55 protein-coding genes and 1 riboswitch (1 of these 56 cut by a window edge) are annotated in these 54935 nt (G+C 74.8%); of the genes, 33 read left to right on the top strand and 22 right to left on the bottom strand.

Annotated features, from left to right (window positions below):
- From ACIBQZ_RS03865 to ACIBQZ_RS03825, 9 genes are all read left to right on the top strand, one after another.
- On the top strand, positions 1 to 369 hold the 3' end of the coding sequence (locus tag ACIBQZ_RS03865) for a hypothetical protein (RefSeq protein WP_396086924.1). It extends 453 nt beyond the left edge of the window; the window shows 369 of its 822 coding nt (coding positions 454-822); its start codon lies beyond the left edge, outside the window; it ends in the stop codon at positions 367 to 369.
- Positions 366 to 794: a phage holin family protein gene (locus ACIBQZ_RS03860; protein WP_396086923.1), complete on the top strand. Its 429-nt coding sequence runs from the start codon at positions 366 to 368 to the stop codon at positions 792 to 794. Before ACIBQZ_RS03865 ends, ACIBQZ_RS03860 begins: the two co-directional genes overlap by 4 nt.
- Positions 770 to 1408 carry a DUF3618 domain-containing protein gene (locus tag ACIBQZ_RS03855; RefSeq protein WP_396086922.1) on the top strand — a complete coding sequence of 213 codons (639 nt, stop codon included), beginning with the start codon at positions 770 to 772 and terminating at the stop codon, positions 1406 to 1408. The genes ACIBQZ_RS03860 and ACIBQZ_RS03855 overlap by 25 nt, the downstream gene beginning before the upstream one ends.
- A 149-nt stretch (positions 1409 to 1557) precedes the next feature.
- Entirely contained in the window at positions 1558 to 1968 is a 411-nt protein-coding gene (locus ACIBQZ_RS03850; RefSeq protein WP_396086921.1) for a ChaB family protein, read from the top strand.
- A gap of 25 nt (positions 1969 to 1993) precedes the next feature.
- A complete protein-coding gene (locus ACIBQZ_RS03845) occupies positions 1994 to 2554 on the top strand; it encodes a helix-turn-helix domain-containing protein (protein WP_396086920.1) in 561 nt (186 codons plus the stop codon).
- A complete protein-coding gene (locus ACIBQZ_RS03840; RefSeq protein WP_396086919.1) occupies positions 2551 to 3066 on the top strand; it encodes a GNAT family N-acetyltransferase in 516 nt (171 codons plus the stop codon). Before ACIBQZ_RS03845 ends, ACIBQZ_RS03840 begins: the two co-directional genes overlap by 4 nt.
- Before the next feature lie 41 nt (positions 3067 to 3107).
- Positions 3108 to 3701 (top strand): HAD-IA family hydrolase, encoded by a 594-nt coding sequence (locus ACIBQZ_RS03835; RefSeq protein WP_396086918.1) that lies wholly within the window; start codon positions 3108 to 3110, stop codon positions 3699 to 3701.
- Between the two features lie 370 nt (positions 3702 to 4071).
- Positions 4072 to 5196, top strand: coding sequence for an alpha/beta fold hydrolase (locus ACIBQZ_RS03830; protein ID WP_396086917.1), 1125 nt, complete (start codon positions 4072 to 4074; stop codon positions 5194 to 5196).
- 97 nt (positions 5197 to 5293) lie between these two features.
- Positions 5294 to 6772 carry a serine/threonine-protein kinase gene (locus ACIBQZ_RS03825; RefSeq protein ID WP_396086916.1) on the top strand — a complete coding sequence of 493 codons (1479 nt, stop codon included), beginning with the start codon at positions 5294 to 5296 and terminating at the stop codon, positions 6770 to 6772.
- 8 nt (positions 6773 to 6780) lie between these two features.
- Here the strand turns inward: ACIBQZ_RS03825 and cydC are convergent, their stop codons facing one another.
- From cydC to ACIBQZ_RS03810, 3 genes are read right to left on the bottom strand one after another with little or no spacing between them, the layout of a single operon-like run.
- Complete coding sequence (gene cydC, locus ACIBQZ_RS03820) at positions 6781 to 10011, bottom strand: thiol reductant ABC exporter subunit CydC (RefSeq protein ID WP_396086915.1); 3231 nt, start codon at positions 10009 to 10011, stop codon at positions 6781 to 6783.
- A 26-nt stretch (positions 10012 to 10037) separates the two neighbouring features.
- Entirely contained in the window at positions 10038 to 11033 is a 996-nt protein-coding gene (cydB, locus tag ACIBQZ_RS03815) for a cytochrome d ubiquinol oxidase subunit II (RefSeq protein WP_396086914.1), read from the bottom strand.
- 9 nt (positions 11034 to 11042) lie between these two features.
- Entirely contained in the window at positions 11043 to 12422 is a 1380-nt protein-coding gene (locus ACIBQZ_RS03810; protein WP_396086913.1) for a cytochrome ubiquinol oxidase subunit I, read from the bottom strand.
- A 75-nt stretch (positions 12423 to 12497) separates the two neighbouring features.
- Here ACIBQZ_RS03810 and ACIBQZ_RS03805 point away from each other — a divergent pair, with 75 nt between their 5' ends.
- From ACIBQZ_RS03805 to ACIBQZ_RS03785, 5 genes are all read left to right on the top strand, one after another.
- Positions 12498 to 12863, top strand: coding sequence for a BlaI/MecI/CopY family transcriptional regulator (locus tag ACIBQZ_RS03805; RefSeq protein WP_396086912.1), 366 nt, complete (start codon positions 12498 to 12500; stop codon positions 12861 to 12863).
- Complete coding sequence (locus ACIBQZ_RS03800; RefSeq protein ID WP_396086911.1) at positions 12860 to 13783, top strand: M56 family metallopeptidase; 924 nt, start codon at positions 12860 to 12862, stop codon at positions 13781 to 13783. The genes ACIBQZ_RS03805 and ACIBQZ_RS03800 overlap by 4 nt, the downstream gene beginning before the upstream one ends.
- 135 nt (positions 13784 to 13918) lie before the next feature.
- A riboswitch (cyclic di-AMP (ydaO/yuaA leader) is annotated at positions 13919 to 14052 on the top strand.
- 14 nt (positions 14053 to 14066) lie between these two features.
- On the top strand, positions 14067 to 15056 hold the full coding sequence (locus ACIBQZ_RS03795) for an NlpC/P60 family protein (RefSeq protein WP_396086910.1): 990 nt from the start codon (positions 14067 to 14069) through the stop codon (positions 15054 to 15056).
- A 75-nt stretch (positions 15057 to 15131) separates the two neighbouring features.
- Positions 15132 to 16208: a DNA glycosylase AlkZ-like family protein gene (locus ACIBQZ_RS03790; protein ID WP_396086909.1), complete on the top strand. Its 1077-nt coding sequence runs from the start codon at positions 15132 to 15134 to the stop codon at positions 16206 to 16208.
- Entirely contained in the window at positions 16208 to 17110 is a 903-nt protein-coding gene (locus ACIBQZ_RS03785; RefSeq protein WP_396086908.1) for an aminoglycoside phosphotransferase family protein, read from the top strand. The genes ACIBQZ_RS03790 and ACIBQZ_RS03785 overlap by 1 nt, the downstream gene beginning before the upstream one ends.
- On the opposite strand, the gene ACIBQZ_RS03780 is transcribed toward ACIBQZ_RS03785, so the two are convergent.
- Positions 17085 to 17501 carry a MarR family winged helix-turn-helix transcriptional regulator gene (locus ACIBQZ_RS03780; protein WP_396086907.1) on the bottom strand — a complete coding sequence of 139 codons (417 nt, stop codon included), beginning with the start codon at positions 17499 to 17501 and terminating at the stop codon, positions 17085 to 17087. The two genes, ACIBQZ_RS03785 and ACIBQZ_RS03780, sit on opposite strands and share 26 nt — an antisense overlap.
- A 53-nt stretch (positions 17502 to 17554) precedes the next feature.
- Between ACIBQZ_RS03780 and ACIBQZ_RS03775 the strand changes: the two genes are divergently transcribed.
- Positions 17555 to 18664 (top strand): epoxide hydrolase family protein, encoded by a 1110-nt coding sequence (locus tag ACIBQZ_RS03775; RefSeq protein ID WP_396086906.1) that lies wholly within the window; start codon positions 17555 to 17557, stop codon positions 18662 to 18664.
- Here ACIBQZ_RS03775 and ACIBQZ_RS03770 read toward each other — a convergent pair.
- Complete coding sequence (locus ACIBQZ_RS03770) at positions 18628 to 19761, bottom strand: diguanylate cyclase domain-containing protein (protein WP_396086905.1); 1134 nt, start codon at positions 19759 to 19761, stop codon at positions 18628 to 18630. The genes ACIBQZ_RS03775 and ACIBQZ_RS03770 overlap by 37 nt on opposite strands.
- Before the next feature lie 152 nt (positions 19762 to 19913).
- Here ACIBQZ_RS03770 and ACIBQZ_RS03765 point away from each other — a divergent pair, with 152 nt between their 5' ends.
- From ACIBQZ_RS03765 to ACIBQZ_RS03755, 3 genes are read left to right on the top strand one after another with little or no spacing between them, the layout of a single operon-like run.
- Positions 19914 to 20054: a hypothetical protein gene (locus ACIBQZ_RS03765; protein WP_396086904.1), complete on the top strand. Its 141-nt coding sequence runs from the start codon at positions 19914 to 19916 to the stop codon at positions 20052 to 20054.
- Positions 20027 to 21232 carry a hypothetical protein gene (locus ACIBQZ_RS03760; RefSeq protein ID WP_396086903.1) on the top strand — a complete coding sequence of 402 codons (1206 nt, stop codon included), beginning with the start codon at positions 20027 to 20029 and terminating at the stop codon, positions 21230 to 21232. The genes ACIBQZ_RS03765 and ACIBQZ_RS03760 overlap by 28 nt, the downstream gene beginning before the upstream one ends.
- On the top strand, positions 21229 to 22419 hold the full coding sequence (locus tag ACIBQZ_RS03755; protein ID WP_396086902.1) for a YibE/F family protein: 1191 nt from the start codon (positions 21229 to 21231) through the stop codon (positions 22417 to 22419). Before ACIBQZ_RS03760 ends, ACIBQZ_RS03755 begins: the two co-directional genes overlap by 4 nt.
- A gap of 35 nt (positions 22420 to 22454) precedes the next feature.
- Here the strand turns inward: ACIBQZ_RS03755 and ACIBQZ_RS03750 are convergent, their stop codons facing one another.
- Complete coding sequence (locus ACIBQZ_RS03750; protein ID WP_396086901.1) at positions 22455 to 22847, bottom strand: SCO5389 family protein; 393 nt, start codon at positions 22845 to 22847, stop codon at positions 22455 to 22457.
- Between the two features lie 297 nt (positions 22848 to 23144).
- On the opposite strand from ACIBQZ_RS03750, the gene ACIBQZ_RS03745 reads away from it, so the two are divergent.
- The 4 genes from ACIBQZ_RS03745 to ACIBQZ_RS03730 all read left to right on the top strand — a co-directional run bounded on the left by ACIBQZ_RS03745 (position 23145) and on the right by ACIBQZ_RS03730 (position 28406).
- Positions 23145 to 24368: a tyrosine-protein phosphatase gene (locus tag ACIBQZ_RS03745; protein ID WP_396086900.1), complete on the top strand. Its 1224-nt coding sequence runs from the start codon at positions 23145 to 23147 to the stop codon at positions 24366 to 24368.
- Positions 24369 to 24383: 15 nt separating this feature from the next.
- Complete coding sequence (locus ACIBQZ_RS03740; RefSeq protein WP_396086899.1) at positions 24384 to 24932, top strand: DUF4240 domain-containing protein; 549 nt, start codon at positions 24384 to 24386, stop codon at positions 24930 to 24932.
- Between the two features lie 199 nt (positions 24933 to 25131).
- A complete protein-coding gene (locus ACIBQZ_RS03735; protein WP_396086898.1) occupies positions 25132 to 25629 on the top strand; it encodes a hypothetical protein in 498 nt (165 codons plus the stop codon).
- A gap of 98 nt (positions 25630 to 25727) precedes the next feature.
- The gene (locus tag ACIBQZ_RS03730) at positions 25728 to 28406 is read left to right on the top strand and encodes an EAL domain-containing protein (protein ID WP_396086897.1); all 2679 of its coding nucleotides are present in this window, start codon (positions 25728 to 25730) and stop codon (positions 28404 to 28406) included.
- A 30-nt stretch (positions 28407 to 28436) separates the two neighbouring features.
- On the opposite strand, the gene ACIBQZ_RS03725 is transcribed toward ACIBQZ_RS03730, so the two are convergent.
- Genes ACIBQZ_RS03725 through trpB form a run of 3 tightly spaced genes read right to left on the bottom strand, consistent with a single transcriptional unit; the run spans position 28437 to position 31067 of the window.
- Positions 28437 to 29105 (bottom strand): GntR family transcriptional regulator, encoded by a 669-nt coding sequence (locus ACIBQZ_RS03725; protein WP_396087354.1) that lies wholly within the window; start codon positions 29103 to 29105, stop codon positions 28437 to 28439.
- 28 nt (positions 29106 to 29133) lie between these two features.
- Complete coding sequence (gene trpA, locus ACIBQZ_RS03720; protein WP_396086896.1) at positions 29134 to 29913, bottom strand: tryptophan synthase subunit alpha; 780 nt, start codon at positions 29911 to 29913, stop codon at positions 29134 to 29136.
- The gene (trpB, locus tag ACIBQZ_RS03715; RefSeq protein WP_396086895.1) at positions 29910 to 31067 is read right to left on the bottom strand and encodes a tryptophan synthase subunit beta; all 1158 of its coding nucleotides are present in this window, start codon (positions 31065 to 31067) and stop codon (positions 29910 to 29912) included. Before trpB ends, trpA begins: the two co-directional genes overlap by 4 nt.
- A 112-nt stretch (positions 31068 to 31179) precedes the next feature.
- Here trpB and ACIBQZ_RS03710 point away from each other — a divergent pair, with 112 nt between their 5' ends.
- Complete coding sequence (locus ACIBQZ_RS03710) at positions 31180 to 31890, top strand: Stf0 family sulfotransferase (protein WP_396086894.1); 711 nt, start codon at positions 31180 to 31182, stop codon at positions 31888 to 31890.
- Between the two features lie 4 nt (positions 31891 to 31894).
- Here ACIBQZ_RS03710 and ACIBQZ_RS03705 read toward each other — a convergent pair whose 3' ends face one another.
- Genes ACIBQZ_RS03705 through ACIBQZ_RS03695 form a run of 3 tightly spaced genes read right to left on the bottom strand, consistent with a single transcriptional unit; the run spans position 31895 to position 33863 of the window.
- On the bottom strand, positions 31895 to 32572 hold the full coding sequence (locus ACIBQZ_RS03705; RefSeq protein WP_396086893.1) for a response regulator: 678 nt from the start codon (positions 32570 to 32572) through the stop codon (positions 31895 to 31897).
- On the bottom strand, positions 32569 to 32691 hold the full coding sequence (locus tag ACIBQZ_RS03700) for a hypothetical protein (RefSeq protein ID WP_396086892.1): 123 nt from the start codon (positions 32689 to 32691) through the stop codon (positions 32569 to 32571). The genes ACIBQZ_RS03705 and ACIBQZ_RS03700 overlap by 4 nt, the downstream gene beginning before the upstream one ends.
- Complete coding sequence (locus tag ACIBQZ_RS03695) at positions 32679 to 33863, bottom strand: sensor histidine kinase (protein WP_396086891.1); 1185 nt, start codon at positions 33861 to 33863, stop codon at positions 32679 to 32681. Before ACIBQZ_RS03695 ends, ACIBQZ_RS03700 begins: the two co-directional genes overlap by 13 nt.
- Positions 33864 to 33995: 132 nt before the next feature.
- Here ACIBQZ_RS03695 and ACIBQZ_RS03690 point away from each other — a divergent pair, with 132 nt between their 5' ends.
- Positions 33996 to 35444 carry an alpha/beta fold hydrolase gene (locus ACIBQZ_RS03690; RefSeq protein WP_396086890.1) on the top strand — a complete coding sequence of 483 codons (1449 nt, stop codon included), beginning with the start codon at positions 33996 to 33998 and terminating at the stop codon, positions 35442 to 35444.
- Here ACIBQZ_RS03690 and ACIBQZ_RS03685 read toward each other — a convergent pair.
- Complete coding sequence (locus ACIBQZ_RS03685) at positions 35413 to 36015, bottom strand: dihydrofolate reductase family protein (protein ID WP_396086889.1); 603 nt, start codon at positions 36013 to 36015, stop codon at positions 35413 to 35415. The two genes, ACIBQZ_RS03690 and ACIBQZ_RS03685, sit on opposite strands and share 32 nt — an antisense overlap.
- A gap of 164 nt (positions 36016 to 36179) precedes the next feature.
- Between ACIBQZ_RS03685 and ACIBQZ_RS03680 the strand changes: the two genes are divergently transcribed.
- Positions 36180 to 36887: a PASTA domain-containing protein gene (locus ACIBQZ_RS03680; protein WP_396086888.1), complete on the top strand. Its 708-nt coding sequence runs from the start codon at positions 36180 to 36182 to the stop codon at positions 36885 to 36887.
- A 1-nt stretch (position 36888) separates the two neighbouring features.
- Here ACIBQZ_RS03680 and ACIBQZ_RS03675 read toward each other — a convergent pair whose 3' ends face one another.
- Genes ACIBQZ_RS03675 through ACIBQZ_RS03665 form a run of 3 tightly spaced genes read right to left on the bottom strand, consistent with a single transcriptional unit; the run spans position 36889 to position 39825 of the window.
- On the bottom strand, positions 36889 to 37758 hold the full coding sequence (locus ACIBQZ_RS03675; RefSeq protein ID WP_396086887.1) for an ABC transporter permease: 870 nt from the start codon (positions 37756 to 37758) through the stop codon (positions 36889 to 36891).
- A complete protein-coding gene (locus ACIBQZ_RS03670) occupies positions 37745 to 38677 on the bottom strand; it encodes an ABC transporter ATP-binding protein (protein WP_396086886.1) in 933 nt (310 codons plus the stop codon). Before ACIBQZ_RS03670 ends, ACIBQZ_RS03675 begins: the two co-directional genes overlap by 14 nt.
- Entirely contained in the window at positions 38674 to 39825 is a 1152-nt protein-coding gene (locus tag ACIBQZ_RS03665; RefSeq protein ID WP_396086885.1) for an outer membrane lipoprotein carrier protein LolA, read from the bottom strand. The genes ACIBQZ_RS03670 and ACIBQZ_RS03665 overlap by 4 nt, the downstream gene beginning before the upstream one ends.
- 102 nt (positions 39826 to 39927) lie before the next feature.
- Here ACIBQZ_RS03665 and ACIBQZ_RS03660 point away from each other — a divergent pair, with 102 nt between their 5' ends.
- The 5 genes from ACIBQZ_RS03660 (at position 39928) to ACIBQZ_RS03640 (ending at position 44522) form a co-directional block, all read left to right on the top strand.
- Positions 39928 to 40596 carry a response regulator transcription factor gene (locus ACIBQZ_RS03660; RefSeq protein ID WP_396086884.1) on the top strand — a complete coding sequence of 223 codons (669 nt, stop codon included), beginning with the start codon at positions 39928 to 39930 and terminating at the stop codon, positions 40594 to 40596.
- 42 nt (positions 40597 to 40638) lie between these two features.
- Positions 40639 to 41958, top strand: a complete 1320-nt coding sequence (locus ACIBQZ_RS03655; protein ID WP_396087353.1) for an ATP-binding protein — start codon at positions 40639 to 40641, stop codon at positions 41956 to 41958.
- A 45-nt stretch (positions 41959 to 42003) separates the two neighbouring features.
- On the top strand, positions 42004 to 43143 hold the full coding sequence (locus ACIBQZ_RS03650) for a winged helix DNA-binding domain-containing protein (protein WP_396086883.1): 1140 nt from the start codon (positions 42004 to 42006) through the stop codon (positions 43141 to 43143).
- Positions 43144 to 43227: 84 nt separating this feature from the next.
- Positions 43228 to 43950, top strand: coding sequence for a YcnI family protein (locus ACIBQZ_RS03645; protein WP_396086882.1), 723 nt, complete (start codon positions 43228 to 43230; stop codon positions 43948 to 43950).
- Positions 43947 to 44522 (top strand): sigma-70 family RNA polymerase sigma factor, encoded by a 576-nt coding sequence (locus ACIBQZ_RS03640; RefSeq protein ID WP_396086881.1) that lies wholly within the window; start codon positions 43947 to 43949, stop codon positions 44520 to 44522. The genes ACIBQZ_RS03645 and ACIBQZ_RS03640 overlap by 4 nt, the downstream gene beginning before the upstream one ends.
- Positions 44523 to 44535: 13 nt before the next feature.
- On the opposite strand, the gene ACIBQZ_RS03635 is transcribed toward ACIBQZ_RS03640, so the two are convergent.
- Entirely contained in the window at positions 44536 to 44877 is a 342-nt protein-coding gene (locus tag ACIBQZ_RS03635; protein ID WP_396086880.1) for a VOC family protein, read from the bottom strand.
- Positions 44874 to 45233, bottom strand: a complete 360-nt coding sequence (locus ACIBQZ_RS03630) for an ArsR/SmtB family transcription factor (RefSeq protein ID WP_396086879.1) — start codon at positions 45231 to 45233, stop codon at positions 44874 to 44876. Before ACIBQZ_RS03630 ends, ACIBQZ_RS03635 begins: the two co-directional genes overlap by 4 nt.
- An 83-nt stretch (positions 45234 to 45316) precedes the next feature.
- Between ACIBQZ_RS03630 and ACIBQZ_RS03625 the strand changes: the two genes are divergently transcribed.
- Positions 45317 to 46048 carry a hypothetical protein gene (locus tag ACIBQZ_RS03625; RefSeq protein ID WP_396086878.1) on the top strand — a complete coding sequence of 244 codons (732 nt, stop codon included), beginning with the start codon at positions 45317 to 45319 and terminating at the stop codon, positions 46046 to 46048.
- A 6-nt stretch (positions 46049 to 46054) separates the two neighbouring features.
- Here the strand turns inward: ACIBQZ_RS03625 and ACIBQZ_RS03620 are convergent, their stop codons facing one another.
- On the bottom strand, positions 46055 to 46324 hold the full coding sequence (locus ACIBQZ_RS03620; protein ID WP_396086877.1) for a DUF2277 domain-containing protein: 270 nt from the start codon (positions 46322 to 46324) through the stop codon (positions 46055 to 46057).
- A gap of 64 nt (positions 46325 to 46388) precedes the next feature.
- Between ACIBQZ_RS03620 and ACIBQZ_RS03615 the strand changes: the two genes are divergently transcribed.
- On the top strand, positions 46389 to 48011 hold the full coding sequence (locus ACIBQZ_RS03615) for an ArnT family glycosyltransferase (RefSeq protein WP_396086876.1): 1623 nt from the start codon (positions 46389 to 46391) through the stop codon (positions 48009 to 48011).
- Positions 48012 to 48020: 9 nt separating this feature from the next.
- Here ACIBQZ_RS03615 and ACIBQZ_RS03610 read toward each other — a convergent pair whose 3' ends face one another.
- Complete coding sequence (locus tag ACIBQZ_RS03610) at positions 48021 to 49181, bottom strand: branched-chain amino acid ABC transporter substrate-binding protein (protein WP_396086875.1); 1161 nt, start codon at positions 49179 to 49181, stop codon at positions 48021 to 48023.
- Positions 49182 to 49318: 137 nt separating this feature from the next.
- On the opposite strand from ACIBQZ_RS03610, the gene ACIBQZ_RS03605 reads away from it, so the two are divergent.
- Positions 49319 to 51262 (top strand): putative bifunctional diguanylate cyclase/phosphodiesterase, encoded by a 1944-nt coding sequence (locus ACIBQZ_RS03605; RefSeq protein ID WP_396086874.1) that lies wholly within the window; start codon positions 49319 to 49321, stop codon positions 51260 to 51262.
- Between the two features lie 109 nt (positions 51263 to 51371).
- On the opposite strand, the gene ACIBQZ_RS03600 is transcribed toward ACIBQZ_RS03605, so the two are convergent.
- Complete coding sequence (locus ACIBQZ_RS03600; RefSeq protein WP_396086873.1) at positions 51372 to 53486, bottom strand: catalase; 2115 nt, start codon at positions 53484 to 53486, stop codon at positions 51372 to 51374.
- Between the two features lie 84 nt (positions 53487 to 53570).
- Positions 53571 to 54290, bottom strand: a complete 720-nt coding sequence (locus tag ACIBQZ_RS03595) for an alpha/beta fold hydrolase (protein ID WP_396086872.1) — start codon at positions 54288 to 54290, stop codon at positions 53571 to 53573.
- Positions 54291 to 54935 lie beyond the last annotated feature (645 nt).

The raw sequence follows: 54935 nt of genomic DNA, 5'->3' as shown, positions 1-54935 counted from the left end.
GAGGACTTCGCCCGGCGTCGTCCCGGCGCGTTCCTGGCGACCGCGCTGGCCGCCGGCTTCGTGGTGGCCCGGCTCGGCAAGGGCGTGGCCAAGGCCGACGACCCGGACATTTCGGACAAGCCGGTCAGTGACAGCTTCGTGTCCAGCCCGGCCACCTACGACACCGGTACGACCGGCTACCCCACCGGCTACGACACCGGCTCGACCGGTTACGCCGCCGGCACGACCGGCTACGTGGACCCGGCGGCCACCGCCGGCTATCCGGCCGCGACCACGGAGTACGCCTCGACAGGCACCGGCACGCCGGTCGTGGTCGAGGAGGAGTACGTCGCCGAGACTGCGCGCGACTATCCGGGTGGCACGCGATGACCGCGCCCTACTCCACGGACCGCTCGCGTGAGCATGCCGACGAGGTCAGCGAGACCTCGGTCGGTGAACTGATCGGCAACATCAGCAACGACCTGTCGACGCTGTTCCGCCAGGAGGTGGAGCTCGCCAAGGTGGAGCTGAAGCAGGAGGCGGCCAAGGCGGGCAAGGCCGCCGGGATGCTCAGCGGCGCCGGCCTCGCCGGCTACCTGGTCGTCGTGCTGCTCACGTTCGCCCTGGTGGCGGCGCTCAGCAACGTCATGGACCCGGGCTGGGCCGCGCTCATCGTGGCGGTCCTCTGGGCCGTCGTCGGCGGCGTGCTCTACGCCTCCGGCCGCAAGAAGCTCAAGACCGTGGACCCGACCCCGCGGCGCACCGTCGACACCCTCAAGGAGGACGCGCAATGGCTGAAGAACCCGACCGGTTGAGGCAGGACATCGAGGCCACCCGCGCCTCCATGACCCGCCACGTGGATCTGCTGGCGGAGAAGACCAGCCCGACCAAGGTGGCCCAGCGTCGCTGGACAGCCGTGAAGGAGAAGGTCATGGGTAGCTCGGAGCACGCGAGGCACTCGGCGGGCAACGCCGCCGGGACCGTGCAGGACAAGGCCTCCTCGGCCGCCGGCACCGTGCAGGACAAGGCGGCGCAGCTGTCCGACAAGGCCGGCGAGAAGGCCCACGACGCCGCCGACGCGGTGCGGAGCGCCCCGCAGGCGGTCGCCCGCCAGGCACAGGGCAACCCGCTCGCCGCGGGCATCATCGCCTTCGGCGTCGGCATGCTCGCCGCCACGCTGATCCCCGTCACCGACGCGGAGAAGCGGGCCGGCCAGCAGCTCAAGGAGCACAGCGGCGACCTGACCGACAAGGTCAAGGACCTCGCGGCCGAGATGAAGGACGACGTCTCCGGCTCGGTGCAGCAGGCGGTCGGCCAGGTCAAGGAGACCGCCGCCGACGCCGCGCAGACCACCAGGCAGCAGGCGCAGTCCTCGGCGCAGGACGCCAAGGACCAGAGCAAGCAGGCGGTCAGCGACGCCCGCTCCTGACCCGTACGACCCGACGCCGGGCCGCCTCCGCACCGGGGGTGGCCCGGCTTCGACCGCATCGTGCTGCAGAACGCGGGCCCGGACCCGGACGGGACCTCCGCTCCGGGGTGGAGTGGTTTCGCGTGGCGGAGCGGGGGAATCCCGGCGGTATGCCCGCACGCGAGAACCTGCCGAGCACGATCAAGCGGTCGCCGCGCAAGGCCCAGGACACCTACGCCGAGACCCTGGACAGCGCCGTCGAGCAGTACGGCGACGGCGAGCGCGCGCACCGCACCGCCCTGGCGTCGCTGAAGCACTCGTTCGAGAAGGTCGGCGACCACTGGGAGCCCAAGGAGCAGCGCGGTCCCAGCGACGCCCAGGCCGAGGGCGGCGCCGGCACCGACCGGCCGACCGCCGGCGGCGTGGACGCCAACGCCGGCAAGCAGCACCTGCTGGAGGTGGCCAAGCGACTCGACGTGCGCGGCCGATCCCGGATGACCAAGGCCGAGCTGGTCGAGGCGATCGGCCGGGCCAACGACGCCGCCAGCCGCAAGTCGCTTGAGGCCGAGCGCGAAGGCTGATCATATCTGGGATAGAATCCCGGATATGAGAGACACCCTGGATGCCCGGCTGGCGGCCCGCGTCGCCGAGCTGCGGGTCGCCCGGGGCTGGTCCCTGGACGACCTGGCCGGGCACACCGGCGTGAGCCGTTCCACGCTCTCCCGCCTGGAGCGCGCCGAGATCAGCCCGACGGCCGCGCTGCTCGGCAAGCTCTGCACCGCGTACGGCTGGACCATGTCCCGGCTGCTCGCCGAGGTCGAGGCCGAGCCGCCGGCCGTGGTCCGCGGCGCCGACCAGGCGCTCTGGCGCGACCCGGCGAACGGCTTCACCCGGCGCAGCGTCTCCCCGCCGCACGCCGGCCTGCGCGGCGAGGTGATCGAGGGCGTGCTCGAGCCGGGCGCGGACATCGGCTACGACGCGCCCCCGGTCGCCGGCCTGGAGCAGCACGTGTGGGTGCTGTCCGGCCGGCTGGAGCTGACCGACGACCGCACCCCGCACCGGCTGGAAGCGGGCGACTGCCTGCGGTTCCGGCTCTGGGGCTCGACCCGGTTCGTCAACCCCGGCCCGGACCCGGTCCGCTACGCGGTGTTCGTGGTGCTGCCGTGACTGTCACCCGGCTCGGACCCGAAGACTTCGCGGCGCACCTGCCGGCGCTGGCCGGCCTGCTCGTCGACGCGGTGGCCGGCGGCGCGTCCGTCGGCTTCCTGGCGGGCTTCGACGAGGCGGCGGCCACGGCCTGGTGGCGGGCCCGGGCCGCGGCGGTCGCGGACGGCAGCCTGGCGGTGTGGATCGCGACCGGCCCGGCGGGCGTCACGGGCACGGTCAGCCTGGCGTACGCGGAGAAGCCGAACGCCCGGCACCGCGCCGAGGTGGTCAAGCTGGCGGTGCGCCGGGACGCCCGGGGCCGGGGCGTCGGCCGCCGGTTGCTGGCCGCGGCCGAGGCGGCCGCCGCGGCCTCGGGAATCACCCTGCTGCTGCTCGACACCGAGACGGCCAGCGCCGCGGAACGGCTGTACGAGACCGCGGGCTGGCAGCGCTACGGCATCGTGCCCGACTACGCGGCGGGCCCGTCCGGCGAGCTCAAGGACTGCAGCTTCTTCTTCAAGAAGCTGGGCTGACCACCCGTACCGGAATCCGGCCGCCGGTCGTTGGTCAGGCGGTGACCACCCACCTGCTCTTCGACTTCGGCGAGGTCATCAGCACGGCCCAGCCCGCCGCCGAGGTGGCGGCCCTGGCGGCGCTCGCCGAGCTGCCCGTGGCCGAGTTCAGCCGTCGCTACTGGGCGCTGCGCCCCGGCTACGACGCCGGCGGCACGGCCCTGGCCTACTGGGGCGGCATCCTGCGCGCGGCGCCGGGCGCGAGCCTGCTGGGCCGGCTGGTCGAACTGGACGTGGCGAGCTGGCTGCACCTGAACCCGGACACCCTGCGCCTGCTCGACGAACTGCGGGCGGCCGGCGCCGCAATGTCGTTGCTCTCCAACGCCCCGTACGAGCTGGCCCGCGAGATCGACCGGCGCACCGAGCTGAAACCCTTCCGGCGGCGGCTGTTCAGCGCCGACCTGGCACTGACCAAACCGGACCCCCGCTGCTACGCGGCCGCGCTGGCCGCGCTCGCCGCCGACCCCGGCGACGTCGTCTTCATCGACGACCGCCCGGTGAACGTCGAGGCGGCGTCGGCCCTCGGCATCCGGGCCATCCACTTCACCGGTACGCCCGCCTGCCGCGCCGCCGTCACCCGGGCGGCGGCCACCTGATCGGGAGTCATCCCTTCAGGCACACGAACGGGCCCCGGACACCGGTGCTGAACCGTTCGGCCGCGGCCAGGGCGGTCCGCACCCGGCGGGCGCGGTCCCATCCCGGTGCCGGCGGAGTCCGCGCCCGACCGGGCCAGGCCCACGATGGCCGTCATCCGTCACCCCACCTCGATCGTCCGGTCTCCACCGTCGCACGGCCACGCCCTCCGGTCGATCGGGCCGGGGCCGCCGAACCGAAGGTGCCGTCCTGGGTGGAGTCGCACGGGGTGTGCGAGATCGACCTGGTCACCGGGCTTGCATGGGACGGGTCAGGGAGATCAACTACGCGACTTTTCCTCGCGTTGAGCGCACCCGAGAAGGGGTGGAACGCATGAGCGCAGTACTACGGCACCAGGCGAGAAGAGCGGCCGTTGTCGGCTCCGTCCTCACCATCGTCTGCGGCGGCCTGATCGGCGCCGCACCGGCCCACGCCGCCGACCCGCCGGGCACGGTGCTGACCCAGGGGACGGCCACGGTGCCGGGCTCCCTCGCGGTGCTGGCCGACGCCAAACGCATCTCGTACACCAGCACCAACGTCACCGGAGGCGCCATCACCGTCACCGGGCTGGTGCTCACGCCGAAGACCAACAAGATCAGCCGGACGGTGGTGTGGGGCCACGGCACCACCGGCCTGGCCGACCAGTGCGCGCCCTCGAACAACCTGGGCGTCTTCTGGCCCGAGGCCGAGGCCGCCATCGGCGAGCTGCTCAGCCGCGGCTGGACCGTGACGGCACCGGACTACCAGGGCCTGGGCACGCCGGAGGCGCACCCGTACCTGGTCGGCGGCAGCGAGGCCCGGGCGATGATCGACAGCGTCAAGGCGGCCCGTCAGCTGGACAGCAGCCTGAGCAACCAGTACGTGCTGGACGGCCACTCCCAGGGCGGTCAGGCGGCCCTGTTCGCCGGCGAGCTGGCACCGTTCTACGACGGCCCGCTGACCCTGCGCGGCGTGGCGGCCATCGCCCCGGCGTCGAATGTGGACCTGCTGGCCCCGCTCATCCCGGGCACGCCGGGCCAGGGCTACCTGGTGATGGCCCTGTACGGCCTCGCCGCGGTGCAACCCTCGTTCGACCCGATGACGGTGCTGGCCACCCAGGCCCAGCAGCGGGTGCCGGTGCTCCAGTCCGGCTGCCTGCTGGAGATCCTGGCGCAGTACCAGTCGCTGCAACCCCGGCAGCTGCTGACCAACGGCGCGCTGCCGTCCTCGGTCGTGGACCAGCTGGCCCACTACGCCAACCCGGCCCAGGCGCCGTCCACCGCCCCGATCCTGCTGGTGCAGGGCACGGCCGACGAGGCGGTGCCGTACGACATCACCGCCGGCGTGCTGTTCCCGCAGCTCGACGCGTACGACCAGCCGGTCACCCTGGTCACGCTGGAGGGCGAGAACCACGACGGCGCGGTCGTCGCCTCGGTGGAAACGGTCGCGAACTGGATCGCGACCCGCTTCACCGGCTGACCGCACGGCCGCCGCCGCGAGGGCGGCCGTCCGGCCGTGGCAGGATGCGCGGCGGGTGGCCGCCCGGGGTGCGGCCGACGGACGGACGGTGAGGGCGATGCTGCAGGCCGGTCTCAGGCTCGGTGACCGCTACCGGCTCGACGCGCGGATCGGCGCCGGCGGCATGGGTGAGGTGTGGCGGGCCGTCGACGAGGTGCTCGGCCGGGTCGTCGCCGTCAAGGCCATGCTGCCCGGGGTGGCCGACCAGCCGGACTTCGCCAAGCGGTTCCTCGTCGAGGCCACCTCGATGGCCAGCGTCAACCATCCCGCGGTCGCCTCGATCCACGACTACGGCCGGAGCGCCGGGATCACCTTCCTGGTGATGGAGTTCGTCGACGGCGAGTCGCTGTCGCAGCTGCTGGCCCGGCACGGCCGGCTCGACCCGGCGACGACGATGCGGCTGGTCGCGCAGGCCGCGGACGGGCTGCAGGCGGTCCACGAGCGGGGCATCGTGCACCGCGACATCAAGCCGGCCAACCTGCTGGTCCGCCGCGACGGCTCGCTGCTGGTCACCGACTTCGGCATCTCGCGGACCGAGGACGGCACCCAGCTGACCGCGTCCGGGGCGATCCTGGGCACGCCCACGTACCTGTCACCGGAACAGGTGCTCGGCCGGCCCGCGACCGGGCTCAGCGACGTGTACTCGCTCGGGCTGGCCGCCTACGAGTGCCTCGCCGGGCGGCGGCCGTTCGAGGGCGACAACCCGTACGCGGTTGCCCTGCAACGGGTGCAGGCCGCCCCGGCCGCGCTCGGCGGGGACATCCCCGGGCCGGTGCTGGCCGTGGTGGAACGGGCGCTCGCCACCGACCCGGCCGATCGCTGGCCCTCGGCGGCGGCGATGGCGCACGCCGCCCGTGCCGCATCCGGTGCCGGCCGGCCGATGGCACACGCCGCCGGCGCCGCATCCGGCACCGGCCGGGCGGTGGCCGAACCCTCGGTGGGGCCACGGTCGGCGCCCGAACCGTCGACCGTACTGCGGCCCGTACCGAAGCCGGCCGCGCCACGGTCGGCCCGGCGCCGATGGGCGCTTGTCGCCGCGGCCCTGGTGGTCGTCGTGACAGGCGGCGCGATGACCTGGCGCGCTCTCGGCCCGAGTGGTGGCGGGGGCGGCCCGGCGGGCGGCGCGGACCCCACGAACTCCGCCGCGGCGGCCGCTGTCCCGGCCGGTTTTGTCGCCTGTGACGCGATGCTCTGCCCGGTCGAACCACTCTGCTGGGGCGGACTGAACGCGACCAGCGGCCGGGCCACGCCACCCCCGCGCGACCTGGACTGCGCGCAGACGCACACCTGGGAGACCTTCGCGGCGACCGTGCTGCCGCCCGACGTCCGCGGCAGCGGCGAGGACGCGCTGCTGCAGCGGAAGGACATCGCCGCGGCCTGTTCCCAGGCGCTGCTGACGGCCCGGACCCGGGAACCGGGTGGCACCAAGGGCTGGGACCTCGAGGCGTGGCCCATCGAGATGCCCGGCAGCCGCCTCGTGCACTGCCTGGCCACCCCCGGGCTGGACAAGGCGATCGGCTCCGCGTTCTCGGCCTGAGTGGGCCCCTACAACGACGGCAACGGCAACGGCAGCCGTCCCTGCCGGAGCTCGTAGGTGGCGTTCACCCGGTCCAGACCCTCGGTGCGGTGGGTCAGCAGCAGCACCGTGCGCCCGTCGCCGGCGGTGAGCAGGTCGGTCATCAGCGCGTCCGCGCCCGCCTCGTCGAGACCCTCGGTCGGTTCGTCGAGGATGAGCAGATCCGCCTCGGCGAGCAGCGCCCGGGCGGTCGCCAGCCGGCGCCGCTGACCGCCGGAGATCGTCCCGCCGCCGGTGCCCAGCCAGGTGTCCAGGCCGCGCGGCAGCCCGGCCAGCCACCCGTCGAGCCGGACCCGGGCCAGGACCGCGTGCAGCTCCGCGTCGTCCGCGCCGGGCCGGGCGAGGCGCAAGTTCTCCCGGACGGTGGACGCGAAGACGTGGTCGGTCTCGTCGCCGACCAGCGCGCTGCGCCCCACCCCGGTGACCGTGCCGGCACGCGGGTCGAGCAGGCCGGCCAGCACGGCCGCGAGGGTGGACTTGCCACCGCCGGACGGCCCGAGCACAGCGACCCGGGAACCGGCCGGCAGGTCCAGGTCGACGCCGGCGAGGGCGGGCGGGCGCGCCGGGTCCCACCCGGCGACCAGGCCGCGGACGGTGATGTCGCCGCCCGGGCCGTGCGGGCGCGGGCCCGTCGGCGGTGGTGCCGAGGCGATCTCGGCGAGCCGGGCCCGCGCGCCGGCCGCCCGGCGTCGCGCCACGGCGGCGTCGGGCAGCGCGGCCACGGGCTCGCCGAGGGCGACGACCCCCAGCAGCAGCACGGCGGCACCCTCGGCCGACAACCCGGAGGTTGCGGCCACCAGCGCCGTCCCGGTCACCGCGATGCCCCAGCCCAGCAGGCCGAGCGCGGCGGCGGCACCGGCCGAGCGCGCCGCCCGCGCTTCGAGCAGCGCCAGCACCCGGCTGCGCCGATCCGGTACGGCCAGAGCCCCGTCCCGCGTGGCGAGCTCCTCGACGCCGTCCACGGTCTCCACCACGGCGTCGCGCAGCTCGGCCCGGGCCCGGCCGGTGGCGGCGTCGACCCGGCTCGCCTGCCGGGCGGCCAGCGCCGGGGCGGCCACCCCGCTGATCAGCAGCCCCGCCGCCAGCGGAAGGGCCACGGCGGGCAGCAGGAGGACGGCGGCGACCGTCACGACCGCCACCGTCAGGGCCGCCGCGAGGGCGGGCAGCCGGCCGCGCAGCAGCCCGTCGACGCGGGTGTCCACCTCGTCGCCGACCCGGGTGAGCAGGTCACCGCGGCGCCGCAGCCGGGGCCCGGGCACCCGGGGCACGAGGTCGGCGAACACCCGCGCCCGCCACTCGCCGAGCCGGGCGAAGGCCACGTCGTGGGCGACCAGCCGTTCGACGTACCGCAGCAGCGGCCGGGCGACCGCACTGCCCCGCACCAGCACGACCGCGGTCGACAGGGTGAGCACCGGCGGCCGGGCCGAGGCCCGCACCAACAGCCAGGCGGCGGCCCCGGTCAGCACGATCCCGGCCAGCCAGGAGGCCGCCCCGAACCCGACCGCGGTCGCCGGCCGGCGCCCGAGCCGGGCCGGCATCGCACCCCGTCCGGACCGTGTCCTCGCGGGGCTCTGGTGGGGCGGAGGCGGCGCGGCGACAACGTCGGGTTCGACGCCCGGGGGAAGGGCTGGTTGCGGGGGAGTGACGGTGATGACCCGGTCCGCCGCGGCCAGCAGGCCGGGCCGGTGGGCGACCACCAGCACCGCGCATCCCCGGTCCGCGGCCGCCCGCAGCCGTGCGATCACCAGCTTCTCGGCCGCCGCGTCGAGGTGCGCGGTCGGCTCGTCGAGCAGCAGCACCGCCGGCGCCCGCGCGGCCGTCCGCAGCAGCGCCGCCAGCGCGAGCCGTTGCCGCTGGCCGGCGGAGACCCCGGCGCCGTGCTCGCCCAGCGCCGTCGCCGGGTCGACCTCCTCGTCCAGTCCCACCGTGCGCAGCGCCTCCCGCACCGCGTCCGGCGCCAGCCCCGGGAACACGTCCGCGACCGTGCGGACGTGCGGCAGGGCCGGCCGCTGCGGCAGGTACAGCAGGCCGGGACCGGACAGCTCGACCCGGCCGGTGACCGCCGGCTGGAGCCCGGCCAGCACCCGCAGCGCCGTCGTCTTCCCGGCGCCGGACGGCCCGCGCAGCGCGACCAGTTCCCCCTCGCGGACGGCCAGGGCGTCGAGCGCGAGCGCGTCCACTGTGGAGCCCGGGTGCCGGACCCGCAGCCGGGTGGCGAGGACCGCGGGCCGTTCGCCGCCCGCGCCGAAGCGGCCGTCCCGATCGGCGGTCAGCACCGCCGCGGTCGGCACCAGCACCGGCGCCTCCGGGGCCAGGATCTCGTCGACGTCCGCGATGACGGCCGACGCGTCCGCGCTCGCGTGGTAACGGGCCGCCATCTCGCGCAGCGGCCGGTACACCTCGGGGGCGAGCAGGATGACCAGCAGCGCCGGCCCCAGCGCCAGGTTGCCGGCGGCCACCCGCAGCCCGGCCTCGACCGCGATCAGGCCCACCGACAGCGTCGCGACCAGGTCCAGCGCGGTCGAGGACAGGAACGCCACCCGCAGCACCCGCAGGGTCGCCCTCCGGTGCCGGTCGGTCATCTCCCGGACCACGGTGGTCTGCCGCTCGGCACGGCCGAAGACCCGCAGGGTCGCCAGCCCCCGCACCACGTCCAGGAAGTGGCCCGCCAGCCGGGCGTCCGCCTGCCAGGCCCGCTCGGCGCGTTCCCGGGTGGCCCAGCCGATCAGCGCGCCCAGCGCCGGGATCAGCGGCAGCGTCACCAGCGCGATCAGCGCCGACGCCGGGTCGGTGCCGGCCATCGCGACGATGACCAGCGGCGGCAGCGCCACGCCCAGCACCAGCGCGGGCAGGTAGCCGGAGAACCACGGCCGCAACGCGTCCAGCCCGCCGCCCAGCACCGCGGTGAGCCGGTTCCCGCCGAAGCCGGCCACCCACGCGGGCCCGTGCCGCAGGGCCGCGGCCAGCGCGGAGCGGCGCAGCTTGTCGGTGACCGCGGCGGCCGTGCGCTGGGCCACCACCTGCTCCGCCCAGGTCAGCGCGGCCCGCAGCACAAAGGTCCCGGCCAGCAGCGCGAGCGCGTCCCGGCCGGTGACGATCCGGGCCAGGGCGACGGCGAGGGCAACCGTCGCGAGCGCCTGGCCGGCGCCGAGCAGCGCCAGCACCCCGATTCCGGTACGCGCGACCCGCGCATGCCGCACCAACCGAGGATCGACCGGCCCCCGCCTCACCCCGCCACCCCCTCGCTGGGCACCCGTTCGCTCGCCACCCGGCGGCGGAACACCCAGTACGAGAAGGCCTGGTAGACCACGACCCCCGGCAGCACCACCACCCCGACCACGCTGATCAGCCGCAGCGCCGAGTCGGTAGCCGCCGCCCCCGTCATCGTCAGCGACCACGCCGGGTCCACAGTGCTCCGCAGCACCACCTCGCCGTGCGCCGTGAAGACCGCCACGACCGCGCCCGCGATGCTCAAAGCCGTACCGCCGAAGGCCAGTCCCTCCTGCCCGCTGCGGATCAGCATCGCGATGCCGAAGCTGAGCACCGCCGCCGCCAGCACCAGCCGGGAGTCCGCGCCGACCCCCGCGGCCACCAGCACCGCCGCGCCCCCGGTGGCCAGCGTGCCGCCCAGCCGGCGGGCCCGCAGGTGCACCGGCCCGGTCGTGCGCAGCGTCAGGAACGTCGCGCCGATCAGCAGCGCGGCGAACAGCGCCGCGCCCGCCCCCGCCAGAGCCGGCCAGCTGAGCAGCGGCGCGGTGCTGCGCCCCACCCCGGTGCCGGTCACCTGGCCGTCGGCGCCGAGCGCCAGGCCGTGGGTGAGCACGCCGAGCACCGCGCCCCAGAGCAGCACGATGCCGGCCGAGCTGGCGGCCAGGGCCGTGTCGCAGCGGCGGCGCCAGCGGGGGCCGTCGCCCTTGCCGCGGAACTCCAGGGCCACGCCGCGGGCGGCGAGCAGCAGCAACAGCGCCGCCATCGGCAGGTAGAGGCCGGACAGCAGGGCCGCGTACCAGTCGGGGAAGGCCGCGAAGGTCACGCCGATCGCCGCGACCAGCCAGACCTCGTTGCCGTCCCAGAACGGGCCGACGGTGCGGACCACCGCACCCCGCTCGTGGTCGTCGCGGCCGAGGACCGGGGCGAGCAGGCCGACGCCGAAGTCGAACCCCTCGAGGACGAAGAACAGCACCCAGCAGAGCACAACGAGGGTGAACCAAGCGGTGACCACGGTCGCTCCTCAGTAGACGGGGACGGGTTCGGTGGCCGGCTCGGCGCCGGTCTCCGCGGGGGCGAGCGGTTGCCGGGACAGGTGGCGGACCAGGCGCAGCCAGACGACGGCGAGGACGCCGTAGACGACCGTGAAGCCGAACAGGGAGAGGAGCACCTCGCCGCGGGTCAGGCCGGGGGAGACGCCGTCGGCCACCCGGGAGATGCCGAACGCGAGCCACGGCTGACGGGCCGTCTCGGTGAAGATCCAGCCGAAGGTGTTGGCCGCGGCGGGCAGGACCGGGATCAGCGGGAGCAGGCGCAGCAGCAGCGGGTGCGCCTGGCGGCCGCGGCGGGTGCGCATGAGGTAGTACCCCGCCACGGCCGCCGCGAGCAGGCCGATGCCGATCATCAGGCGGAACGTCCAGAACGCCACCGGGATCATCGGGATGTAGCTGCCCGGGCCGTACTGGGCGGCGTACTGGGCCTGGAGGTCGTCGATGCCCTGCACGGTCGCGTTCGGGTCGCCCTTGGCCAGCACCGAGAGCAGCCACGGGATCTCCAGGCTGAAGAACGGTTCGCCGCCGTCCGGCCCGCCGAGGGCGAAGACCGAGAAGGGCGCGCCGGTGGTGGTCGCGTACAGGGCCTCGGCGGCGGCCATCTTCATCGGCTGCACCTCGGTGATGACCTTGCCGAGGTGGTCGCCGGTCAGCGCGGTCAGGGCGCCGCCGGTCAGCGTCAGCCAGGCGCCGAGCCGGGCCAGCGTCCGGAACGCGGCCTCGCCGCCGGCCCGCAGCCGCCACACCCCGACCGCCAGCAGCAGCGACCCGCCGGCCATGACCGCGCCGGCCAGGGTGTGCGGGAACGCGGCCAGGTTGACCTTGTTGAGCAGCAGCGCGCCGAAGTCGTCGAGGTGCGCCCGCCCGGTCACCGGGTCCAGCGAGTACGCGACCGGGTTCTGCATGAACGAGTTCGCGGCCAGGATGATGAACGCGGACAGCACGGTGCCGATGGCGACGATCACGATCGTGGCGGCGTGCAGCTTGCGCGGCAGCCGGTCCCAGCCGAAGTACCAGAGCGCCAGGAACGTGGCCTCCAGGAAGAACGCCAGCATGCCCTCGATCGCCAGCGTGGGCCCGAACACGTCGCCGTAGAACCGGGCGAAGTTGCTCCAGCCCATGCCGAACTGGAACTCCTGCACCAGCCCGGTCACCACGCCGACCGCGAAGGTGACGATCAGCAGCTTGCCGACCAGCTTGGTGAGCCGCAGGTAGCTCTCCTCGCCGGTGCGCAACCAGGCGAGCTGCAACCCGGCGGCGGTGCCGGCCAGGCTGATCGACAGCGGCACGAAGAAGTAGTGGTAGATCGTCACGACCGCGAACTGCAGCCGGGTCAGGTCGAGCACGTCCACGGATGGCCCCCTCTACGACGTCTCGTAGTAGAGACTACGTCCCGTAGTACGACGCTGTGCAGTAGAGTGGGTCACATGGCACTGGGGGACCTTGAACGCGAGGTCATGACGCAGTTGTGGAACGCCGGTGAGCCGCTGACCGTGCGTCAGGTGCACGAAGGGCTGAGCCGTGACCGGGAGCTGGCCTACACGACGGTGATGACGGTGCTGGACCGGCTGGCCAAGAAGGGTGTCGTGACCCAGCAGCGGGCCGACCGGGCCTACCGCTACGCCCCCGCGCAGACCCGCGAGGAGATGACGGCCGCGCTGATGCTCGACGCCCTCAGCGCCGCCCCCGACGGCGTCCGGGACGCGGCCCTGGCGCATTTCGTCGGCCGCCTCGACCCGTCGGCCCTGTCCGCCGCCATCGAGGCGGCACGGAAGGGCTCGAGCGAGCCGTGACCGCGCTGCTGCTGGGCGCGCTCGGGCTGACCCTGTCGCTGGTCGTGCCGGGCATCCTGGCCACCGCCCGCTGGCCCGGCCGGGCCCCCGCCGCCGCCGTCGCCCTCTGGCAGAGCGTCACCCTCACCGGGGTGCTCTGCGCGCTGGGCGTGGTGCTGGCCGCGCCCCAGGAGCTGGTCAGCGAGCTGGGCTCGGACCGGCCGGTGGGCGCGGCCGCGCTGCTCCTCGCGCTGGCCGTGGCCGCGGTGATCATCGTCCGGCTGCTGGTCTCGCTGGCCCGGGTCACCCTCCGCTCGCGGGCGCGCCGGGCCCGGCACCGGTTGCTGGTCGACCTGCTGGACAGCGTCGAGCAGCACGGTGAGCTGCCCGCCGAGGTGCCGGCCGGGCTGCGGGTGCTCGACGGGCCGCTGCCGTTCGCGTACTGCCTGCCGGGGCGTTCGCCGCGGGTGGTGCTCAGCGACGGCGCGCTGCGGGTGCTCGACACCGCGCAGGTGGCGGCGGTCATCGCGCACGAGCAGGCGCACCTGCGGCACCGGCACGACCTGGTGATGGAGTCGTTCACCGCCTTCTACCGGGCGGTGCCCTGGCCGCTGCGCAGCCGGGCGCCGCTGGACGCCGTCCACCTGCTGCTCGAGATGGTCGCCGACGACGCGGCCCGGCGGCGCTGCGGCGCGGCCCCGCTGCGGACGGCGCTCGCGCTGCTCGGCGACGCGGTCAGCCCGGACTCGCCGGCCGAGTTCGGCGGCGCGGCGGCCGAGCGCCGCCACCGGCTCGACCGGCTGGCGGCCGCCGAGCCGCGCGCGGTCACCCGCACGGTGAGCCTGCTCGCGATCGGCGGGGCCGTGGGCCTGCTGGTGTTACCCACCGTGATCCTGGTGGTGCCGTGGCTCGACCGGGCCCTGTCGGCGTGGCCGCTTTAAATCCCGCTTAATCACCGACCGTCACCTGTCGTTGCGCGCAATGTGTCCGGATACCGCCGGGTTCAAATCGCCGTTGATCGGGAGTACGGTGATGCCCGGTCCGGCAGTCCCCCCTCGTCCCGATCCGGGCGAACTGACGGACCACCGCCTCATCGTGCGAACGAACCGGGGACCCAGGTATCCGGGGTCAAGCCACAGCTCCATCGTGGCCGGGCGCGCTTCCCGTCCGCACCCGTCAGCTGACCCGGTCGGCGGCCGAGGGAAGAAAGGACACTGCACCTACGTGAAACGGATCGAGGCGCGACGAGCTGCGCTGCTGCGCGCCATCGCCTGCGCCGTCGCCGCGGTCGGGATTCTTCTCGCGCCCGGGGCGGCCCACGCGACACCGTCGCCGTCGAACATCGAAAAGCAGATCGACGAGCAGTGGAACAAGCTGGAACCGGTCATCGAGCAGTACAACAACGTGCACAACCAGCTGCTCAAGAACCAGGCCCAGCTCAAGAAGATCGACAAACGGCTCGCACCGCTGGAGCTGGAGGTCGACCTCGCCATGTCGCAAGTGGGCAACATGGCGGGACAGGCCTACATGCAGGGTTCGCCCAGCGCCATGAAGGCCATGGTCGTCAGCGGCTCGCCGACCGGGCTGACCGAGAAGCTCACGTTCCTCGATCAGATCAGCCGGCACCAGCGGGAGTCGGTCTCCGGCGCCGCCAAGCTGCGCGACCAGCTCGCCGGCGACAAACGTGATCTGGCCACCCTGACCGATGCCATCGCGACCCGGGACAAGGCGCTCGCAAAGCAGAAGAAGGACATCCAGAAGAAGGTCGACGAGCTGCAGAAGCTGCGGGTCCGGGCGTACGGGGCCGGCGGCGTCGCCGACGGCGCGTTCAAGACGGGCCCGTGCCCGGTCGACTACACCGACGACAAGGGCGGCCGGGCGGCGCAGAAGGCGTGCGACCTGATCGGCAAGCCCTACGTCTTCGGCGCCGAGGGGCCGGGCGGCTACGACTGCTCCGGACTGACCAAGGTGGCGTGGGCGGCGGTCGGTGTGCACCTGGAGCACTACACCGGCGACCAGATCAACACCGGCCGGTCGGTCAGCCGCAGCCAGCTGAAACCGGGTGACCTGGTGTTCTACGGAAGTCCGGTGCACCACGTGGGCCTCTATGTCGGTGGCAACACCATGGTGCACGCGCCGCACACGGGTGACCACGTACGCATGGCGTCGATCGACCGCAGCGGGGCCATCACCGGCATCCGCCGCCCGGGCTGACCGGACGCCGGCACGACGGGAGAGCCGCCACGACCGTGGCGGCTTTTCCGTTCCCGGTTCGCTAGCCTCGCCCGCATGGTCCACCGACTCGATCGTGCCGAGGCGCGCCGCATCGCCGTCCGCGCGCAGCTGCTGGACCTCCCGCGCCCGGCCGACCTGGCGACGGTCGTCGACCGGCTCACCTTCCTGCAGATCGACCCGACGGCCGCGGTGGCGCCCACCGCCGATCTGGTCGCCTGGAGCCGGCTCGGCCCGGCGTACCGCCCGGCCGACCTGACCCGGGCCCTGGAGCAGGACCGGACGCTGGTCGAGATCGACGCCATGATCCGGCCGGTCGCCGACCTCGGTCTGCACGTGGCGTCGGCGCAGCCCCGCCCGGTCCCCGAGCGGACCCGGGAGTGGCTGCGGGTCAACGAGCCGTTCCGCAAGGACGTGCTGGCCCGGCTGGCCGCCGCCGGGCCGCTGCTGTCGCGCGAGATCGCGGACACCAGCGTGGTCGCCTGGCCGTCGACCGGCTGGACCGACAACCGCAACGTCACCAAGATGCTGGAGCACCTGGTGCGGGCCGGCGAGGCGGCGATCGCCGGGCGGCGCGGCCGGCAGCGGCTCTGGGACCTGGCCGAGCGGGTCTACCCGGCCGCCGTCCCGGTGGTCCCGCCGGCGGAGGCGGACCGCCGGCGGCGCGAGCGGACGTTGCGGTCGCTGGGCATCGTGCGCGAGAACCTGGCCGGCCCGGTGGGGGAGCCGGCGGTCGTCGACGGCGTGCCGGGCACCTGGCGGGTCGACCCGGCCGCGATCGGCCGGCCGTTCACCGGCCGGACCGCGTTGCTGTCGCCGTTCGACCGGCTGGTGCACGACCGGGTACGGCTGCTGGACCTGTTCGCCTTCGAGTACGTCCTGGAGATGTACAAGCCGAAGGCCGCCCGCCGCTGGGGCTACTTCGCGCTGCCGATCCTGCACGGCGACCGGCTGATCGGGAAGCTGGACGCCACGGTGGACCGCCGGGCCGGCACCCTGGTCGTGCACGCCCTGCACGAGGACACCCCGGGCACCCCGGCGATGACCGAGGCGGTCCGCCACGAGATCAACGACCTGGCCCACTGGCTCGGCGTGGCGGTAGTGACCGGTGCCGGCGCTGCGAGACTGGGCTGATGTTCCCCGCCGACTTCACCCGTACGGTCACCGGCAACTGGGGCGCCGACGGGCAGCGCTGGCTGGCGCGCCTGCCGGGCCTGATCAACGCCGTCGCCCGGGACTGGGGGCTGACCGTCGGCGCGCCGTACCCGTTGAGCTTCAACTATGTCGCGCCCGCCCGGCGGGCCGGCGGCTCGCCGGCCGTGCTCAAGCTCGGCCTGCCCACCGCCGGTCACCTCGCGCGGGAGGCCGACACGCTCGGGTTCTTCGCGGGCCGGGGCGCGGTCGAGGTGCTGGACCGCGACGACGAGCGCGGGGCCCTGCTGCTGGAGCGGGCCGAGCCCGGCGGGACCCTGCGGACGCTGGTCGGGGAGCGGGACGAGCAGGCCACCGCCGTCCTGGTCGCGCTGATGCGCCGCCTGCACCGCCCGGCGCCGGACGGGCTCGTGCTGGAGGAGCTCACCGACCGGATCGGGGACCTCGACGCGCACCTGGCCCGTTTCCCCGGCGACCGGCCGTTCCCGCGGCGCCTGGTCGAGCGGGCCCGCGAGCTGGGGGCCGAGCTGTGCGCCTCGGCCGGCCGGCGGGTCGTGCTGCACGGCGACCTGCACCACGAGAACGTGCTGGCGGCGGGCCGGGAGCCGTGGCTGGCGATCGACCCGCACGGCGTGCTCGGCGACCCCGGCTACGAGGTGGGCGCGGTGCTCTACAACCCGTTCGGCGGCGACGAGCCGGTGCTCGAACTGCTGCCGGCCCGGGTCGAGCAGTTCGCCGACGGTCTCGGCATGCCCGTCGACCGGGTGGTGGCCTGGGGGTTTGTGCAGGCCGTGCTCTCCGAGGTGTGGGACGCCGAGGGTGGTGGCAGCCCGCCCGGCCAGGCGCTGGAGGTGGCGCTCACTCTGCTGCCGCGCCTGCCCTGAGCAGCGTCAGCAGCCGGACCAGCTCGGCGCGCTCGGCCGGGGTCAGCGGCGCCAGCAGCTCCTGCTGGACGGCCGCGGCCGTGGCGGCCAGCTCGGTGGCCCGGCGCCGGCCGGCCGCGGTGATCGTCACGACGTTGCGGCGCTTGTCGGCGGGGTCCGGCCGGCGTTCCAGGTAGCCGCCCTCGGCCAGCTCGTTCAGGGCCGCGACCACGTCGCCGAAGTGGATCCCGGTGCGCCGGCCCAGGTCGGCCTGGCTGGCCGGCCCGGCGAGCAGCTGCTCCAGCAGCCGGTAGTGGTAGCCGCGCGCGCCGATCTCGGCGAAGCGCTCGGTGACCAGCCGGCCGGCGTGCGCGGCGGTCTGGGTCAGCAGCCAGCTGGGCAGGTGCTCCATCCGCTGAGAATACCATTTGCCGACCTAACGTTAGTCGCACTAACGTTAGTGCGATGAACGATATCTCCCCGTACCGGATCGACGTCCCGCAGGCCGACCTCGACGACCTGGCCGATCGCCTCGGCCGCACCCGCTGGCCCGACGAGCTGCCCGGCGCCGGCTGGGACTACGGCATCCCGCTGGCCCGGGTCCGCGCGCTGGCCGAGCGCTGGCGCGACGGCTACGACTGGCGGGCGCAGGAGGCCGCGCTCAACGCGTACCCTCAGTTCCAGACCGTGATCGACGGCCAGCGGGTGCACTTCCTGCACCTGCGCTCGGGCCGGCCGGGCGCGCTGGCGCTGCTGCTCCTGCACGGCTGGCCCGGCTCGGTGCTGGAGTTCCGCAGCCTGCTCGGCCTGCTCGCCGCCGACTTCGACCTGGTGGTCCCGTCGCTGCCCGGCTTCGGCTTCTCCGGGCCGACCCGCGAGCGCGGCTGGGACCAGGACCGGATCGCCCGGGCCCTGGCCGACCTGATGACCCGGCTGGGCTACCCGCGCTTCGGCGCGCACGGCGGCGACTGGGGGTCCGGCATCGCCCGCAGCCTCGGCGCGGTCGCTCCGGACCGGGTGGTCGGCGTGCACGTCACCTACCTGCCCACACCGGGCCCGGCGGCCGGGCTGACCGGCGAGGACCTGCGGCGGGCCGAGCGGACCGCGGCGTTCGCCGCCAACCGGCCCGGCTATCAGGTGCTCCAGGCGACCCGGCCGCAGACCCTCGCGTACGCGCTGACCGACTCGCCCGTGGGTCAGCTGGCCTGGATCGCCGAGAAGTTCACCGAGTGGACCGACCCGGCCTCGGCGATCAGCGACGACGTGCTGCTCACCGACGTGTCGATCTACTGGTTCACCCGGACGGCGGGCTCCTCGGCGCGGCTGGCCAAAGAGAGCAGCTACGGCGCGACCTGCCCGGTGCCGCTGGGGGTCGCCGTGCTGCCGCACGACATCGTGCTGTCGGTCCGCCCGCTGGCGGAGCGCCGCTTCGACATCCGGCAGTGGAGCGAGCTGCCCCGCGGCGGGCACTTCGCGGCCCTGGAGGCGCCGGCCGAGCTCGCCGCCGACATCCGGGCGTTCTTCCGGCTCCCGCTCGGTCAGGACCAGGGGGCGGTGACCTCTTCCTCGACGTAGATCTGGGCGATGTTGCGGCCCCGCCGCTTCGCCCGGTCCAGCGCCGCGTCGGCGTGGCGCATCAGCGTGTCCGCGTCCGAGCCGCCGGGCGGGGCCAGCGCCACGCCGACGCGGCAGCCGACGTCCAGGCTCATGCCCGCCACCGTGGCGTTGGCGGTGACCCCGTCGATGATCCGCCGGGCCACGCTCAGCGCCTCGTCGACGGTGTTGACCCGGGTCAGCACCACGCCGAACTCGTCACCGCCGAGGCGGCCGGCGGTGTCGGTGTCGCGGGTGACCCGCCTGAGCACGCCGCCGACGATCTGCAGCAGGCGGTCGCCGACGTCCCGGCCGTACGTGTCGATCACCGCCCGGAAGCCGTCCAGGTCGCAGATGAGCATCACCACCGGGTGCTGGTACCGGGTGCCCGCCGTCAGGGCGCGTGCCAGGTCGCGGGCCAGCGTCGGGCCGTTGGCCAGCCCGGTCAGCGCGTCGTGCGAGGCCGAGTACGCGATCCGGTGCTCCGCCGCCCGCCGCTCGGTGATGTCGCGCCGGTGGCTGACCACGGCCCGCACCGCCGGATCGGCCAGCAGGTTACGGGCGACGACCTCGTGCCAGTGCCAGGTCCCGTCGGCGTGGCGCACCCGCAGCTCGGCGGAGTGCGGCACCGTCGCGGTCGCGGCGGCCACCCGGCTGATCAGGTCCGTCGCCGCCTGCCGGTCGTCGGGGTGGACCAGCCCGCCCAGCGCCGGGCCGTGCAGTTCCGCCGGCCGGTAGCCCATGACCGGCAGGGCGGACGGGCTGACCCAGGTCACGTCGCCGGTGGCGGCGGCCGTCGTGATGACCTCGGCGCCGTCGCGGAGCAGCACCTCCAGGCGCTCCCCGGCCAGCGCGGCCGCGGCCTCGGCCCGGTCACCCCGGGCGGCGAGATCACCGAGCCGGCGGGCCGTGGTGACGCTCCGATGGAGCACGCCGAGGCACAGCACGACGGCGAACGTCCAGAACGGCACGTCCGCCACGGCGTCGGCCCGGCGCAGCACGGCGATGGCCGCCAGCACCAGGACGGCTTCCGTCCCGATCCGGGCGAACCGCACGCCGCCGGCGAGCATCGGATGCATGTGGGGTCCCCGCTCATGTCCGGCACACCGGGGTCGGCGGCCTTCGGACGGAGAATCGGCCACCCCGCGCCGCATCCAAGCTTCCTGCGGGGAAAAGCAGCGGCGCCATCCTGCCCGGGTGGCCATAGCGGGGCGGTGCATAATCGCGTCTCATGAGCGACCCGCTGATCGAGAGCCGGACAGCGGCCGTCGCCGCCCGGCCCGGCGACGTGGCCCAGCGCCAGCACCTGGCCGAGCTGCTGCCGCGGGCCCACGAGCCGGCCGCGTGCCTGACGAAGCGCCGGCTGCTGTGACCGGCGACGACGCGTACCGGTCGGCCGGGCACCTGGCCGAGATCGGCCGGCCCGCGGAGGCCGAGGCGCGGCTGCGCTCGGCGCTGGCCGCCGCGCCGGACGACGCCGACCTGCTCACCCTGCTCGGCTTCGTGCTGCGCCAGCAGCGGGACTACCCGGCCGCGCTGGCCGCCTGCGAGGCCGCGCGGGCCGCCGACCCGAGCCTCGCCGACGCGCACGCCGAGCGGGCCGAGTCGCTGATCGCGCTGATCCGCGCCGCGGAGGCGGTGGCCGCGGCCGGCGAGGCGGTCCGGCTGGCCCCGCAGCGGCCCGGCGGGCACCTGGTGCTGGCCCGGGCGCTGACCACCGGCCGGCGCTTCGCCGAGGCCCGCGCCGCCGCCCGGCACGGCCTGGCGCTCGACCCGCACTCCGCCGAGGGCCTGCTCACGCTGGCCGAGGTGGAACGCGCCGCGGGTGACCGGGAGGCCGCCGAGCAGGCGGCCCGGGCCGCGCTGGCGCTCGAGCCGGGCAACGCCTACGGCCGCTGGTTGCTCGCGATGCTCGACGCCGAGCGGCTGCGCGTCGGCCGGTCGCTGCGGGCGCTGCGCGACGTGGCCCGGGAGAACCCGGCCCGGCCGGACGTCATCTCGCTGACCTGGCCGATCCGCAGCCTGCTCAGCGCGCTGCGCCGCTGGTTCGCGGCGGCGATCGTGCTGGTCGCCGCCGGCACCCTGGCGGCGGTGTGGTGGCCGCCGGCCGGGCCCGTCAGCCGGATCCTCGCCGGGCTCTTCGCGGCGGTGGTGGCCGGCTTCGCGGCGCGGGTGCTGATCCCGGCGGGCCGGTTGCCCTGGCGCTGCCTGCGGCTGGCGCCCGCGCTGCTGCGCCGCGCGACGCGCGCCGGGATGGTCACGGTGGCCGGCCAGGTCGCGCTGCTGATCGGGTACGCGGTGACGGGCCGGTGGTGGCTGCCGGTGCTCGCCCTCGCGGCGGTGCCGGTGCTCTACGGCCTGGGCCTGGCCGAGCTGCTCGGCGACCGGCTGGACGACCCCGGTTTCCGGCACGCGCTGCGGGCCTCCGCCCGCGAGTTCCGGGACTGGGGCGGCGAGCTGGGCCGGTGGTGGCAGGAGACCCGACGCGAGCTCCGGGAGACCTGGAACGACGACAATCCGGTGCCGCCCCGCCCCGGGCGGCCACGATGAGCCACGACCACGGGCCGCCGCCGGCCGCGTCCCGGCACACCCGGCGCATCGTCACCGCGGTGCTGGTGCCGGCCGCACTGGCCACCCTGGCCGCGCTGATCCTGCTCTGGCCCGGCGACGTGCGCGCGGCGCCGGACCCCGGCGGCGGCCAGCGGGCGCTCGGCACGGTCACCGCGGTCGCCGAGCAGGCCTGCCCGGCGGGCGCCCGGCAACAGCGCTGCGGTTCCGCCACGGTCCGGGTGAGCCAGGGCCCGGGCGCCGGCACCGAGCAGCCGGTCGACCTGCCGCAGGGACCGGGCACCAGCGCCCTGCACGTCGGCGACGGCGTGGTGCTGCTGTACCTGACGGACGCGGTGCCGGGCGGCCGGGCGTACGCGGTGGTGGACCGGCAGCGGTCGACCCCGATGATCTGGCTGATCGTGCTGGCGGTCGGGGTGATCCTGGCGTTCGGCCGCTGGCGCGGGGTGACCTCGCTGGCCGGGCTCGCGGTGAGTTTCGCGTTGCTGCTGCTCTTCGTGGTGCCGGCCATCCTGGAGGGCTCACCGCCGCTGCTGATCGCGGTGGTCGGCGCCTCGGCCATCATGTTCGCGGCCCTGTACCTGACCCACGGCGTCACCGTGCACACCTCGGTGGCGGTGGCCGGCACGCTGGCCAGCCTGGTGCTGACCGGGCTGCTGGGCGCGCTGTTCACCTCGCTGATGCAGCTCTCCGGCCTGGGCAGCGACGACAGCTCGGCGCTGGCGGTGACCAACTCCACGCTGGACCTGCGCGGCCTGCTGCTGGCCGGCATCGTGATCGGCGCGCTGGGCGTGCTGGACGACGTGACGGTCACCCAGGCGGTGACGGTGGCGGAGCTGACGCCGGGTGCGACCAGCCGCTGGGAGCTGTACCGCGGGGCGATCCGGGTGGGCCGGGCGCACGTGGCCTCGGCGGTCAACACGATCGTGCTGGCGTACGCCGGCGCGTCGCTGCCGCTGCTGCTGCTGATCGCGGCCTCCCGCGCGCCCGTCTCGGAGCTGCTGACCAGCGAGTACCTGGCCCAGGAGATCCTGCGCAGCGCGGTGGGCACGATCGGCCTGGTGGCCTCGGTCCCGATCACCACGGCGCTGGCGGCGCTGGTCGCGGAGTTGCGCCCGGCCACCGCGGCGCCGGAGCCCCGGCCCGGCCGGCATGCCCGGCGCGCCTAGGACGGCGGGCGGGCGCCCGCCGTCCTGGCCCGCGGTCAGCAGTTCCGCAGCTCCGGGGACTGGTTGAGCAGCTGCCCGCGCGGGGAGACGAAGGCCCGGTAGCGGTCGCTGTCCACCGCGCCGAACCGGAACGCGGCCACCCGGTGGCAGTTCTGGAAGGCGAGCTTGGCGCCGAAGTGCCGCTCCAGGCCGCCGCGGATCGCGTCGCTGGCCAGCGCGCGCAGCAGCTCGCCGCGCTCCCGCTCGGACGGCGGCGGGATCTCGTGGTCGGCGAACTCGCCGCCGGTGCCGTCCAGATCGGACATCACCTTGCTGACCACCTGCCAGGCGTACGGCAGGGAGGTGCGGACGCAGTCGACGAACTCGGCGTCCGAGACCTCGCCGCGCTCGGCGACCGACAGCAGGTCCGGGGAGACATTGAGGGACATGGGATTTTCCTTCCGGCAAGCGGGGAACGCCACCGGGCGGGGCGCCCGGCGACAGCACCCATCTTGTTGGGAACGGTTTTCATTGTAAAGAGCGCCGCGCCGGTATCACCTGAATGATGGGCAGGGTGCCCGGCGGAGTCCGGCGACCCGGTCGCCGATCTGCGCGCCGGCTGGGACGAGCGGGATCCGGGCCAACTCCCCGACCGCCTCGCGCGGGGTTGACCGGGGGCGAGGGGGGCGGTTGGGTGGGGACTTCGACGACGACGGCCATCGCCACTGCTGAGATGGGACCGACCGGTGATCCTCGACTGGCCCGCCTGCCGCAACGCCCGGGACCTGGGTGGACTGCCCACTCAGGACGGTGGCTGGATCCGTCGCGGCGCGCTGCTGCGGTCCGGGCATCACGCGGACCTGACACCGGCCTCCGTGGCGGCGGTCCGGGCGGCCGGCGTCTCGCGGATCATCGACCTGCGGTGGCACCGCGAGGTGGCGGCCCGGCCCAGCCCGTTCGCCGCCGACCCGGTCTACACGCACCTCCCGCTGCTCATGGACGAGATCACCTACGCGTACCCGGACGACTCGTACGGGCCCCTGCTGGACCACAACACCGAGCGCGTCGCGGCGGCGTTCCGGGCGATCGCCGAGGCGCCGCCGGGCGGGGTGCTGGTGCACTGCCACGGCGGTCGCGACCGCACCGGCGTCCTGGTCGCCCTCGCGCTCACCGTCGCCGGGGTGGGCCCCGAGGTGGTCGCCGACGACTACGCCCGCAGCGGGAACTCGCCGGCGGCGACCATGCGCAACACCCTGGCGCACGCCGAGCGCGGCTACGGCGGCGTCGAACCGTACCTGCGAAGCATCGGCATCGAGCAGCACCACCTGGACGCGGTCCGCGACCGCCTGCGCGAAGCGGTCTTCCTCACCGAGACCCGCAACGGCTGGGACGCGTTCGCCGAGGAGTACGCGGACCTGTTCCGCGGCGAGCGGGCCGCCAAGATCTGGGACCGCGCGCTGCTGAGCGGCTTCGCGGAACTGGTCCGCGCGGCGCCGGGCCCGGTCGTCGAGGTCGGCTCGGGCCCCGGCGTGGTCACCGCCCACCTGCACGGGCTGGGCCTCGACATCACCGGCATCGACCTGTCCCCGGCGATGGTGGCCGTCGCCGGCCGGGACCACCCGCAGGTCCGCTACCAGGTCGGCTCGATGACGGACCTGCACCTGCCCGACGCGTCCCTGGCCGGCCTGGTGGCCTGGTACTCGGTGATCAACGTCCCGGACGAGGCGCTGCCGGCCGTCCTCGCGGAATTCTTCCGCGTGCTGGCACCGGGAGCCCCGGCGATCCTGGCGTTCCAGGTCGGCGACGAGACCCGGGTACGCAAGAACATCAGCTTCCGCCGCCGCCGTCCGGAGGCCGTCGCCGAGTCCCTCACGGCGGCCGGGCTGGAGGTGGTGCTGCAGACGGTGCGCGAGCCGGGGCCGGGGGAGCGGTCACCGCAGGCGTACGTGCTGGCCCGCCGGCCGGCGTGACGCACGATGATCGCGATGGACACGTCGGCGTTCTGGGACCTGATGGAACGCAGCGCGCGGGAGACCGGCGGGCCGGACGAGCGAGCGGACTGGCTCACCGGGCGGCTCGCCACGCTGCCGCACACGTCGATCGAAGACTTCCAGGTCCTCCTGGACAGCCTGCGCAACCGGGTGGACACCTGGCGCATGTGGGGCGCCGCCACCTTGATCTTCCAGGGCTGGTGCTCCGACGACTCGTTCTGGTACTTCCAGCTGTGGCTGATCGGGCAGGGCCGGGAGATGTTCGAGCGGGCCGCCGCCGACCCGGACGCCCTGGCTGACGCGCCGGCCGTGCGGGCGCTCGCCGGGCGCAGCAGACGCGAGTGGAATGACGGCGAATGGCCCGGTTGGGAGAAGCTCGACTACGTCGCCGGCAAGGCGTACGGCAATGCCGACGACCTGCACAGCGCACTGCGGGCGCGGGCCCACCTGTTCCGCTCGTCGCCGGCGCCGGAGGACGACCGCACCGAGACGGACCGCCGCTACCCGAGGCTCACCGCGCTGCTCGCCGGGCCCGGCACCTGACGTCTCCGGTCGTGCCCCGATGCCGTCCGACCAGCGGACAGCCGATCACCTCAGGGGCACCGGATCGGCTGACCCGCCGCGTGCGGGCCCAACGGCCGGACATCTCGTGGACCCATGACTCTGCCTGGTGCCGGCGCCGGCCGGGCACGCTGACGGTGGGAGACGTGGCGGCCCTGTTGGACACGCGGAGGAGGATCCCATGACCATGCCGGCAGTGACGGAAGCCCTGCACCGATATGAGCTGGCCGCTGCCCACTGCCGCAGCGAAGCCGGCAAGTTCCACTCCCGAGCGGAACGGTGGGGCGCGTTGGACCTCGCCTCGGTCTACGTGGCGTCGGCGCTCGCCGGGCTTGCCGCGATCACCGCCCTGATCACCGCGCCGACCTGGATCACCGCCGGTTCGGCCGCGGCGTCGGCTGTCATCGGTGGCCTGGTCCGCAGTCTGACGCCGGCCGACCGCAAGGCGCTGCGCCTCAAGCTGTCCGCGCAGTGGGAGCGCCTCGCGTCGTCCTACGAGGACGCCGGGCTCCGCTCGGAGCAGGCGGGACGCGACATCTTCGAGGCACCCGGCGCGCAGGCGGCACAGCAGGCGCTGCAGGCCATCAAGGAGACCCTGTCCGAGGAGATCCCGGTCGCCGGTGAGGAGGAGTGGAGCAAGACGCGCCTGCCCGCTGAGTCTCCGGCCCCCGCACGGTGATCGGCTCGGCGGTGGCCGTGACCGGTCGGCTGTGCCGATCGTTGAGGATGCGGTTCACTATTGGAGCCACTACCCCTCGCAGGACCTGGATGACATCGATGGCTGGCGCAGCCGCGTGCTCGCCGGCCGGCCGGCGACCCGGCCGGTCGGTGCTGGTCGCCCTGCTCGCAGTGCTCGCCGGGCTCGCGCTTGCCGCTGCCCTCGTGCTGCTCCCGCCGCACGCCGCGGCGGGCCTGCTGACGGCCTGCTCGGCCGGGGTCGCCGTGGCGATGATCCGTGCGGTGGCCACCGGCCGGTCGGGTGGGCCGCGGTTGCGTGCGTTGCTGCTGGCCGGTGGCGTCCTGGTCACCGCCCTGGCCGGTGCGGCCGCCGGGACCGCGTTCCTGGTGGCGCCCGGCGTGCTGGTCGCCGACGTTCCGCTGCCGGCGGAGATTCCCCTGGTCAGCATCTTCTTCGTGGCGGGGCTCTTGCTGGCGGCGATTCTGCGCCCGCACCAGCGCCGCGAGCCGTTGGTGCGCCTGCGGGTCGGGCTGGACGTCGTCGGGATGACCGCCTGTCTGACCTTCCCGCCCTGGCTGTTGCTGTTCAGCGCGGGCGACCGGCACGGCGCGTCGATCACCGCGCTGGTCTTCGGTGGCGGCGCCGCCGCGGCCGCCGTGGTGGCGGGCGTGCACGCGGTCCGGCACCGGGCGGCGCTGCAGTGGTGCGGGCTCGGCGCGGCCCTGTCGCTGGTCGGGCTCACCGCGCTGGTCATCGGCATGGATCTCGCGGCCGAGCCGAACGCGGCGATCGCGGTCCTGGCGGCGGCCGTGGCGATCAACGTGGCCGCCGGTCTGCTGTGGTACGGATCGGTCCGGATCCGCCCCGACGCGCGCCCGATCCCGCCGGCGGGCAGCGACCCGTCGGCGAGCTTCCCGCTGTTCGCCCTGCCGGCGCTCGGGTCGGCGCTGGTCACGGTCCTCCACCTGATCAACGGCGGCAGCCTGGACCCGGTGTCGATCGCCCTGGGCACGACCATGATCGTGGCCGTGGCGTCCCGGGAGTGGACGTCGGCGGTCGCCCTGCGCCGGCACGCCGGTCATCTCACCGATCAGGGCAACCGGCTGCGCAGCCTGGTGTTCGGCACCGCCGACGTGGCGATCGTCCTGGACGCGGAGCTGGCTGTGCGCTGGCAGTCGCCGGCCACAGCGCTGCAGTTCGGCCTGTCCGACGAGGTGGTCCTCGGCCGGGCGGCGTCCGCGCTGGTCCATCCGGACCACGCCGACGCGGTGCACAGCTTCCTGGCCGCCCAGCTCGTCGCGGGCTCGAGCGCCGCCGGCCGGGGTTTCCCGGTCCGTCTCCGTGACGGTTACGGCCGGTGGCGGGAGACCGAGTGGACGACCAGCGGGGCGGACCCGGCCGAGCCGGGCCGGACCCTGGTGGTGCACATCCGCGACGTCAGCAACCTTCGCGACCTGGAACAGGCGCTGCGCGAGGCGACCCACCTCGACCAGCAGACCAGCCTGGCGAACCGCCAGGGCCTGCGCCGGGCGGCCGAGCTGATCCCGGACGCGGGCGCGATGATCGTCATCGAGCTGGGTGGGCTGACCGCGGTCGGCGACGTGCACGGGTCGGACCTCGCCGAGGTGGTCGTGGTGGAGGCCGCGCGCCGGCTGCGGACCCGGTTGGACCCCGTCGACATCCCGGCCCGGCTGAGCGAGACCCGTTTCGCGGTGCTGACCCGCTCCGGCGCGGTGCATGCCCACCTGCTCGCCAGCCAGTTGCTCAACGCGCTGACCAGCCCCTACACCGCGGCCGGCACGGTGTCCCACGTGTTCGGGTGGGCCGGTCTGGCCGACGTCACCCCGGAGGCCACCCTCGACGAGGCGATCCGCCGGGCAGCCCTCGCCCTGCGGTCCGCGCGGGCCGGCCCGCCGGGCGCCGTGGAGTGGTACGACGAGGAGATGGAGTCCCGCCTGCTGCGCCGGTCCACCCTGGAACAGGACCTGCCCGGTGCGGTCTCCCGCGGTGAGCTCGACCTGAGCTACCAGCCGGTCGTCGAGCTGCCGACCGGGCGCCCGGTCGGTGTCGAGGCGCTGCTGGTCTGGCGGCATCCGACGCTCGGCGCGGTGCCGGAGAGCGAGCTGCTGCCGCTGGCCGAGGAACTGGGCCTGCTCACCCAGGTCGGCGGCTGGGCGCTGCACGAGTCCTGCCGGCGGTTCGTCGACTGGCGCCGGCGGCACGAGTCGCTCTGGCTGGCCGTCAACGTCCGCCCGCTGGAGCTGCTCGATCCCGCTTTCCAGGCGAGCCTGCAGACCGTCCTCGAGGTCTACCGGATTCCGCCGCCGGCGCTGGTCCTCGAGATCGCCGAGCAGGACCTGCTCCAGGTGCCCGACGCCCAGCAGCAGCCGGCGGTCGAGGAGCTGGCCGCGCAGCTCGGCCGGCTCCGCGCCCAGGGCATGCGCGTCGCGGTCGACCACTTCGGCGCCGGCCCGACCTCGTTGAGCCGGCTGCGGATCCTCCCGCTCGACCTGCTGAAGATCGACCGGGACGTGTTCGGGCGACCGGCCGACGCGGTCCGTCAGATCGGCGCGGTCATGGACGTCACCGTGGCGCTGGGCCGGCGGCTCGGTCTTGAGGTGCTCGCCCACGGGCTCCAGACCACCGAGGACCTCGACACCGTGCAGGCGGCCGGGTGCCGGCTCGGCCAGGGGGACCTGCTGGGCCGGCCGATGCCGGCCGAACACCTCGAAGCGGTGCTGGAGCAGCACCGCGACGCACCCCGCCGCCACGGCTGACCCGGCCGCCGCGGGGGATCGCCGGCCCCGTCATGACGACGACGTCCATTGCACCGACAGGCCGGTGGCCGCCCGCTCGGTGCGGACCTCCATGACCGTGCCCAGGATCGTCGCCCGGTCCACCACGATCGCCCGGTCGTCCAGGCCGTAGGTGACCCGGTCGGAGACGAACACGGGCGTGCCCGCCGCCACCCGCAGCAGCTCCGCCACCGGCGGGGCCAGCACCTCCGGGCGCAGCACCTCCGAGGCGCGGTGCACCACGATGCCGTGCTCGGCGATCGCCGCGTACAGGGAGGTGTCGCTCAGGTCCGTCGCGCGCAGCTCGGCGCCGACCGGGGACCGCACCCAGGAGAGCTGGTGCACCGCCGGCCGGCCGGCGAGCAGCCGGAGCCGTTCCAGGCGCAGCGCCCGGCCGGTGCCGAGGTGCGCCGCGACCCAGGCCGGCGGGCGGTGCAGGGCCTGGCCGAGGATCTCGGTGCTGACCGTACGGCCCTGCGCGCGCAGGTCCTCGGCCAGCCCGCGCAGCGAGTCCAGCCGGTAGGTGGCCCTGGGCGACGCGACGAACGTGCCCCGGCCCGGCTGCTGGGAGAGCAGCCCGTCGTCCTCCAGCCGCCGCAGGGCCTGCCGCAGCGTCACGAGCGTCACCCCGTACGCGGCGCTGAGCTCCTTCTGCGGCGGCAGCGCGGAGCCCGGCGGCAGCTCGCCCGCGCGGATCTTCGCGGTCAGGTCAGCCGCGATGACCTGATACTTCGGCGTGCGGCGTTCCAGGAGACACCCCCAGGTCGATTGCGGCGCGGAAGGCCGCGACGTCGGCGCCGAGCGCGGCGGCCGTGGCTCCGTCGAGAACCCTACGCATCAGCGCCGACGCGATCACCGCACCGTCCCCGGCGCGTCCCGCCTCGGCCGCCTGCGCCGGGGTCGACACCCCGAAGCCGATCAGCACCGGCAGGTCGGTGACCGCCTTGACCCGCCTCGCGAGCGTCCCGGCCGAGGCGGCCAGCGTGGCGCGTTCGCCGGTGGTGCCCATGACGCTGACCGCGTACACAAAACCGCGGCTGCGGGCGCCGATCTCCCGCAGCCGGTCGTCCGGGGTGGCCGGCGCGGCCAGCAGGACCAGGTCGAGGCCGGCGGCGGCCGCCTCGGCCTCGAGCCCGGCCGACTCGTCGAGCGGCAGGTCGGGCACGATCAGGCCGGCGACCCCGGCGGCGGCGAGCGCGGCGGTCCCGGTCCGCAGGATGATGTTCGCGTACGTCATGACGACCACCGGCACCCGCAACGGCGTCGCCGCGAGGTCGGCGAGGATCGAGTCCACCGTGGCGCCGCGGGCCAGCGCCCGGTCCGACGCCTCCTGAATGGTCGGCCCGTCCAGCATCGGGTCGGAGAACGGCAGCCCGACCTCCACCGCGTCCGCCCCCGCCTGCTGGTACGCGAGCAGGAAGTCGGTCCAGTCCGGGGTGATGCCGCCGGTCACGTACGGCACGAGCAGCGGGCGCCGGGTGAGCTTCATCGCAGACCTTCCATGATCTGGTGCATGTCCTTGTCGCCGCGGCCCGACAGGGTCAGCAGCACGGTCGAGCCGGTCGGCAGCTCGGGTGTCCCGGCCGCGCGCAGCACCCACGCCACCGCGTGCGCCGATTCGAGCGCGCAGATGATCCCCTCCCGTTCGGCGAGGCGGCGCACCGCGACCAGCACCTCGTCGTCGGTGACGGTCACGTACCGGGCCCGGCCCAGCCCGCTCAGGTGCGCGTGCTCGGGACCGACGCCCGGGTAGTCCAGCCCGGCCGCGATCGAGTGGGCCTCGGCGACCTGGCCGTACCGGTCCTGCAGCACCAGCGAGCGCGAGCCGTGCAGCACACCCGGCTCGCCGGCCGACACCGCCGCCCCGCCCGCGGCCTCCACGCCGATCAGCCGCGCCGCGGTGTCGACGAAGCCCGCGAACGTGCCGGCCGCGTTGGAGCCGCCGCCCACGCAGGCGACCACCACGTCGGGGACCGCGGCGCACTGCGCGCGCGCCTCCTCGCCGATCACCCGCTGGAATTCCCGGACCATCCACGGGTACGGGTGCGGCCCGGCGACCGACCCGAGGCAGAAGTGGGTGTCGTCGACGGCCGAGACCCACGCCCGCATGGCCTCGTTGGTGGCGTCCTTGAGGGTCCGGCTGCCGCTGGTCACCGGGACGACCTCGGCGCCGAGCAGGTTCATCCGGAACACGTTGAGCGCCTGCCGCTCGATGTCGCGCTCGCCCATGTAGACGGTGGCGCGCAGCCCGAACAGCGCCGCCGCGGTGGCCGTGGCGACGCCGTGCTGGCCGGCCCCGGTCTCCGCGATCAGCCGGGTCTTGCCCATCCGCCGGGCCAGCAGCGCCTGGCCGAGCACATTGTTGATCTTGTGGGACCCGGTGTGCGCCAGGTCCTCGCGCTTGAGCAGCAGCGTGATGCCCAGCTCGGCGGAGAGGTTGCGCGCGGCGGTCAGCGCGGTGGGGCGCCCGGCGTAGGTGCGGCGGTGGCCGTCCAGCTCGGCCCGGAACGCCGGATCGGCCCAGGCCTGCCGGAACGCGTGCTCCAGGGCCAGGCAGGCGGGGATCAGGGACTCGGGGACGTATCTGCCGCCGTAGGAGCCGAACCGCCCGTCGGCGCCGGGCGGGTGCATGGCCACGGTCATAGTGGACCTCCAAAGTTCTATAACTCTTGGCCGAGTGTGTCACAACTTACCGCAGAGTTCTAGAACTTTAAAACGGTTGTCCCGCGGGTCACCGGGGGCTTGGCTGGTGCTCGTGATCGAGTCCTACTTTGTCTGCGCGACGCCGCGCACGGGCAGCTCCCTGCTCCTGGGCCTGCTGGAGTCCACCGGGCTGGCCGGCCGGCCCGAGGCGTACTTCCGGGAGCCGGACGAGCAGCGGTGGGCCGACCGGTGGGGCATCAACGGCCCGGACGACTATCCGGCCTTCGTGCGGGCGGCGCGGGCGGCAGGCACCACCCCGAACGGCGTCTTCGGCGCGAAGCTGATGTGGGGCACCCTCGACGAGGTGGTGGCCAAGCTGGCGCCGGGCACCGCGGGCGCGGACCTGGCGGTGCTGGAATCGACGTTCGGCGCGTCCCGCTTCGTGTACCTGTGGCGCGAGGACGTGCTGGCCCAGGCGGTGTCCTGGCTGCGCGCGGAGCAGACCCGGACGTGGTGGACCGGCGACCCCGGCGGCACGGGCGGCCGGCCGCGGTACGACGCCGACGCCATCACCGGGCTGCTCGCCACCATCGCCGGGCACAACGCGGCGTGGCGCGCCTGGTTCGACCGGTACGGCGTCACCCCGTACGAGATCACGTATGAGCGCCTCACCGCGGACCTGGCCGGCGGCACCCGCGGGATCCTCGCCCACCTGGGCCTCGACCCGGCCGCGGGCCGGCCGGTCCGGCCCCGCCACCGGCGCCAGGCCGACCGGCTCAACGAGGACTGGGTCCGTCGTTACCGGGCGGAAGCCGCCCGGTAACGCCTCAGAGCAGCTCGGCGTCGTGCACCAGGAGCGCGACCTGGACCCGGTTGTTCAGGCCGAGCTTGGCCAGCACCCGCGACACGTGCCCCTTGACCGTCGGCAGGCTCATCACCAGCTCGGTGCCGATCTCCGCGTTCGACCAGCCCCGGCCCAGCGCCAGCGCCACCTCACGCTCCCGCTCGGTCAGCGCCGTCAGCCGGGCCCGGGCGCGGTCGCGGCGCGGGCCGGCCGCGGGATCCGCGACGTGGTCGATCAGCTGCCGGATCACCGCCGGCGACAGCGTGGCCGAGCCGCCGGCCACCGCCCGCACCGCCTCGATGATGTCCCGCGGCGGGGTGTCCTTGAGCAGGAAGCCGCTGGCCCCGGCCCGCAGCGCGTCCAGCACGTGCTCGTCGGCGTGGAACGTGGTCAGCACGATCACCTGCGGCGGCGCCGGCCGGGCCCGCAGCCGCCGGGTGGCGGCCAGCCCGTCCACCTTCGGCATCCGGATGTCCATCAGCACCACGTCGGGCCAGTGCGCGTCGGCCAGCGCGGCGGCCTGCGCGCCGTCGGCGGCCTCGGCGACGACCTCGATGTCCGGCGACCCGCCGAGCAGGATCCGCAGCCCGGCCCGCACCAGCGGATCGTCGTCCACGATCGCCAGCCGGATCGGCCGCCCCCGGCCCCCATCCACGGTCACCACGCCCTGCCGCCCGAGCCGCCGCCCGAGCCGCCGCCCGAGCCGCCGCCCGAGCAGCCGGCCGAGCCGCCGGCCGGGTCGCCGCCCGGGTCGCCGGGTGGGCGGGTCAGGCCGGCCATGGCAGGCGGGCTTCCAGGCGGAACTCGTCGCCGTGCGGGCCGTACTCCACGACCCCGCCGGCCAGCGCCGCCCGCTCGGTCACCCCGATCAGGCCCACCCCCGCGCCCGGCACCGCGGGCCCGGCGGCCGGCGCCCGGCCCGGGTTCGTGATCCGGATGCGCAGCTCGGCGCCGGGCGCGCCGTCCAGCAGCACCCGCACCGCCGTCCCCGGCGCGTGCTTGCGCGCGTTGGTCAGCCCCTCCTGCACGATCCGGTACGCCGTCCGCCCCAGCACCACCGACGGCCCCGCCGCCGGCACCGCGCACGTGCAGCTCACCGTCATGCCCATCGCCCGGGCGCTGTCCACCAGGTCCGGCAGGTCCGCCAGGCCGGGCTGCGGCGGTTCCGGGCGGCCCACCGTGCCCTCCCGCAGCACCCCGATCACCCCGCGCAACTCCTCCAGGGCCTCGTGGGCGCTGGCCCGGATCGCCCCCGCCGCGATCGCCACCTCCTCCGGCCGGGCGTCCGTGCGCACCTCCAGCGCCCCGGCGTGCAGGCTGACCAGCGACATCCGGTGGGCCAGCACGTCGTGCATCTCCCGGGCGATCCGGGCCCGCTCGGTCAGCCGGGCCTGGTCGACCCGCATGCCCTGCTCAGCCTCCAGCCGGGCGGCGTGCTCGCGCAGCGACCCGGTCAGCCGCCGGTACGCCCGCACGAACATCCCCCACCCCAGCGCCCCGGCAGCGGTCACCGTGCGCATCGCGAGGTCCACCCAGACCGGGAACTCCGGGTTGTCGTGCAGGACGAAGTACACCGGCACGACCAGCACGAACGCCGCGCCCAGCGCCAGCGCGACCGGGCCGCGCCGGTGGATCGCGACGGTGAACAACGCGACGATGGCCGCGCCGGTCGCCATCACCGACACCATGCTGACCGCCAGCAGGGCCACGGTGAGCCCGACCGGCCGGCGGCGGCGCAGCGGCAGCGCGGCGCAGCAGAGCACGCCGAGCGCGACGTCGGCGACCCACGGCAGCGGCGCGCCCTCCCGGGTGGCGTCACCCAGCGGCACCATCAGGGCGCCGTACATCAGCGCCACCGTGACCGCGACGGCGTCGGCCAGCCGGTCCCGGGCCGCCGACCGGCGGCTTCCCGCCGGATCGGGGACGAGCAATGTGAACACCAGGCCGGCCATCCGCCGAGCCTACGATCCGCCGGCCCGCGGGGGCACTGCCGGAAGTCACCCGCGCCCCCTACCGAAGTAGGGGTGGGTACCGGATCCGAGGTCCGATGTGCCGGGGCGGCCGCGGGCACCAGGCTCGGGGCCATGGTCAGACGGGTGGGGTGGACGGGTGCGGTGGCCGGCTGGGGGATCGTCGCGGGCTGGTGGATGCCGCGCGGGCCGCTGACGATCAACCAGGCACTGTGGTCGGTGGGGTTGAGCGTGGCGGTGGGCGCGCCGGCCGGGTGGCTGAGCCGGTCGCGGTGGTCGATGCTGGTCGCGCCGGCGATCTTCGTGGTGGCGGTGGAGCTGCTGCGGCTGCGGGTGGCCGGGCCGTCGGTGGACGCGCCGCGGGCGAGCGCCTTCGGCTTTGTCGTGCTGGTCGCCGGGCGCGGGGTGCACTGGCTGCTCTCGGTGCTGCCGATGACGCTGGCCGCGGCGTACGGCGCCGGCTACGCGCGGCGTGGCCAGGTGGCGGGGGGACGGCGGAGCCTGCGGTACGCCCGCCGGGGCGCGACCGGGTTGCTGACGGCGTTCCTGCTGCTGGTGACCGTGGCGGTGGCCGTACCGGCGCGGACGCCGGCCGTCGCGGGGGAGCGGGGCATCGCCGAGCTGAGCCGGATCGACGCGGGCGGGCACCGGCTCGGCGCGCTGATCCGGGGCGCCGACCGGACCGCGCCGGTGCTGCTGTTCGTGCCCGGGGCGCCCGGCGGGTCCGAGCTGGGCGCCGCCCGCCGGCACCTGGCGCAGCTGGAACGCCGGTTCGTGGTGGTGACCCTGGACCGGCGCGGCGGCGGCTCGTCCTATCCCGCGCTGGACCCGACCGCGACCGTGACGCTGGAGACCGCGGTCGACGACGTCGTCGCGGTGACCGAGGCGCTGCGCCGCCGCTTCCACCAGGACAAGATCTATCTGCTCGGGCACTCCGGCGGCTCGATCCTCGGCGTGCTGGCGGTGCAGCGGCGGCCCGAGCTGTACCGGGCGTACGTCGGCACCGGGCAGGCGGTCGACCTCACCGCCGGCGACCGGATCTTCTACGCCGACATCCTGGCCTGGGCGCGGGCCACCGGCCGGGACGCGCTCGCCCGCACGCTCACCGCACAGGGCCCGCCGCCGTACCGCGACGTGTACGCCTACGAGCCGATCATGCTGTACGAGAACGAGGTCTACGACTACGACCACACCGGCAACGCCGAGGGTGCCGGCGACCCCTTCGCCGGCCTCGGCGCCTCCGAGTCCACCCTGCTGCAGAAGGTGCACACGCTCAACGCCGTGCTGGACACCTGGAGCGTGCTCTACCCGGACATGCGGGACGTGGACCTGCGCGCGGACGTGCCGCGGCTGGAGGTGCCCGTCTACTTCGTCCAGGGCGCGCACGAGATGCGCGGCCTGGCCGACCTCTTCACCCCCTGGTACCAGGCGCTGCGGGCACCCGCCAAGCAGCTGACCGTGGTGCCGACCGGCGGCCACCGGGCGTTCCTGGAGCAGCCGGACCTCTTCGCCGGCGTCATGGACCGGGTGCTCACGCAGACGGGGGGAGCACCCGGTAGGTGATGTGGGTGACGAGCGACGCCGAGCGGCCGGAGATCTGCTCCAGCGCCAGGGGCGGGATCCCGGCGAAGAGGCGCTCGCCCGCACCGAGCAGGACCGGGGCCACGTGCAGCCGCAGCTCGTTGATGAGGCCGGCGGCCAGGGCCTGGTGCACGGTGGAGGCGCCACCGGCGACGGCGATCCGGCCGTCGCCGGTGGCCTCGCGGGCGCGGGCGGCCGCCTCCGGCAGACCGCCGGTGACGAAGCAGAACGTGGTGCCACCCTGCATCACCAGGTCGGCGCGCGGGTGATGGGTCAGCACGAAGACCGGCTTGTGGTACGGCGGATCCGCACCCCACCAGCCGCTCCACTCCGGATCCCAGTCGCCGCGCCCGGGACCGAACATGTTGCGCCCCATGATGAACGCGTCGGCGGCGGTGATCGCCTCGAGTTCGGCGGTGTTCTCCTGCGGGGTCTCGAACATCCACCGGTGCAGCCGCTCGCCGCCCTCGCCGAGCGGGTCCGCGAGGCTCTGCCGGGGTCCGGCCACGAAGCCGTCCGCGGAGACCCCGAGATCGCAGGTCACGTACGCCATGAGCGGTGTCCTCCCAAGATCGATGCCGTGTCGTCCACGGTCCGGAGGCTACCGCCGGGCCTGCTGAGGCACGGGATGTGCCGTCCGCGGGGCGCGGCGGAACCCGGCTCGCGCGCCCGCGCGTCCAAGCCCGTACTGCCCCCGTGCGATCCCGGAGGTCCGCCATGTCCTGCCGCCCGGCCCGCCCGTCGTGGACGCTGCTCAGCTCCGCCGTCCTGCTCGGCTCGTTCTCCCTGCTCGCCGCCCGCGCCGTGCCCGCGTCCCGGCGCCGCGCCGACCCGCCGAGCGTCGCGGGCACCACCGTCCCCGACCTGGTCGGCCGGCACGTCCTGCTGGTCGACAAGCTCGCCGGCGACGCGGGCGTGGTGGCCGTGCTGAGCTACCGGCCCCGGGCCCGGCAGGCGCCCGGCACGGTGGTGGCGGTCCATCCCGCGGCCGGCGCGGTGGTCGGGCGGGGCAGCACGATCCAGGTCTCGGTGGCCGGCCGGCCCGGCACCGACCTCGACGACCGGATCGCCGCCGACCGCCGCCGCTTCGTCGGGCTCGGCACCGACCCGGACGGCACCCTGGTCGTGGTGGTCGCCGCCGGGGTGAACCCGGACGCCGCCGTCGCGGCCATCCGCCCGGCGCTGGCCGGCCGCAAGCACCGCGTGGTCACCTGCGACACGAGCTTCGCCGAGCTGGAGAGCGTCCGGGCCGGGGTGAGCGCCGTGCTGCTCCAGGCCGCCGGCTACACCCTGCGGGTGGATCCGGCGGCGTGCGCGGTGCGCGTCGAGGGCGACGTCACGGCGGAGGTCGCCGCCGCGCTCACCGAGCGGTACGGCCGGGCCGTCCAGCTGGCCCGCGGCAAGCGCGCCCGGCGCTCCGCGTGACTCAGCTCGTGACGTCGCGCCCGGCGAACCGGGCCCACGCCGCCGACAGGAACACCACGATGTAGGCGCCGGCCGACAGCAGCCCCGGCGTCAGCGCGCCGAACGACACCGGGTCGCGCAGCAGCTCGCCGAAGTCCTGCCAGTGCCGGGTCAGCAGGTACGGATGCAGCCAGTCCACCTGCGGGATCTGCAGCAGCACGAAACTCGCCACGGTCAGCATGGTCAGCGCGATGGTGGCGCCCATCGGCTGCTCGGTGAGCGTGGACAGGAACAGCCCGACCGCGCCCAGCGCCGACAGGCACACCCCCAGGTACAGGCAGACGCCGAGCAGCCGCAGCAGCGCCTCGCCGAAGCCGACCTGGCTGCCCGACAGCAGCGTGACGTCCCCGCCGCCGAACAGGATCAGCCCGATCACCAGCCCGGTGACCGCCACCACCAGCGGGGCCAGGAACGCGCCCGCGACGATGCCCGCGTACTTGACGGCCAGCAGCCGGATCCGGCCGACCGGCACGGTCAGCAGGTAGCGCAGCGTGCCCTGGTTCGCCTCGCCGGCGACCGCGTCGCCGGCCAGCATCGCGATCGCGATCGGCAGGAACAGGCCCAGCTCGACACCGAGCGCGGCCAGCGCCACGAAGAACCCGTTGCCGGTGATCTGGGTGAAGAAGTCCGGGCCGCCGCCGGGGCGGTCGCTGGTGTCCGGCGCGGCCACCTTCATCGCCACCGCCAGCACCACCGGTACGGCCGCCAGCGCGGCCAGCCCCACCTGGTTGCGCCGGCGGACCGCGATCAGCCGCAGTTCGGAGCGCAGGAACCGGGACGACACCCGGCGTACCGGGGTGGCGGGCACCCCGGTCACCTCAACCGCTGACATCAAAGCCTCTTCCGGTCAGGGAGACGAACACGTCCTCGAGGCTGGGTGACTCGACGGCGAACCCGCGTACCGCGATCCCGTCGTGCACCAGCGCGGCCACCACCTTCTCCGGGGCGACCGCGCCGAGCTGACCGGCGGCCTCGGCCGCGCTCTCGGCGACCTCGGTCAGGCCCAGCGTGCGCAGCACCGCGGCGGCCTGCGCCGGCTGGTCGGTCAGCACCCGGGCCCGCGGCGCCGCGTCCGAGCGCAGCTGGGCGAGCGGCTCCTGGGCGACCAGCTTGCCCCGGTGCATGACGCCGACGTGCGTGCAGACCTGCTCGACCTCGGCCAGCAGATGGGTGCTGAGCAGCACCGTCGCGCCCTCCGCGGCCAGCGACCCGACCAGCGCGCGCACCTCGCGGGTGCCCTGCGGGTCCAGGCCGTTGGTCGGCTCGTCCAGGATGAGCAGCTCCCGCGGCACCAGCAGGGCGGCCGCGATGGCCAGCCGCTGCTTCATGCCGAGCGAGTAGGTGCGGTACCGCTTGCCGGCCGCGGCGCCCAGCCCGACCCGGTCCAGCGCCCCGGCGATCCGGGCGTCGGCGGTGCGGGCCTCGGCGCTGCGGTCGGCCGCGTCGATCCGCCGCAGGTTGTCCCGCCCCGACAGGTACGGATGGAACCCGGGCCCCTCGACCAGCGCGCCGACCCGGGGGAGCACCTCGGCGGCGTGCTCGGGCATCGCCGCGCCGAGCAGCTCGTGCCGGCCGGCGCTGGCGCCGATCAGCCCGAGCAGCATCCGGATCGTGGTGGTCTTGCCCGAGCCGTTCGGGCCGAGGAAGCCGTAGACCGCTCCGCGGGGGACAGCCAGGTCGACGGTGTCCACCGCGACCTGGCTGCCGAACCGCTTGGTCAGCCCCTGAGTGGCGACCGCGAGGTCGGTCACTTCCCGGCTGCCTCGTAGAGCTTCTCCGGGGCCACCGCGCCGACGAGGATCCGGCCGTCGTCGGTGACGAGTGCGCTGAACAGGGCGCTGGTGAGCAGGTGCCCACTGCCCCAGCTGCCGCTGACCTTCGGCAGCGCGCCGATCACGGCCTCCAGCTGCCCGGCTGCCGCGCCGCCGGCCTCGCCGGACTTGGCGTCGTCACCGGTCGGCAGCTTGGCCACCAGCACCGACGTCCAGCCCGTGCCGACCACCTTGGTGCCGGCCTCGGCGGCCTGCTTCTCGGCCTCCTTGGCGGCCTCCGGCGTGATCGCCTTGTTGTGCTCCTTGGCGAGGTCCTCGGCGCTGGGCTCGGTCACCTTGGTGCCCGGGGGCGGGTTGAAGGTGAACTGCTCGGCGTCCGGCACCTCGAAGCTGACCTGCTGGAACGCCACCCGGACGGCCGGGTCGTTGGCGTCCTTGGCGTACACGTCCACGCCCAGCGGGATGTGCTGCTCCGCGTCGATGGCCAGGCGCACCTGGCCGACCAGCGAGGCGGTGTCCCGCGGCGTGAGCACCAGCTCGTACGCGTCCCGCCCGGCGACCTTGGCCGCGCCGGTCGTGGTGACCGCCGTGGTCGGGTCGATCGCGGCGAGGGCGGCGTCGGCGGCCTCCTGCGGCGTCGACGGCACACCCGAGGGCAGCGCGGTGGGCTTGCGGTCCACCTTGCCGGCCCGGTCGGCGGGGAGCTTGAAATGCGTCGCCGAGCTGTCGGCGCTGCGCCACATCCACACGTCGGAGCCGTTGCGGATCACGTCGGTCTCGCCGAGCGTGCCCATCAGCGCGATCCGGGCCTTGTCCTCGCCGGCGTACCAGACCCGTGCGGTGTTGCTGCCCGCGACCAGCTTCATGAGCTCGGCGCCGTCGGCTCCGCTGGTGACCCCCGGCAGCGCCGGCAGCCCCAGGTCGGCCGTCTGCACGACCGTGCCGGAGAAGCCGTCGACCTTGGCGTTCTGCACGTCGACCAGCAGCTGGGCCGCGCTGCGCTCGGGCAGCGAGGGGTCCGCGCTGGCGACGATCGTGCCCGCCGCGGCGCCGCCACCGATGACGACCACCGCTGCCGCGGCCGGAACCAACCAGCGCAGCGCGGGCCTTGACCTGAACACACTCACGATGAGCACCTCCCGTTGTCTGCGACCATCGTGCGCCGGGCGGCCTGTGACGCCGCTGAGAACGTCCCCTAAGGGTTGCCCCGCACATGCCAAGGTAGTGGAGTGCGGTTGCTGGTGGTGGAGGACGAGGCGCGGCTCGCGGCTGCCCTGCAGCGGGGCCTGCAGGCCGAGGGGTTCGCGGTGGACGTGACCGGCGACGGTCAGGACGGGCTGGAGATGGCCCGGCACGGCGACTACGACGCGATGATCCTCGACGTCATGCTGCCCCGGCTGTCCGGCTACCGGGTGGTGCGCCAGCTGCGGGCCGAGGAGCACTGGCTGCCGGTGCTGATGCTCTCGGCCAAGGACGGCGAGTACGACCAGGCCGACGGCCTGGACTGCGGCGCCGACGACTATCTGACCAAACCCTTCTCGTACGTGGTGCTGCTGGCCCGGTTGCGCGCGCTGCTGCGGCGGGGCACCCCGGAACGCCCGGCGGTGCTGCGCCACGGCGATCTGGAACTCGACCCGGCGCAGCGCAAGGTCACCGTGGCCGGCGCCGAGGTGGCGCTGACCGCGCGCGAGTTCGCCCTGCTGGAATACCTGCTGCGCCGTCCGGGCGAGGTCGTCTCCAAGACCGAGCTGCTCGACCACGTCTGGGACGCCGCGCTGGAGACCGCCGCGAACGCGGTCGAGGTCTACGTCGGCTACCTGCGCCGCAAGATCGGCCGGGACCGGCTGGAGACGGTCCGCGGCGCCGGTTACCGGCTGGCCGCCGTCGACGGGTCCTGAGCGGTGGCCTGGCTGCGCCGGCTGAGCCTGCGGGCGCGGCTGCTGCTCGTGTCGGTGGTGGTGCTCTTCGTCGGGCTGGCCGGCGGCGGCGTGGTGCTGGTGGCGACGATGAACTACGCGCTGCTGCGCACCGCCAACAGCGAGGCGCTGCTGACCGCCGACGAGGTCGCCAAGCTGGTGAACGCGGGCACGCTGAGCGATCCGCTGCCGGCCGCGCCGACCGTACGGGTGCAGGTCGTCGACGCCCGGGAGCGGGTGCGCGCAGTGTCCGCCGGGGCCGACCGGCTCGTGCCGATCCTCTACCCGGACGAGCTGGACGCGCTCGGCGACCGGCAGGGCCAGTTCATCCCGGGCAACCGGATCGGCTTCGAGGGCCGGGTCCGGGTGGTCGCGGTGGCGGCCGGGCCGGCGAGCGACCCGGTGCGGGTGCTGGTGGCGCGCCCGACCGCCGACCTGACCCAGAGCGTGCGGCTGCTGCGCACCACGCTGCTGATCACGTTCCCGCCGCTGGTGGCGCTGCTGGCGCTGGTGGCCTGGCGGGTGATGGGCGCGACGCTGCGCCCGGTCGAGGCGCTGCGGGCGGGCGCGGAGGAGATCACCGGCGGGACCCGCTCCGACCGGCTGCCGGTGCCGGACTCGCGCGACGAGATCCACCGGCTCGCGGTGACGCTGAACGGCATGCTGCACCGCCTCGACGCGGCCCGGGGACGCCAGCGCGCCTTCGTCGCGGACGCCGCGCACGAGCTGCGCAGCCCGCTGACCAACATGCGCACCGAGCTGGAGGTGGCGCAGCGGCTGCCGGACACCACCGACTGGCCGGCGCTCGCCGACGACCTGCTCACCGACGTGGACCGGCTCAGCCGCCTGGTCGACGACCTGCTGCTGCTGGCCCGGGCCGACGACGGCAGCACCCGGGCGCTGACCCGGCAGGCCGAGACCGTGGAGCTGGGCCAGCTGCTCGGCGAGATCGCGGCCCGCTACCCGGCCGTGCAGTACGAGCGGCCCGCGGTGCCGGTGCGCACCCGGGGTGACCGCGACGCGCTCGGCCGGGTGGTGGCGAACCTGCTGGACAACGCCGTCCGGCATGCGGCCTCGGCGGTGCGGCTCACGGTGGCGGCGGACGGCGCGTACCGGATGATCTCGGTCGCGGACGACGGGCCGGGCATCCCGGCGGCGGACCGCGAGCGGGTGTTCGACCGGTTCACCCGGCTCGACGACGCCCGGGCCCGCGACGCCGGCGGCTCGGGGCTGGGCCTGGCGATCGTCCGCGAGCTGGTCCGCCGGCACGGCGGCACGGTGCTGCTGCGCGGCACCACGCCGCCACCCGGCCTGCGCGTGGACGTCCGCCTGCCGGGCGCCTGACCCGGTGGCTCGCCGTGCCGCCACCGCACGGGTGAGGATGCCGGGATGAGGATAAGCGCCCGGGCACTCAACCGGTCCACACTGGCCCGTCAGCTGCTGCTGGCCCGGGAGCGGCTGCCGGTCCCGGAGGCGGTACGCCGCGTCGTGGCCCTGCAGGCGCAGCACGCGGCCTCGCCGTACGTGGCGCTGACCAACCGGATCGAGGACTTCGATCCCGTGGCGCTCGACGAGGCGTTCACCGGCCGGGCCGTGCTCAAGGCGACGCTGATGCGGGTCACCCTGCACGCCGTGCACGCCGGTGATTTCGCGGCGTTCCGGACGGCCGTGCAGCCGTCGGTGCGGGCGGCCCGGCTGCACCCGCGGTTCGTGGCGAACGTGCTCCCCGCCGCGGACGCCGACACCGTGGTCCCGGAGCTGCTGCTGTTCGCCGGGCAGCCGCGTACCGGGGTGGAGATGGACGGCTGGCTGCGGGACCGGCTCGGCGCCCTGCCCGAGCCGGGTGCGTGGCCGGCGCTGCGGGCGTACGCGCCGCTGCTGCACGCCCCGACCGGCGCGCCGTGGATGTTCGGCACCCGGCCGTCGTACGTCGCCTCGGGGTTGCCGGCCGTCGGCGTGGATCCGGCGGCCGCGGCGGCGGCGTTGCGGACGCTGGCCCTGCGGTACCTGGCGGGCTTCGGCCCGGCGTCGGTGGCGGACCTGGCCCAGTTCGCCTTCGTGCCCCGGTCCCGGGCGCGCGCGGCGCTGGCCGGCCTCGCCGACGGCCTGGCGCAGTTCGAGGGCCCGGACGGCGCGGTGCTGTACGACGTCCCGGGCGGCCCGCTCCCCGCCGAGGACGTCCCGGCCCCGCCCCGGCTGATGGCGATGTGGGACAGCATCCTGCTGGCGTACGCCGACCGCTCGCGGGTGCTGCCGCCGGAGTACCGCAGGCTGGTGATCCAGGCCAACGGCGACGTGCTGCCGACGCTGCTGGTCGACGGTCACGTGGCCGGCGTGTGGCGCCCGGTCGAGGACGGCATCGAGGCCAGGGCGTTCCACCGGTTGCCGGAGGAGGCCTGGGCGGGCCTGGCCGCGGAGGCCCGGACCATGACCGCGCTGGTCGCCGCCCGGGAGCCGCGGGTCTACCGCCGCTACGACCGCTGGTGGCGGCCCCTGCCGGCCGCCGAGAGCCGGGTGCTGCCGGGGTAGCGGAGATCGCCGGAACTTTTCCGGCGCGGGCACCGACCAATGACCGTGCCCGGCGCCCCGGCCGGGTCCGACGGAAGGTTCCCGATGTCCCTGTTGAAGCGTTCGGCCGCGGTGGCCGGGACGGTCGCCGCGCTCACCCTCGCCCTCGCGGTGCCCGCGTCCGCGCACGTCACGGTGAACCCGAACACTGCGGTGCAGGGTGGCTACGCCAAGGTCACGTTCCGCGTGCCGAACGAGAGCGACACCGACAGCACCACCAAGGTCGAGGTCAACCTGCCGGCCGACACACCGTTCGCCTCGGTGTCGCTCAAGCCGGTCGCCGGCTGGACCGCGGCGCCGGTGAAGTCGAAGCTGGCGAAGCCGATCGAGGCGCACGGCACCCAGCTCACCGAGGCGGTCACCAAGATCACCTGGACGGCCGCCGGGGACGCCGCGATCAAGCCGGGTCAGTTCCAGGAGTTCGACGTGTCGCTCGGCCCGCTGCCCGAGGTGCCGCAGGTGGTGTTCAAGGCGCTGCAGACGTACTCGGACGGCACGGTGGTGCGGTGGATCGACGAGCCGGCCACCGACGGCACCGAGCCGGAGAAGCCCGCCCCCGTGCTCAAGCTCACGCCGGCCGCCGCGGTCGCCGATGCCCCGGCCGCCGCCACCAGCAGCGGCGGGCCCTCGGTCACCGCCTCCGGTGCGGCCGAGCCGGACGGCAACGGGACCTGGGCCGGCCTGGTCGGCATCGGGCTGGGGCTCGCCGCGCTGGTGCTCGGCCTGCTCGCGTACCGGCGCTCGGGTCAGCCCACCGCCGCGCGGTGACCGATGAGCAGGTGACGGGTTGGGCGCTCGCCGCCGGCCGGGGCGACCCGGCCGCGGCGGCGGCGTTCGTCCGCGCCACCCAGCGGCAGCTGCGCCGGTTCCTGCACCACCTCGCCGGCCCCGCCGACCTCGACGACCTGACCCAGGAGACCTACCTGCGGGCGCTGCGCAGCCTGCCCGGTTTCGCCGGCCGGTCCAGCGCCCGCACCTGGCTCTACACCATCGCCCGGCGGGTCGCGGTGGACCACGTCCGGGCGGCGGTGGCCCGGCCGCGGCTGGCCCGGGTCGACGACTGGCAGGGCGCCGCCGACGCGGCGACCCTGGCGGACCGGCCGCGCTTCGAGGACGACCTGGCCCTGCGTGACCTGCTGGGCGGGCTGAGCGACGAGCGGCGGGAGGCCTTCGTGGCCACCCAGCTGCTGGGCCTGTCGTATGCGGAGGCGGCCGAGGTCTGCGACTGTCCGGTGGGGACGATCCGGTCCCGGGTGGCCCGGGCCCGCGAGGACCTGGTGTCCGCGCTGGCCGCCGGCGGTGTCCCGCGCCGCGGCCGCGCGCCGGGGGTGGCCGGCTGACCCGGCGGCGGGCTCAGAACGGCGCGCCGCCGTAGTCGATCTTGTTGCCGTCGGGGTCGCGGTAGCTGACCTTGCGGACGCCGTTGCCGTAGGTCTCCCGGTCGGCGGGTTCCAGCCCGCGCCCGGCGATCCCGGCGACGACCGTCTCGAGGTCGTCGACGAACAGGGTGTGCCGGGCGTGGCCGGCGTGCTCGGGCCGCTGCTCGATGAAGACCGCGCGGTGGTCGGCGAGGTCCCACACCGCCTCGGTGTCGTTCGGCAGGAACGTCGGCGGCGCGCCGAACAGCTTCTCGTACCAGGCCGTGGCGGCGGCGAGGTCGGTGACGGCGACCCCCGCGAACAGGTACAGGCTCATCCGTCGCTCCGATCGTCGTCGCGGGCGGCCAGCCGCCGCTGCCGTTTGCCGCGGGCCAGCTCGGTGGCCAGCGCGTCCAGGTGCGGCGTCCAGAACCGGCGGAACCGGTTCAGCCAGGCGTCGGCCTCGCGCAGGGCGGTGTCGTCGACCGCGTAGAGCCGGCGCGCGCCGTCCGGCCGTACGCTGGCGAAGCCGTTGTCCCGCAACACCTTGAGGTGCTGGGAGACGGCCGGCTGGGAGATGCCGAACTCGGCCCGGATGACCTCGGTGACGGCGCCGGAGGGCTGCTCGCCGTCGGCCAGCAGCTCCAGGATGCGGCGGCGGACCGGGTCGCCGAGGACATCAAAGGCGTGCACCCCCGCATTTTGTCAGCTGAGACTTATATAAGACAACTCTTAACCAACGGCGCGGGCCGGCGGCCGGCTGGCATGCTGCTGACATGCGGCTCTGCCTCGTGCCGGCGGCGCTGGTGCTGCTGGCGGGCTGTGGCGGCGGGGCGCCGGCCGCCGCACCGACCGTCCTGCCCCGGCCGTCGTTCGGCGCCTGGGCCACCCCCGGCTACCCGTCCGCGCCGGCCTCCGCCCCACCGGCGTCCTCCCGGCCGGCCCCGGCCCGGTCCTCGTCCGCATCCGCCGCGGTCAGCGGGGGGTGGGAGGTCACGGTCTACTACACCGCGGTGCAGCGCTTCCACCACGGCACGCCGGAGCGCGTGACGGGCTGCCGCGGCCTCGACTGCGCGTACGGCGATGCCGACCTGGGGGAGTATCCCGCCGACTTCGTCGCGGCGGTCCGGGACGAGGGCACCGGGCGTACCTCCGACGGCCGCTACCTGAACTGGTCCTACGACGTCGGCTACTGGCTGGACACCGCGGCCCGGGACACCGCCGGCGCGCCGCTGCGCCCGTTCGTGTCGGCCGCCGCGGACCCCGGGGTGCTGCCGCGCGGCACCGCATTCCGGATCGCCGGCTGCGGGAAGGTCGACGGCGCCGCCCCGCCCGCCGCCGTCTGCGCGGCGCTGCGCCGGGCTCACTGGCGCGTGACCGACGAGTTCACCCCCGGCCTCGGCGGCAGCAAGCACGTCGACGTCTACATCGGCGAGGAGACCGGGCCGGGCTTCACCGGCTCGGCCTGGTACCTCACGCTCACCGGCGCGTCGCTGCGGCGTGGCTGAGCGCGGTCAGGAGGCGTACCGCTTGGCCGCGCGTTCGCGGGCCCGGGCGGCCTCGATCTCGCGGTCCTTCGGCGGCGCGGTGGTGACCAGCTCGGCGAGGAGCTCCTCGGTCGCGGCCGCGACGGCGGCCACGGCCCGGTCGAACGCGGCCTGGTTGCGCTGCGACGGGTTGGTCGACCCGGCGACCTTGCGCACGTACTGCAGGGCGGCGGCGCGGACCTCGTCGGGCGTGGCCGGCGGCTCGAAGTTGTGCAGCTGGCGAATGTTTCGGCACATACCGAAAGCGTAGTCAGTGCCCTCGCCGCGGCAACCCGCCCGGCGGCCCGGATAGGTTTTCCGGGTGACCGTGGACCTCGACGAGCCGCCAACCACCGCCCCGGCCCGCCCCCGGGCCCGCCGCAGGTGGCTGTTCGCCCTGCTCATCGTGGTGCTGCTCGGGCAGATGGCGGCGGCCATGGTGGTCACCGCGGTGCAGCAGACCCCGACCATCGACGAGCCGGTGTACGTCGGCGCCGCGGTCACCTACGTCCAGCAGCACAGCCTGCGGTACAACCCGGAGCACCCGCCGCTGGGCAAGCTGATCATGGCGGCCGGGCTGGTGTTCGCGCAGCCGGAGCTCGACCCGGCGTACCGCGGCAACCAGACCGCGCTGGGCCGGCACGTGCTGTACCGGGCCGGCAACGACCCGTACGAGCTGATGTTCGCGGCCCGGCTCCCGATGATCATCCTGACGCTGCTGTTCGGGCTGGTCGTGTTCGCGTTCGCCCGCGATCTCGCCGGCCCGACCGGCGGGCTGCTGGCGCTGGCCCTGTACGCCTTCTCACCCGACGTGATCGCGCACGGCTCGCTGGCGACGCTCGACGTGCCGGCGGCGGGTTTCCTGCTCACCGCCGTCTGGCTGCTCTGGCGCGCCCGGGGTCGCCCGCTGCTCTACCTCCCGCTGGCCGGGGTGGCGCTCGGCGCGGCGCTGGCCACCCGGATGAGCGTGCTGCCCGCAGTGCCGGTGCTGGTGCTGCTGGCCTTCCTGGCGGTGAAACGGCTGCGCGGGGTGGCGGCCGCGGCCGGGTTCGCCGCCATCGCGGTCGCCGTGGTCTGGGTGGTTTACCTCGTCGTCGACCCCACCCTGCGGTTCCTCACCCCGACCGGCATGCCGGTGGTCGAGGGGCTGCGCGGGCTGGTGGTCGACCTGATGCCGTTCCCCGAGCCGTACCGGGACGGGATGCGGATCCAGTTCGGCTTCGAGGAGTTCGAGCGCAGCGGCTTCCTGTTCGGCCGCCGGTACGAGGGCTCGCTCTGGTACTACCTGCCCGCGGCGATGCTGGTGAAGACGCCGCTGGGCCTGCTGGTGCTGTGGGCGGCGGGCGCGGCGGCCATGCTGACGGTGCCCCGGCTGCGGATCGCGGCCCTGTACCTGCTGCTGCCGTCCGCGGTGCTGTTCGCCGTGGCGATGACCGGCGCCCGCGACTTCGGCACCCGGTACGCGATCTTCCTGCCGCTCTTCCTGGCCGTCGGCGCGGCGGCGGTGCCGGCGCTGCGGTGGCGCTGGGCCCACCTCACCGCGGCGGCGCTGGCGCTGTTCGTGGCGGTCAGCTCGGTGCGCACGTTCCCGTACTACCTGCCGTACTCCAACGAGGCGTTCGGCGGGCCGTCGCAGACCCACCTGCGGCTGCACGACTCGAACGTCGACTGGGGCCAGGACCTGGGCCGGCTCGCCGACCGGCTGCGCGAACGGTACCCCGGCCAGCCGGTCTGGCTGGTGTACAAGGGCGCCGGCCTGCCCGCCGAGTACGGCATCACGGCTGCGAACCCGCTCAAGGTGCCGCCGGGCGACGTGCACGGGCTGCTCGTGGTCTCCGACAGTGCGGTCGCCAAGGCCACCGGCCGGCTGAAGACCCTGCTGAGCACCAGCGGCGAGCCGGTCGACGAGGTCGGCCACTCGATCAGCATCTACCGCCGCCCCTGAAGCCGAGCCTCAGCCGGCCGTGGGATCCAGCCGGAACTTGCCGTTGTCCGCCCGCAGCAGCAGGAACTTCGGGGTGTTGCGGGTGCCGTCGGTGTTGAAGCTCAGCGGGCCGCTCATCGCTTGCAGCTTCGTCGTGGCGATCGCCTTGCGGACCGCCTCCCGGTCGGTGCTGCCGGCCCGCTTGATCGCGTCGAGCGCGACGTTCACCGCGTCGTACGCCTCGACCGTCGACGGGCCCGGCGCCGTGCCGAACGCCGCCTGGTAGCGCTGCGACCAGTCCGCCAGCTCGGGCAGGAACTCCGGGAAGATCAGGGCGGTGCCGTACACCTCGCGTGACTGCGCCGCGGTCAGGCCGGCCAGCAGGGGGCCGTCGGTCGCGCCGTCCCCGACGACGATCCGGCCGGTGAAGCCCGCGTCGCGCAGGTCCTTGATGAGCTGGTTGGCCTCGGCGTAGTAGCCGGTGAAGTAGACGACGTCGGTCCGGTCGGCCAGCACCGAACGGGCGATCCGGGCGTAGCTCTTCGCACCCTGGCTCAGCTCGAACTCGCCGGTCACCGCCAGGTCGCCGGTGCGCCGGGCGGCGGCCGCCGCCGACTCGGCCAGCGTGACCGGGAAGCTGGTGCCGTCGTGCACCACCGCGAGCCGGGCGCCGCCGACCCGCTTCATCCAGGCCACCGCGAAGTCCGCCTCCGCGATGACCGTGCCGCAGATCAGGAAGACGCTGTCGTACCTGGGCGCGAGCAGGTCGGTCGAGGTGGACTGCGCCACGATCATCGGCACCCCGGCGGACCGGAAGATCTTCAGGGTGGGCACGGTGGCGCTGCTGCAGTAGCCGCCGACCGAGGCCACCACGTCCTTGCCGACCAGCGTCCGGGCGGCGGTCACCGCGGTGCCGGGGTCGCAGGCGTCGTCCTTGACGATCAGCTCGACCTGCCGGCCCAGCACGCCGCCGGCCGCGTTGGCCTCGCGGACCGCCAGCTGGGCGGCGTTGACCATGGCCTCGCCGGAGGGGCTGCTGCGGCCGGTGAGGGGGACGAGCGTGCCGAGCCGGATCGTGCCGGCGGACGCCGCGGGCGGGCTCGCGGACGTCTGCCCGCTCCCGCCGCAGCCGGCCAGGGCGGCCAGCACGACCGCCACGACGACGCCGGAAAGCAGCTGTCGGCTGCGCATGCGACCACACCCCGTCCCTGTCCTCATGGATCCCATCGGTACCGGGCGCGGGCACCTGAGCCCGTTCGCCTTCACCGGCGCGCCACGCTGCCGAATAGAGCGCCGTGATCAGGCGCATCCGGGGACGCAGTGTCGCGATGACGGCTGCCCTCGCGGCGGTGCTGCTCGCGCTCGCCGGGTACGTCATCCAGGGCACCGTGCACACCACCCGGGCCACCGAGCAGCAGAGCCACGCGCTGGTCGTGGACTCGCTGTTCTCCGAGGCGCGGATCGCGATCGCGATGCAGGAGGTGAACCTGCGGCACTACCAGGTCGAACCCTCCGTCGCCGTGCGGCAGCGCTTCGACCAGGTCGCGCGCACCGCGAACGACACCCTGGCGCAGATCGCCACCGACGACTCCGGGCAGGCCCGGGCCGACGCGCTGCGGTTGCGCGACGAGCAGGCCGCGTACCAGGTCCTCGCGGAGCGGTTGCTCGCGATGATCGCGGACAGCGACCCCGGGCACGCCCAGCTCGACCGGCTGGAGGTGACGCCGGCCTTCTACACGCTGCAGGACGACGTGGACGTGGTGTCCCGGGCTTACCACGACGCCGCGCAGGCGCAGGTCGCCGCGCTGCGCCGGACCCAGTTGCGGCTGCTCGTCGGCACCTCGGTCGGCTTCGGCGTCGGGCTGACCCTGGTCGGCATGATCCTGCGCCTGGTGCTGAGCTACCAGCGCCGGCTGGTCGACCAGGCCGCGGCGAGCCGGCACCTGGCCCTGCACGACCCGCTCACTGGCCTGCCCAACCGCACCCTGTTCGGCCAGCGGCTGCTCAGCGCCCTCGGCGGCCTGCCCGCCACCGGCGAGCATCAGGTGGCGCTGATGGTCATCGACCTCAACGGCTTCAAGGCCGTCAACGACACCCTCGGCCACCACGCCGGCGACCTGGTGCTGCTCGAGTCCGGCCGGCGGCTGGCCGACGGTGTCGGCGCCGGCGGCGTGGTGGCCCGGCTCGGCGGCGACGAGTTCGCCGTACTGCTGCCGCACGTCGCCGGGGTGACGGCCGCGACCGAGCTGGCCGACCGGCTGGTCGCGGCCCTGCGCCGGGACTTCCTGCTGGACGAGGGCCAGGCGGCGATCAGCGGCAGCCTCGGCATCGCGCTGGGCCCGCTGCACGGCGCCGGCGACGAGCTGTTCCGGCACGCCGACGCGGCGATGTACCGGGCCAAGGGCAACGGCGGCGGGGTCGCCGTCTACGACGCCGCCCAGGACGCCGAGACCCCCGACCGGATGCAGCTCTTCGCCGACCTGCGGGCGCTGCTCGACAGCGGCGACCCGGGCGGTCAGCTCCAGCTCTACTACCAGCCCCAGGTACGCCTCAGCGACGGCGTGGTCACCTCCGCCGAGGCGCTGGTCCGCTGGGCGCACCCCAGCCGCGGGCTGCTGATGCCGGGCACGTTCCTGCCGGTCGCGGAGAGCCGGGGGCTGGAGATCCGGCTGACCGACCACCTGCTGAGCCTGGCGGTCCGGCAGGCGGCCGACTGGTGGCGGGCGGGGGAGCCGTACCGGGTGGCGGTGAACGTGTCGCCGGGCTGCCTGATCGACGCCGGTTTTGTCGCCCGGTCGCTGAGCACGGTCACCGACGCCGGGCTGCCGCCGCAGCTGCTCTGCCTGGAACTGACCGAGACCAGCATCATGGCCGACCCGGAACGCGCGGTCCGCGCGCTGCACGAGATCCGCGAGCACGGCGTCAGCGTGTCCGTCGACGACTTCGGCACCGGGTTCAGCTCGCTGGCCCAGCTGCGCCGGGTGCCGGCCGACGAGCTGAAGATCGACCGTACGTTCGTCCGCGACCTGAGCCCCGGCACCCCGGACGCGGTGATGGTGCGCAGCGCGATCGACCTCGGCCACAACCTGGGGCTGTCGGTGGTGGCCGAGGGCGTCGAGGACGTGGCGGCGCTGCTGCGGCTGCGCGAGATGGACTGCGAGTACGCCCAGGGCTTCGTGCTGAGCCACCCGGTGCCCGCCGACCGGTTCCCGCAGGCCTGCCGGGACGCCGAACGGGTGGTCGCCACGGCGGCCGACGCGCTCCGGGCCTGAGCCGGGCCCGGCCCCGGAACTGCCACCGCGCTGAGCCGCGGCCCGGCGCAGGGGCAGCCCGGTGTGGCTGCGCGCTGAGCCGGGGCCCGGCGCAGGGCAGCCCGGGTCGCTACGCGGTGGGCGACGCCGCGGCCATGACCAGCGGCGCGCGGTCCCAGACCCGGTGCAGGCCGAGCGCGGTGCTCAGCTGCTTGCGGTACGCCGAGGTCATCCCGTCGGCGAGCAGGACGCCCGGCGCGTCCGTGGCGATGCCGGCGGTGCGCAGCGCCTGGACGCCGTCACCCCAGGCGCCGAGCGGCTTGGCGTGCCGGAACGCCTCCTGCAGCAGCACGGTCAGCTTGACGTCGGCCAGGTCACGGGCGCCGCCGGCGATCAGCAGCGCGTCGTACTCGACCGACCGGGTGGTCAGCAGGGTCCGCTCGATGATCTCCTTGCGCGCGCCCTTGACCAGCTCGCCGCCGTGCGACGCGATGACCCGCAGGACCGCGCCCTGGGCCGCCAGCGCCTCGCGCAGCTTGCCGATGCCGGCCAGGTCCGCCTTCGGCCCGGCGACCACCCCGACGACACGCCCGGCGATCGGCCCCGGCACGCCGGTGACCTGCGACAGCGCGGGAGACGGTACGACGTCGGTGGCCGGCGCGCCGATCGGGGCCGGCAGCCCGAGACCCTCGGCGACGGCGGCGCACAGGCCGGCGTCCACGTTCGCCAGCACCCCGAGCATGCGTTCGCGGATCTGCTGCTCGTACACCTTGCCCAGCTCGAAGGTGAAGGCCTCGATGACGTGCACCCGCTCGACCTCGCGCAGGCTGGCGTAGAACATCGCCGGCTGGCTGAAGTGGTCGCCGAAGGAGACCGGGTTGGCCCGTACCTTCGCACCTTCGACCGGGCGCGGCACGTGCACGAAGCCGCCCTCCGGCTCGCTCGCCGGCGCCGGGCCTTCGGCCCCGGCCAGGCTGTTGGGCAGGTAGGGCGCGATGCCGCGGTGCACGGCGGTCTGGTGCATGCCGTCGCGCAGGTTGTCGTTGACCGGCGCGTGCGGCCGGTTGATCGGCAGCTGCGGGAAGTTCGGCCCGCCGAGCCGGGTCAGCTGGGTGTCCAGGTACGAGAACAGCCGCGCCTGCATCAGCGGGTCGTTGGTGACCTCGATGCCGGGCACCAGGTGGCCGGTGTGGAAGGCGACCTGCTCGGTCTCGGCGTGGTAGTTGTCCGGGTTGCGGTTGAGCGTCAGCAGGCCGATCGGCTGCACCGGCGCCAGCTCCTCCGGGACGATCTTCGTGGGGTCGAGCAGGTCGATGCCCTCGAAGGTCTCCTCGGCGCTGTCCGGCATCACCTGGACGCCCAGCTCGTACTCGAGGAAGGCACCCGCGTCGATGGCGTCGGCCATGTCCCGGCGGTGGAAGTCCGGGTCGACTCCGGCGGCGATCTGCGCCTCCTCCCAGACCAATGAGTGCACACCGGCGACCGGCTTCCAGTGGAACTTCACCAGATGCGTGCCGCCGTCCGCGTCGACCAGGCGGAAGGTGTGCACCCCGAAACCCTCCATGGTCCGGTACGAGCGCGGGATGCCGCGGTCGGACATGTTCCAGAAGACGTGGTGGGTGGCCTCGGTGTGCAGCGAGACGAAGTCCCAGAAGGTGTCGTGCGCCGACTGCGCCTGCGGGATCTCCCGGTCCGGGTGCGGCTTGCCGGCGTGGATGACGTCCGGGAACTTGATGCCGTCCTGGATGAAGAACACCGGGATGTTGTTGCCGACCAGGTCGACGTTGCCCTGGTCGGTGTAGAACTTCACGGCGAAGCCACGGGTGTCGCGGACCGTGTCGGCGGAGCCCCGCGAGCCCAGGACGGTCGAGAAGCGCACGAAGACCGGGGTCTCCTTGCCCGCCTCGGCCAGGAACCCGGCCTTGGTCACCGACTTGGCACTGCCGTACGCCCGGAAGACCCCGTGCGCGGCGGCGCCGCGCGCGTGCACGACCCGCTCGGGGATACGCTCGTGGTCGAAGTGGGTGATCTTCTCCCGCAGGTGGAAGTCCTCGAGCAGCGACGGCCCGCGCGGCCCGGCCTTGAGCGAGTGATCGGTGTCGCTGAGCCGCAGCCCCTGCGCGGTCGTGAGGAACTCGCCGCTCTGCAGGCCCTGCTCCGGCGCCAGCGCCCCGGCCAGCGGGGTGGTCGACGCCGGCTCCATGGCGGCCGGGCCGGGCACTGACTTACGGGGGCGTTTTGCCATTACGGAGTCCTCGTCTCAAACGGGCGATGCTGCGTGACCCGTGCGGGATGCCCGGCGACCAACGCCCGAAACACGGACAATGATCTAATTCGGCGTCGCGACCCGGGCAGTGAAGGCAATGGCCTGCCGGGCCACCACTGCTCCGGCGGTGGTGATCGCGTTGTGCGCGGCGGCCGGCACCACACCGCAAGCGGCGTCCGCGGTCAGCCCCGCGGCCTGCCGGATCCACCGCGTCGGCGCGATCGGATCCCGCTGGCCCCGCAGGAACAGCACGGGCGCCCGCACCGACGGCAACCGCTGGTCGATCCGATGCCGCACCGACAACCGCAGGGTGGCCAGCACCCGGCGCACCCCGGCATCCCGCACATCGCCGGCGACGATCCGCGCCTGCCGAGGATCCTCCCAGACCAGATCGGCCACCCACCGCAAAGCCTGCGCGGCGGCGCTCGGCGCGGCCGGATCAACGGTCGGCCCGACCAGCACAAGGGCGGAAACCAGATCCGGCCGCCGAACAGCCAGCTCCACGGCGACCTGACAACCGAAAGAATTGGCCAGCACCCGAGCGCCGGCGATCCCTTCGGCGTCCAGCCACGAGGCGACGGCCGCACAATGCCGCCCGACGTCGTACGCCCGGGACGGCTTACCGGACAACCCGAAACCGGGCAGATCCGGCACAAGGACCGGCCCGTCATGGAGGGCGGCAGCGGTCGGCATGAGATACCGATGCGAAACAGCAAGCCCGTGCAGCAGAACCCAAGGCCAGCCGGCCCCGGCATGATCCCGGGAACGAACGTGCAGCCGCAACCCGTCGACGATGACCCAGCGGCTGACAAACCCCTGCGCGGGCTGCGGGCCGGCGTGGGCGAGGCGGCGTTGGGAAGGACTCATCCGTGCGATGCGTGGTATCACCGGCCGGACATACCCGCGAGCAGGCCGGCGAACCGCTCAGCTGGGGGTGGGGCGGTTCGATCGCTGCCTGTCCGATCGGGCGGGGTTGGTCTGTCGAGGTGGGAGGAAGGATCGGCCCGGGTCTCGCCGGCGGTCCGGGTTCGTCCATCGGTTCGGGTTTCGGTTGGGTTGGTGGCCAGATCGGCTCGGGTCTGGGTCCGGGGCTGCCCATCGGTTCGGACCTTGCGGGCGATCCGGGGCCGAGGTCCGGTCGGTGTGTGGGGGCGCTTCGGGTTGTTGCGCCGGTGCCGGTGGGACGGGGAGTTGTTGTGCCAGTTCGGCCGGTTGCCTTGCCGGTTGCCTCGCCCGCCCGCCTCGCCCGGCTGCCTCCCCAGCCCGCCTGCCTGTCTCGCCCGGCTGCCTCCCCAGCCCGCCTGCCTGTCTCGCCCGGCTGCCTCCCCAGCGCGCCTGCCTGTCTCGCCCGGCTGCCTCCCCAGCGCGCCTGCCTGTCTCGCCCGGCTGCCTCCCCAGCGCGCCTGCCTGTCTCGCCCGGCTGCCTCC

The organism is Actinoplanes sp. NPDC049599, assembly GCF_044465625.1.
GTDB lineage: Bacteria > Actinomycetota > Actinomycetes > Mycobacteriales > Micromonosporaceae > Actinoplanes.
The sequence above is the reverse complement of the archived record's forward strand: the minus strand, read 5'-3'. Positions and strand labels throughout refer to the sequence as shown.

Excerpts from the sequence above, each read along its gene's own strand:
- trpA (WP_396086896.1), bottom strand. The coding sequence starts at position 29,913 with ATGAAGCTCACCCGGCGCCCGCTGCTCGTGCCGTACGTGACCGGCGGC.
- ACIBQZ_RS03755 (WP_396086902.1), top strand. The coding sequence starts at position 21,229 with ATGAGCCACGACCACGGGCCGCCGCCGGCCGCGTCCCGGCACACCCGG.
- ACIBQZ_RS03730 (WP_396086897.1), top strand. The coding sequence starts at position 25,728 with ATGGCTGGCGCAGCCGCGTGCTCGCCGGCCGGCCGGCGACCCGGCCGG.
- ACIBQZ_RS03860 (WP_396086923.1), top strand. The coding sequence starts at position 366 with ATGACCGCGCCCTACTCCACGGACCGCTCGCGTGAGCATGCCGACGAG.
- ACIBQZ_RS03675 (WP_396086887.1), bottom strand. The coding sequence starts at position 37,758 with ATGTCAGCGGTTGAGGTGACCGGGGTGCCCGCCACCCCGGTACGCCGG.
- ACIBQZ_RS03650 (WP_396086883.1), top strand. The coding sequence starts at position 42,004 with ATGAGGATAAGCGCCCGGGCACTCAACCGGTCCACACTGGCCCGTCAG.
- ACIBQZ_RS03645 (WP_396086882.1), top strand. The coding sequence starts at position 43,228 with ATGTCCCTGTTGAAGCGTTCGGCCGCGGTGGCCGGGACGGTCGCCGCG.
- ACIBQZ_RS03605 (WP_396086874.1), top strand. The coding sequence starts at position 49,319 with ATGACGGCTGCCCTCGCGGCGGTGCTGCTCGCGCTCGCCGGGTACGTC.
- ACIBQZ_RS03620 (WP_396086877.1), bottom strand. The coding sequence starts at position 46,324 with ATGTGCCGAAACATTCGCCAGCTGCACAACTTCGAGCCGCCGGCCACG.
- ACIBQZ_RS03855 (WP_396086922.1), top strand. The coding sequence starts at position 770 with ATGGCTGAAGAACCCGACCGGTTGAGGCAGGACATCGAGGCCACCCGC.
- ACIBQZ_RS03775 (WP_396086906.1), top strand. The coding sequence starts at position 17,555 with ATGAACGATATCTCCCCGTACCGGATCGACGTCCCGCAGGCCGACCTC.
- ACIBQZ_RS03635 (WP_396086880.1), bottom strand. The coding sequence starts at position 44,877 with ATGAGCCTGTACCTGTTCGCGGGGGTCGCCGTCACCGACCTCGCCGCC.
- ACIBQZ_RS03610 (WP_396086875.1), bottom strand. The coding sequence starts at position 49,181 with ATGCGCAGCCGACAGCTGCTTTCCGGCGTCGTCGTGGCGGTCGTGCTG.
- ACIBQZ_RS03765 (WP_396086904.1), top strand. The coding sequence starts at position 19,914 with ATGAGCGACCCGCTGATCGAGAGCCGGACAGCGGCCGTCGCCGCCCGG.
- ACIBQZ_RS03600 (WP_396086873.1), bottom strand. The coding sequence starts at position 53,486 with ATGGCAAAACGCCCCCGTAAGTCAGTGCCCGGCCCGGCCGCCATGGAG.
- ACIBQZ_RS03825 (WP_396086916.1), top strand. The coding sequence starts at position 5,294 with ATGCTGCAGGCCGGTCTCAGGCTCGGTGACCGCTACCGGCTCGACGCG.
- ACIBQZ_RS03845 (WP_396086920.1), top strand. The coding sequence starts at position 1,994 with ATGAGAGACACCCTGGATGCCCGGCTGGCGGCCCGCGTCGCCGAGCTG.
- ACIBQZ_RS03680 (WP_396086888.1), top strand. The coding sequence starts at position 36,180 with ATGTCCTGCCGCCCGGCCCGCCCGTCGTGGACGCTGCTCAGCTCCGCC.
- ACIBQZ_RS03850 (WP_396086921.1), top strand. The coding sequence starts at position 1,558 with ATGCCCGCACGCGAGAACCTGCCGAGCACGATCAAGCGGTCGCCGCGC.
- ACIBQZ_RS03735 (WP_396086898.1), top strand. The coding sequence starts at position 25,132 with ATGACCATGCCGGCAGTGACGGAAGCCCTGCACCGATATGAGCTGGCC.
- ACIBQZ_RS03700 (WP_396086892.1), bottom strand. The coding sequence starts at position 32,691 with ATGGCCGGCCTGACCCGCCCACCCGGCGACCCGGGCGGCGACCCGGCC.
- ACIBQZ_RS03805 (WP_396086912.1), top strand. The coding sequence starts at position 12,498 with ATGGCACTGGGGGACCTTGAACGCGAGGTCATGACGCAGTTGTGGAAC.
- ACIBQZ_RS03790 (WP_396086909.1), top strand. The coding sequence starts at position 15,132 with ATGGTCCACCGACTCGATCGTGCCGAGGCGCGCCGCATCGCCGTCCGC.
- ACIBQZ_RS03770 (WP_396086905.1), bottom strand. The coding sequence starts at position 19,761 with ATGCATCCGATGCTCGCCGGCGGCGTGCGGTTCGCCCGGATCGGGACG.
- ACIBQZ_RS03780 (WP_396086907.1), bottom strand. The coding sequence starts at position 17,501 with ATGGAGCACCTGCCCAGCTGGCTGCTGACCCAGACCGCCGCGCACGCC.
- ACIBQZ_RS03740 (WP_396086899.1), top strand. The coding sequence starts at position 24,384 with ATGGACACGTCGGCGTTCTGGGACCTGATGGAACGCAGCGCGCGGGAG.
- ACIBQZ_RS03690 (WP_396086890.1), top strand. The coding sequence starts at position 33,996 with ATGGTCAGACGGGTGGGGTGGACGGGTGCGGTGGCCGGCTGGGGGATC.
- ACIBQZ_RS03695 (WP_396086891.1), bottom strand. The coding sequence starts at position 33,863 with ATGGCCGGCCTGGTGTTCACATTGCTCGTCCCCGATCCGGCGGGAAGC.
- ACIBQZ_RS03625 (WP_396086878.1), top strand. The coding sequence starts at position 45,317 with ATGCGGCTCTGCCTCGTGCCGGCGGCGCTGGTGCTGCTGGCGGGCTGT.
- ACIBQZ_RS03785 (WP_396086908.1), top strand. The coding sequence starts at position 16,208 with ATGTTCCCCGCCGACTTCACCCGTACGGTCACCGGCAACTGGGGCGCC.
- ACIBQZ_RS03830 (WP_396086917.1), top strand. The coding sequence starts at position 4,072 with ATGAGCGCAGTACTACGGCACCAGGCGAGAAGAGCGGCCGTTGTCGGC.
- ACIBQZ_RS03750 (WP_396086901.1), bottom strand. The coding sequence starts at position 22,847 with ATGTCCCTCAATGTCTCCCCGGACCTGCTGTCGGTCGCCGAGCGCGGC.
- ACIBQZ_RS03685 (WP_396086889.1), bottom strand. The coding sequence starts at position 36,015 with ATGGCGTACGTGACCTGCGATCTCGGGGTCTCCGCGGACGGCTTCGTG.
- trpB (WP_396086895.1), bottom strand. The coding sequence starts at position 31,067 with ATGACCGTGGCCATGCACCCGCCCGGCGCCGACGGGCGGTTCGGCTCC.